Below are 51,440 nucleotides of genomic sequence, written 5' to 3'. Positions count from 1 at the left end.
CTTTTCACACTGGTTTTGGCCCGGGGGGGCGGGGGCGCCCCCCCCCCCTGGGGGGGCCCGCGGGGCTGTGCCGCTTGCTAGCTATTCTGCTCGTTTTCCACCGCACCCTCTTCCGAGGGTGCCCCGTAGATGGCCTGACCGGCCTGCTGTAGTGCGACGGATAGCTCGGCGGTTTTGTTGCGTAGCTCGGTGATGTTCTCGCCGTCCAGCGTGCCGCGCAGCGCGGCGACCTTGGCCTCTAGCTCGGCCTTGAGCGTCTCGTCGATCTTGTCGGCGTGCTCGCGCAGGGTCTTGTCGGCGTTGTAGAGCAGGCCGTCGGCGCTGTTGCGGGCCGAGATCAGGTCGCGCCGGTTCTTGTCGTCCTCGGCGTGGTCCTCGGCGTCGCGCACCATCTGGGCGATCTCGTCGTCGCTCAGGCCCGATGATGCGGTGATGGTGATCTTCTGCTGCTTGCCGGTGTTCTTGTCCAGCGCGGTCACGTTCACGATGCCGTTGGCGTCGATGTCGAACGTCACCTCGATCTGGGGCACGCCGCGCGGGGCGGCGGGGATGCCATCCAGCACGAAGCGCCCGAGCGACTTGTTGAAGCGGGCCTCGGCGCGCTCGCCCTGCAGCACGTGGATCTCGACGCTGTTTTGGTTGTCGCTGGCGGTCGAGAAGGTCTGGCTCTTGCGGGTGGGGATGGTGGTGTTGCGCTCGATCAGCGGCGTCATCACGCCGCCCATGGTCTCGATGCCCAGGGTCAGCGGGGTGACATCCAGCAGCAGCACATCGGTCACCTCGCCGGCCAGCACCCCGGCCTGCACGCCCGCGCCGATCGCCACCACCTCGTCGGGGTTCACGCCCTTGTGCGGGTCTTTGTTGAAGAACTTGCGCACAGCCTCCTGCACCGCTGGCATGCGGGTCTGCCCGCCCACCAGGATGACCTCGTCGATGTCGTTGGGGCGCAGGCCCGCGTCCGAGAGCGCCTGGCGCACCGGGGCCATCGAGCGGTCGATCAGGTCGCCCACCAGCTGCTCCAGCTTGGATCGCGAGAGCGTGAGGTTCAGGTGCTTGGGGCCGGTCGCGTCGGCGGTGATGAAGGGCAGGTTGATCTCGGACTGCATCACCGTGGAAAGCTCCATCTTGGCCTTCTCCGCCGCCTCCTTCAGGCGCTGGAGCGCCGTGCGGTCGGTGCGCAGGTCGATGTTGCTCTCCTTCTTGAACTCGCTGATCAGCCAGTCCACGATCCGCTGGTCGAAGTCGTCGCCGCCCAGGTGGGTATCGCCGTTGGTGGCCTTCACCTCGAACACGCCGTCGCCTAGCTCCAGCACCGACACGTCGAAGGTGCCGCCGCCCAGGTCGTAGACGATGATCACCTGATCCTTGCCCTGCTTGTCTAGCCCGTAGGCCAGCGCCGAGGCGGTCGGCTCGTTGATGATGCGCAGCACCTCAAGCCCGGCGATCTTGCCCGCGTCCTTGGTGGCCTGGCGCTGGCTGTCGTTGAAGTAGGCCGGAACCGTGATCACGGCCTGGGTCACGGTCTCGCCTAGGTAGGCCTCGGCGTCGGCCTTGAGCTTCTGCAGCACCATGGCCGAGGCCTCCTGGGGCGAGTACTCGCGCCCGCCCATCAGCACGCGCACGTCGCCGTTGGGGGCCTCGGTCATGCGGTAGGGCACCAGCTCGCGGTCGCGCTGCACGTGGGTGTCGCTCAGCTTGCGGCCCATGAAGCGCTTGACCGAGAACACGGTGTTCTCGGGGTTGGTGACGGCCTGGCGCTTGGCCACCTGGCCCACCAGCCGCTCGCCCGATTTGTTGACGGCCACGACCGATGGCGTCAGGCGGTTGCCCTCGGCGTTGGCGATGACCACCGGCTCGCCGCCCTCCATCACCGCAACCACCGAGTTTGTTGTGCCAAGGTCAATGCCGATAATACGTGCCATGTATTTCTCCAAAAAAGCAGAAAAAGGCAGGGAGCAGCGGGATCATGCGCTGGCGCGCTGCCCTTGCTCTCTGCCTATGGTTGTTCCTACGCCTTGCCGACCTTCACCATGGCGGGCCGCAGCACCTTGTCGCGCAGCGTGTAGCCCTTCTGAAGCTCGGCCACCACCACTGTGGTCTCGCCCTCGCCGCTCTCGTCGTAGATCACGGCCTCGTGCTTGTTGGGGTCGAACTCCTGGCCCACGGACTCGATGGCGGCCACGCCCTCGCTCTCCAGCAGGGTGCGCAGCTTCTGCGGGATGAGCTTGAAGCCGCCGTACCACTGCGAGTCGGCGATCTCGGCGGTGACGCTGCCGATAGCGCGGTCAATGTCATCCACCACCGGCAGCAGCTTCAGCAGCAGGCCCGCGCTCGCGCTGCGGATGAGCTCGGCGCGCTCCTGCTCGGTGCGGCGCTTGTAGTTCTGGAAGTCGGCCTTGGCGCGCAGGAACTGATCCTTATACTGGGCGACCTCCTGCTCCAGCTGGGCGATCCGGGCATCCTGCTCGCTGGTGGCGCTCACCACCTCGCCCTCGACAACCGGGGTCTCCTCGGGGTTGGTTTGCTGGTCGGTCATAGTACGGTCCACTCCTTATCAAAATCAGAGCGTAGGCTGCGACAGCGCTACGCCTTACCTTCTCCATAGAGGTCGGTGAGCATATCGCTCATCACCGCCGAGAGGTAGCGCACCGCCGAGATGGTACGCGGGTAGGCCATGCGGGTCGGGCCGATCACGCCCAGCACCCCGGCCATGTCGCCGTTGATGCCGTAGCGGGCCAGCACCACGCTGTACTCGCGCATCTCGTCGCGCTCGTGCTCGCCGCCGATCACGATCTGCACGCCGTTGCTCGATGCCATGGCCTGCATGATCAGCGGGCTGAGGCCCTTGCCGCTCTGCAGGATCTCGACCATCTGGCGGATGCGCTCGACCTGGCTGAACTCGGGCTGCGAGAGGATCTCCATCAGGCCGTCGCTGTGGATGTCGCTGTTGTACTGATCCTCGAACTGGCGCATGGCCTTGATCACCAGCTCCAGCACCAGGCCCTCTAGCTCGCCCGCGCCCGAGATCAGCAGCACCGGCTGGTGGCGCACCTCTTCGATCTTGGCCACCGGCGCGTCGTAGAGCCGCTCGTTGATGCGGGCGGCCAGGCGGCTCAGCTCATCCTGGGCGAAGGCGGTGTCCAGCGTCAGCGTTTGCTGGCGGATGGTGCCGTCGTGCAGCACCAGCACCATCAGGATGGTGGTGTCGTGGATGGAGATCAGCTCGATGTGCTTGAAGCGCGACTGGTAGGCGCGCGGCGGCGTCACCACCGAGGCGTTCTGGGCGGTGCGGGCTAGCACCGCGCCCGCAAGCTGGATCCACTGGTCCAGCTCGGTGCGAACCTGGTAGAACTGATGCCGGATGGTGCGCTGCTCGCTGGCGGGCAGCGGTGCCCAGTCCATCAGGTTCTCGACAAAGAATCGGTAGCCTGCATCGGTCGGCACGCGGCCCGCCGAGGTGTGCCAGTGGGTCAGGAAGCCCATGTCCTCCAGCGCGGCCAGTTCGTTGCGGATGGTGGCGCTGGAGGCGCGCAGGCTGTACTTTCGCACCAGCAGCTCCGATGCTACCGGGGTCGAGGTGTCGATGAATTCTAGGACGACCAGCTTGAGGATAAGCCGCCGCCGCTCGCTTAATTCTGCTGACATCGTCGACGCTCCGCCATAACTACAAAGTCTTGGTTCGTATCCGAGCGTGCTCATGGGATTTTAGCACTCGCACTGCTAGAGTGCTAAGGCACAAGTTTAAATGATTGGCGTGCTCTTCGCACGCCGAATGGCCCCTATTTTACCATGAGTTTTTCGCAGTTACAATTCTGCGCCGGGCCATGCAAAAAGAGCCAGCAGGCACGCCTGCTGGCTCTTTCCGTAGGTGGAGCGGGAGACGGGATTCGAACCCGCAGCCCTCTGCTTGGGAAGCAGATGCGCTACCATTGCGCCACTCCCGCGTGACACGCCACTATACTACCAGTATCTGTGGGTGGTGTCAAGTTGGGCGGTGCGATTTTACCACGCGGGCGCGAGGTTTTTTGGCACCAAGGCCACAAAAGAACCGTTTACCACCAAGACACCACGGGGACAAAAGAACCGTTTACCACGAGGGCGCGAAGGCACGAAGGTTTTTTACCACCAAGACTCCAAGGCACCAAGGGGATAAAAAGGGCGGTAGAGCACGAGGGCGCGCAGGGCAAAAAAAAGTGGAGAGGGGAAGTTAGGATAGGATGGGCAGTATTGCTCTTTGCTGCTGCGGGGCCTTGACAAGGGCGGGGTGGAGGTCTATAATTAGTGTCAATATGACACTAAGGAGCGCTCCCTATGAAAGAAACCGCCGAAAACTACGACCCAGCCCACTACGACCGCCCATCCGTCACGGTCGACGTGGTGATCTTCACCCTGATCTCGGGCCAGCTGCATGTGCTGCTGGTCGAGCGCGGCAACTGGCCGTACGAGGGGCACTGGGCCATCCCCGGCGGTTTCGTGGGCATCGACGAGTCGCTGGATGAGGCCGCCCGCCGCGAGCTAGAGGAAGAGACCGGCCTGCACGACCTCTACCTTGAGCAGCTCTACACCTTTGGCACGCCTGGGCGCGACCCGCGCACCCGCGTGATCAGCGTGGCCTATATGGCGATCATCCGCGCCGAGTCGCAGCAGCTGCGGGTCTCGGATGAGAGCACCGACGTGCGCTGGTTCCCCGTGGCGGCGCTGCCCGCCGCGCTAGCCTTCGACCACGAGAGCATCCTGTGCCTCGCGACCGACCGGCTGCGATCCAAGCTAGAGTATACCACGCTGGCCTTCCAGCTGCTGCCCGAGATCTTCTCGATCCTAGAGCTGAAGCAGATCTACGAGCAGATCCTGGGCGAGAAGCTGGACAAGGGCAACTTCTACCGCAAGATCAAGGATGCCCGCGTGCTGGAGGACACCGGCATGCGCCGCGAGGGGCGCGGGCGTCCCACCACCCTCTACCGTTTCGCCCGCGACCGGGGCGACGAGCAGTTTGTCTTCCGCTGGCGCGAGGCCCGTCTGGATGAGCAGTCAAAACAAGGAGCAAGTGTATGACCACACCATCGCTGAATCTTGCAGAGCGCTCGAAGCCGTTTCTGGGCTACCTGGAGGGCTGGTATGGCGGCCTGGGGCCACAGTCGCTGGAGGAGCTGATCGCGGGCAGGCCCGAGAAGGTGGCGATCATCTCGATCGATGTGATCAACGGCTTCTGCAAGGCTGGCCCGCTGGCCAGCGAGCGCGTGGGCCGGATCGCCCAGCCGATCGCTGCGCTGTTCGAGCGGGCCTACGCGCTGGGTGTGCGCCACTTCGCGCTGACCCAGGACACCCACGCGCCCGACTCGCCCGAGTTCCAGGTCTACCCGCCCCACTGCATCGTGGGCACCGAGGAGAGCGAGGCGGTGGATGAGCTGAAGGCGCTGCCGTTCTACAGCGAGATCGCGATCTTCCCCAAAGGCTCGATCAACTCGCATATCGGCACCAGCCTGGGCATGTGGGTGGACACCATCCCCGAGCTGGACACCTTCATCGTGGTGGGCGATTGCAGCGACCTGTGCGCCTACCAGGCGGCCATGCACCTGCGGCTGGAGGCCAATGCGCTGGGCATCGAGCGCACTGTGGTGGTGCCCGCCGATATTGTGGATACGTTTGATACGCCGGTGGCGACCGCCAGCGAGCTGGGCATCTACGCCCACGATGCCGACCTCCACCATGTGCTGTTCCTGCACCACATGGCCTCGAACGGCGTCAAGGTGGTGGCGCGGCTGGACTGAGAGGAATATGATGGATGAGACGCAGCGCACGCGCCTCTCAAAGATGCTAGCGCTGGTCCTGCGCCATCGCGCGGGCGATTTTGGCCTACGGCTGGACGCCGAGGGCTTTGTGCCCGCCGACGAGCTAGTGGCCGCGCTCCGGCGGCAGCGCGGCTGGGCCAGCCTGACTCTGGCCGACCTAGAGGAGGTGATCGCCACCCAGCAGAAGCGCCGCTACGAGATCGTGGATGGCGACATCCGCGCGATCTACGGCCACTCGCTGGATGCCGAGGTGAGCTACCCGCAGGTGCAGCCGCCCGCGCTGCTGCTGCACGGCACCGCCCGCCGCTTTGTGGCGGCGATCGCGGCCCAGGGCCTGCGGCCTATGAACCGCCAGTATGTGCATATGACCGACGACCTGGCGCTGGCCGCGCTCACGGGCCGCCGCCGCGACCCCGAGCCGACCATCCTGCGCATCCGCGCCGCCGCCGCCCACGCCGATGGCCTGGCCTTCTACCAGGCCGACAGCGGCGTGTTCCTGGCGCGGGCCGTGCCGCCGCAGTATATCGAGCCAGCCGACTAGCGCTCGGCTCCTGTCTACCCGCCCCCAGGTGCCTTGGGCACCTGGGGGCTTTGTGTTGCACGGGGTTGGGCGCGAGGGAAAGTGTAAAGTGTTTCTGCACAAGAGGCATGGTTTTGAATAAAAACAATTTCATTTGTCTTTATTAGTACAGGCTAACATTATGCCTACATTGTGTCTAATATTTCTGATCAGAAAGCCAAATAAGCTAAACTCTTACTTGACATCTGCCTGGGGCGGCGCTATACTTTCTCGTAGTAGTTCGGAAAAAGATTACTAAAGAGAAACCATGGACATTACCGATCAGCTCCTCGCCCTTGGGATGACCGAGTACGAGGCCAAAGTATACCTGGCGCTGCTGCGCGAGCACCCCACCACTGGCTACCAGATCAGCAAGGCCGCTGGCGTGCCGCGCTCGATGGTCTACGAGGCGCTGGGGCGGCTTGAGGCGCGCGGCGCGGCCCTGAAGACCCAAGAGGAGAAGGCCACGCTCTACCGCCCGGTTCCGCCCGACACCCTGCTCGACCGCTACGAGCAGGAGATGCAGTCCCGCGTGGCCTCGCTGCGCGAGCGGCTGCAGCCGCTGTACCGCCAGCAGGATGAGGGGCGGCTCTGGAACTTCGGCGGGCGGCGCGAGGCCCTGCAGTACGCCGCCGAGCTGATCGCCAGCGCCAAGACTGAGCTGATGCTGGTGCTTTCCGACCCGGATGTGGAGGAGCTGCGCGACCTGCTGGGCGGCGCAGCCGAGCGCGGCGTGCAACTGGGCGTGATCCTCACCGGCGGCGCGCCGTTCACCGCCGGGCAGGTGGTGCGCCACCCCCGCCGCGAGACCGAGCTGCACCGGATGCAGGAGACCATGATCGTGGTGGCGGATGAGCGCGAGTTTCTGATCTCTAGCGGCCACGCCACCACCACCGCCACCGTGACGACCAACACCAACATGGTGCTGATCGCCCGCCAGTTCATCTGGATGGAGCTGTTCGCCCAGCGGATCTTCGCGCGCCTCGGCGAGGATCTGCTGGTCAAGCTCGCCCCCGACGACCGGCAGGTGCTTCAGCAGGAGGGAGAATAGCCATGAGCGCACATGTGATTCAGCAGGGCGCGCCGGGGCGTGTGGTGCCCAGCACGCAGCTCTCTGAAGAAGAGGCCGAGATCGCCCAGCTTCCCTGGATGATCCGTCTCACCATCCTCTGCCTTGTCACCACGGTGGCGGGGTGGGTCGGCGAGTCGTTCCCGGCCATCCCGCAGGCGGCGATCTGGGCGATGTACGCCGTGGCCTACGCCAGCGGCGGCTTCTACAGCATCCAGGAGGCCTGGGCTACGCTGAAGGAGCGCCAGTTCGACGTCAACTTCCTGATGATCATCGCCGCCGTGGGCGCGGCCTGGATCGGCCAGCCGCGCGAGGGCGCAGTGCTGATGTTCCTGTTCTCGCTCTCCAATACGCTGGAGACCTACGCGATGGGGCGCACCCACGCCTCCATCCGCGCCCTGCTGGACATGACCCCCAAGGAGGCCGAGGTCTACCGCGACGGCATCCTGGCCAGCGTGCCAGTCGAGGCGCTGGTGGTGGGCGACGTGGTGCTGGTTCGCCCCGGCGCGCAGGTGCCCGCCGACGGCACGGTGGTGAAGGGCGAGTCGGCGGTGAATGAGGCCTCGATCACGGGCGAGTCCATGCCGGTGGAGAAGCGCGTGGGCAGCCGCACCTTCGCGGGCACGATCAACGGCCAGGGCGCGCTGGATGTGCGGGTGACTACGCCGGTGGGCGACTCCACGCTCGCGCGGATCGTGCAGGTGGTGCGCGAGGCCCGCGAGCAGAAGGCTGCCAGCCAGGACTTCACCGACCGCGTGATCGGCCAGTACTACGCCTACGCGGTGGTCGGCATCACGCTGCTGGCGATCCTCATCCCGCTGGTGTTTCTAGGCTGGGATCTCTCCACCACGCTGTACCGCGCCTTCACGCTGATGGTGGTGGCCTCGCCCTGCGCGCTGGTCATCTCGGTGCCGGCCACGCTGCTCTCGGCGCTGGCCAGCGCGGCGCGCGGCGGTGTGCTGTTCAAGGGCGGGCGGCACCTAGAGGCGGCGGCGCGGGTGAAGGTGGTGGCCTTCGACAAGACCGGCACGCTCACCACCGGGCGGCCCGGCGTGGTGGCGATCATCCCCGTGGGCGGGCCGGGGCGGCTGCCCGCCAGCCTGCCGTGCCTCGCGTGCCACGCCCGCCCGCACGACGACCAGCTGGGCGATCTGACGCCTGACCAGTTCCGGCTGCTGGCGGTGGCGGCAGCGATCGAGCAGCCCTCGGAGCACCCGCTGGCCAAGGCCATCGTGCAGGGTGCGCAGGAGCGCGAGGTGGCCCTGCCCGAGGCAACCGCCTTCGAGGCGGCCACCGGCACGGGCGCGAGCGCCGAGGTGTGCGGTCGCCGCATGCGGATCGGGCGGCCCTCGCTGTTCACGCTCACGCCCGATGTGGCGGTGGAGGTGGATGCCCAGGAGCGCCAGGGCCGCACGGTGGTGGCCGTGGGCGATGGCGAGGCGGTGTGGGGCCTGATCGCGATCGCCGACACGGTGCGCCCCGAGGCCGCCGATGCGGTGCGCCGCCTGCGCGAGGCGGGCATCCATGTGGCGCTGCTCACTGGCGACAACCGCACGGTGGCACAGACTCTGGGCGGCGCGCTGGGGGTGGATGAGATCCGCGCCGAGCTGCTGCCCAACCAGAAGGTGGATGCGATCAAGGAGCTGCAGGCCAAGTATGGGCCGGTGGCGATGGTGGGCGACGGGGTAAACGACGCCCCCGCGCTAGCCACGGCGTCGCTGGGCGTGGCCATGGGCGCGGCTGGCACCGATGTGGCGCTGGAGAGCGCCGACGTGCTGCTGATGGGCGACGAACTGTCGAAGCTGCCGGGCGCGCTGGCCCTGGCGCGGCGCGGGCAGCGGGTGGTGCGCCAGAACCTGGGCTTTGCCTTCACGGTCATCGCCGTGCTGGTGGTGTTCGCGCTGCTCGGCGACATCCCGCTGCCGCTGGGCGTGGTCGGGCACGAGGGCTCGACGCTGCTGGTGTGCGCCAACGGCCTGCGGCTGCTGCGCCGCTGGGCCTAGCGGCTGCGGTGTGGGCCGCGCGGCGGGATAGTTCCTGCCGCGCGGCCCTGTTTTTTTGCACTATTCCGCCGAGCTGATCCGGCGCATCTTCGCCGCTGGGTTTGTCTCGATCTTACTCAAGATCGCCAGCAGCTTCTCAAGCTCGAAGGGCTTCTCAAGCCACACGATGCCCTTGGCTGTGAGCGAGGGGATGATCTCGGTCATCGCCTGGGTGGCAGCGGTGCACAGGATCATGGGAATATCGCGGGTCGCGGGGTCGAGGTAGAGCATGTCGAGCAGCGCCCACCCGGCGGGGATATTGTCAAACATCAGGTCGCAGACCACGATGTCGGGCTTGCTGTTTTTGATCTGCTCGAACGCGCCCTGATGCTTTGGGAGCGTCATAACCTCGTAGCCCTCTTCCTCTAGAAACTCGGACAGCAGGGCGAGAAACTCGGCGTGGTCGTTGACCACCGTGATGCGCTTTTTGGCCATAGCGCGCCTTCCTTGCAGGGCTAGTGGGGCTGATGAAGCGAGGGCTATTGTAGTGGGAAGCGCGGGATTCTGCAATCTCGATAGCGAAGATTTTTACCACCAAGATACCAAGGCACCAAGGGGACAAAAGGGACACGAATACTAGGAAAGCGCGTAGGAAAAAGATTCGCCACCAAGGCATCCATGGGCAGTAGACACAACCCATACAGCCTCTGTTGGACCGTATGTATGGCGGTCGTTGGTTTGCGGGTATAATGCGCCCACTTAAACCAAGCTAGAAGGAGCACAGCTGTGTCCATTAAGGCGGATCGCTGGATCCGAAAGATGGCGCTTGAGCAGGGCATGATCGCGCCATTTGTGGATCGCCAAGTGCGCGAGGGGATCATCTCGTACGGGCTTTCGTCCTACGGGTATGATATGCGCGTGGCCGATGAGTTTAAGGTGTTTACCAACGTCTTTAACTCGCTGGTCGACCCCAAGAAGTTTGATGAGCGCTCTTTCGTTGACATAAAGGCGGACTATATCGACATTCCGCCAAACTCGTTTGCGCTGGCCCGCTCGGTCGAGCTGTTCCACATCCCGCGCAACGTGCTGGCCGTGTGCCTGGGCAAATCGACCTACGCCCGCTGCGGCATCATCGTCAACACCACGCCGTTCGAGCCGGGCTGGCGCGGCTATGTGACGCTGGAGCTGACCAACAGCACGCCGCTGCCCGCCCGCATCTACGCGAACGAGGGCATCGCCCAGGTGCTGTTCTTCGAGAGCGATGAGGACTGCGAGGTGGCCTACGACGACCGCCACGGCAAGTATATGGATCAAGTGGGGGTAGTGCCGCCGCGCATGTTCCAGCAGCGCAGCGAGGGGTAGGCAGCGCAGCGCCCGAGCGTAGGGGTCGCTCGGGCGCTGCGCTGAAAGCTGTGGCTAGCGGGTGTGGCCGACCGCGCGCTCGTCCTCATCTGGCTGATAGGTGCGGTAGTAGCCCTCGTGCTCGGCCTTCTCGGTCGGGGTTGGCGGGCTGCCGTAGAGATTGTTGGATGGGATGGCGTCGTTGTTGATCCGCGCGGCGCTGGTGTCGCTGGCCATCGAGCTGCCGGGCGAGGTGGAGCGCGCGTAGCCTGGGGCGGCGCTGCGCCTCTCGTCGCTCTGGCCCATCAGCTTCTCGATCTGGCCACGCAGCGCGGGCACCGCCTCGATCGCGGCCTCGCGCAGGAAGCCCGTGAGCGTGGTCATCGCGGCCAGCTTCAGCATCTCGATCTCGTCATCGAACATCGCGGCCACGTCGCGGCCCTTGTCCTTGATCGCATCCACCGGCGAGGGTTTCGGCGCGCTGTAGGCGTGCGGTGTCTCGGCTGCGGTGTAGGCTGCCGTCGCGTGCTGCTTCTCCTCGCCCAGGGTGCCGAGCACATACCCGGCGATAGCTGCCGCCCCGAGCGCCACCCATGGGCGCTCGGCGACCTGGTGGCTCACATCGAAGATCTGGCGGGTCTGCTCCACCGCCTCGCTGGCCTTGTTTTGCAGCAGGTCGATCTTCTCATCGAGCGAGGCGCGGGTCTGCTCTATATCCTGTCGGATGTCGTCCGATCTTTTATCCATTCCGCATTCTCCTTCAGCGTCTCTATCGTCTTCTCCGGCACAGGGTGCACTTCCTTGGCCTGCTTCTGGCCAGCCGCGAGCATGATGCCGCCGACCACGGCGGCCACCACGCCCACTAGGGTGAAGCCTGCCCACGTGGGCCAGCTAAACAGCGCGTTCAGGCCAAACGCCAGGGCGATCAGCAGGAAGAGCGTGCCCACGCCGAGCACCGCAGCCGCGATGCCCAGCTTGATGCCCGCCTGCTTGGCGGTGGTCAGCTCCTCGCGGATCTCCTCGCGCGCTAGGGTGATCTCCTGGCGCGCGAGGGCCTGCACATCGCCGACGATGCTGGAGACCAGCGTGCCGACGGACGGTTCGCGCTCGGTCATGGCCTATCTCCTTGAGCTGCGGGCCAGCAGGAAGCCTGCGCCGAAGGCGATCAGGAGCGACTCGGTGGGGTGCTGGCGGATGATGGCCTCAAGGTCGGCCTTCATGCTGGGCAGATCCTTCTCCTGCAGGTAGCTGCCCGCGCGCTCCAGGGTGTCGGCGGTGGCGCTGGCCGCCTGGCCGACGCTGCCGGTGCTGGGGGCCTTCTCGCGCAGCATAGTGGCGGCATCCTGCATCTTCTCGCCCACCGTGGTGGTGGCCGCGTCGGCGCTGGCCGCCGCCTGGCTGGCTGCGCTGGATGCCTTGTCCTTCAGATCGGCGGTGGTGTGGGCGGCCTTATCCTTCAGCTCGCTGGCTTTGTCGGCGGCGATGTGGGCCGCATCGGCGGCCTTGTCGCTGGCGGTGTGCACCAGCTGCTTGGCCTTCTCGGCGGTGCTGTCGATCGCGCTGTCGGCGTGCTCGGCGGCGGTGTCGATCTGGCGCTCGGTGGCGGTGGCGTTGATGGTGGGGTTCAGCGGTCGATTCGGATCGTACGTCATTGGATTCTCCTCTCGTCACTACGTTGCCGTTCTGATCAGAGGAGAAAGCACATAGCGTGCCAGGGGATGGCGCAGAAAACAAAAAAGCCACCGAAGGTGGCTGAGAGAGGGGGATGTGGTAGCGCTCAAGCGATGTGCGTGCTGCTACCGATATCTATTGAACTGAGACCAGTATACGCTCATTCCAAACCTACGTATATACTCCATCCGAGTGAACCGTGCATCCGTCTGAAGTCGTAGTCTTGTTAACAAGTTCTTAGCCATAGGCCTCGTTCAGGGTGATTTTTTCTACTACGCAACATAGCCCTCTACCTTGAGCGGCCCTCACAGATCAAGGTAGAGGAAGCAGCAGAATAAAAATCAATCCTTAAACGGGTCGAAATCGGCCTCGCCCGCCATGGCCACACCCAGCGGGCGCAGGGTGTGCAGGATGCGAATGCTGCCCGCGTGGGCCGCCAGCACCTCGGGCAGGCGGCGGTAGACGTGGGGGCTTTCGTCGGTGCCCGCGCCGCGCAGCTCCACGCCCTCGCGGGCCAGCCACTCCATCATCATCTCGCGGCTGATCAGCCCAGGGCTAACCTGCTCCTGCACCTGTCTGCCGCCGCGCTTGGCCCAGCGGCGCTTGCCCGCCGCCTGGGTGCGGCTCATCACGCGGCCTGCGCCGTGCACCGTGCTGCGCAGCGCCCGCGCCGCCTCCTCGCTCTCCACGCCCTCCACGATCACGCTGATATCGCCCATCGAGCCGCCGATGATGCCGCGCTGCCCTGGCCACGCCGGGGTCGCGCCCTTGCGCACCACCACCAGCTCCTCGCCGCCGTGGCGCTCTTTCCAGGCGTAGTTGTGGTGGTTGTGCACGCTCTCGCTGGCCTCGGCCCCTAGGATGTCCAGCACCTGCTGCACCACGAAGTCGCGCCCGGCGTAGGCGTAGCGCCCGGCCAGCTCCATGGCCTGCCAGTAGCTCTGGCCCAGATCGTCGCGCAGCGAGATCAGCGTGGCGGGCTGATCCATGCTCTCGCCGGGGGCCTTGTCGTCGAACCTGCGGCCCGCCGCCAGGTTCAGGAAGCCGCTGGCGGTGCGGTGGCCCAGGCCACGGCTGCCGAAGTGTGCCGCCACCCAGATCAGCCCCTCCTCATCCTCCAGGATGTCCACAAAGTGGTTGCCGCTGCCCACCGTGCCCAGCTGCTCGCGGGCCATCGGCTTCAGCTTGCCCAGCTCGGGCAGGTCGCGCCAGGCCGGGTCGTCGAACAGCTCGTGGTCGCGCGCCAGGCCGCTGGTCTGGCCTAGGCCGAACACCACGGTGCGCGCCACCTCGTCCATCACCTGCGCGATCTGGGGCCGCACATCCTCGGCGCGGATGTTGGTGCGGGCCGCCTTCAGCCCGCAGCTGATGTCGTAGCCCACGCCGCTGGGGCTGACCGCCTCGCGGTAGGCCACCACGCCGCCGATCGGCATGGAGTAGCCCTTGTGGCCGTCGGCCATCAGCGCGGCGGCGGCGGCCTCCTCGTCGGCGGCGCAGCGCTGGATCTGGGCGATCGTCGCCTCGTCGTGCTCGCCCCACACCGGGATGTCGCCCACCATCGTAAATGCCATCGCATCCCTCCTTACTCTGTTATTTCCCTGCCAGTGTACCACGCCGGATGGCCAAACCACTCGGGCGGAAGAACCAGACCACCAGGGCGTCAAGACCCCCAAGAGAACGCAAAAGAACGAATATCACGAAGACGCGAAGATTCATTACCACCAAGACTCCAAGGCACCAAGGGGACGCAAAATCTTGAGAAATAGAGATCGTGCCAACTCTACCCGCCCGGCCCATGCGGCGAAGGTGCCGCGTGTGTTTTGATGGCCATATGCACGAATACCAGCAGCCAGATGACAGCACGGGAACGCCCAAAATTGGGGCTTCGAAGGGGGCGCAGCCCCATCGCGGGGTCACTAGGGGCTGGCCCCTAGTCGCCGCCCGCGTAGGGCACACACCAACCAACGAAAAGCAACCATCAACATCGAAGCCGCAACCAGTCGGGCCGAACGGACAACACTAAAAGCATTGCGTACGCTCGGGTCGCCGCACCCGAGCACGCCTCATCAACCCGGAAAAGCCCTAGAAGACTCATTGCGATCATTGCCCGCAGCGTGATGCGTGCGATCAAGCGGCGCACCCCCTCCTCCCCTTGCTCCTTCGTGAGGAGCGCCGCCCCGCGTGGTCTATCCGCTCGAACGCGGGTACAATATGTGCGATGGGGAGGCCATACGGCGGCGCTGGTGCCGCCGAACCCCGCACAGCAAGGAGATTCACCATGGAGTATCGCGAGCTTGGGCGCACCGGCTACCGCGTCTCGGCCATCAGCATCGGCACGTGGGCGATGGGCGGCAGCTGGGGCGATGTGGATGACTCGGCCTCGATGGCGGCGCTGCACCGCTCGCTTGACGCGGGCGTGAACTTCTTCGACACGGCGGATGTGTACGGCGATGGCCGCAGCGAGCGGCTGCTGGCCCGGCTGCGGCGCGAGCGCCCCGAGCCGTTCACCGTGGCCACCAAGGCGGGCCGCAGGCTCGACCCGCACACCGCCGAGGGCTACAACAAGCAGAACCTGACCGCCTTCGTGGAGCGCAGCCTGCGCAACCTGGAGACCGACGCGCTCGACCTGCTCCAGCTCCACTGCCCGCCATCCGAGGTCTACGAGAACCCCGAGGTCTTCGCCGCGCTCGACGACATGCAGCGCGAGGGCAAGCTGCGCGCCTACGGCGTGAGCGTGGAGAAAGTGAGCGAGGCCCTGCGCGCCATCGAGTGGCCGAATGTGACCACGGTGCAGATCATCTTCAACATGCTGCGGCTCAAGCCCGCCGAGCAGTTCTTCGCCGCCGCCGCCCAGCGTAACGTCGGCATCCTGGCCCGCGTGCCCCTGGCCAGCGGCCTGCTCACCGGCAAGCTATCCCGCAGCAGCCAGTTCGCCGCCGATGATCACCGCAGCTTCAACCGCCACGGCGAGGCCTTCGACCAGGGTGAGACCTTCTCAGGCGTGGACTACGAGACGGGCCTGCAGGCCGCCGAGGAGCTGCGCGCGCTGGTGCCCGAGGGCGCGACCATGACCCAGCTGGCCCTGCGCTGGATCACCATGTTCCCCGAGGTCTCATGCGCCATCCCCGGCGCGAAGACGCCCGAGCAGGCCGCCCAGAACGCCGCCGCCGCCGACCTGCCGCCGCTCGACGATGTGGCCATGCAGAAGGTGCGCGAGGTCTACGACCGCCTCATCCGCGCCCAGGTCGAGGGCCGCTGGTAGGGCAGAACGTTTTACCACCAAGACTCCAAGGCACTAAGAACACCATTTACCACGAAGACGCGAAGGCACGAAGGGACAAATAGGGGTCAAAAATCAGGGAGCATGGAATAATAGGGCGGGTCTCGTGCCCGCCCGCTCATCTCACCCGGCCCATACGGCGAAGGTGCCGCTTGTCACCACGAAGACGCGAAGGCACGAAGGGCACAAATAGGGCAGGGAATAGTACATCTCTCATTCCACCCGGCCCATGCGGCGAAGGTGCCGCAGAAGGTTTGATGGCCATATGCACGAACACCAGCCGCCAGCATTCGGCATAGGAACACTAAAAATTGGGGCTTCGAAGGGGGCGATGCCCCCTCGCGGGGTCGCTAGGGGCTGGCCCCTAGCCGCCGCCCGCGTAGGGCACCCACCCACCCACCACGAGCAACCATCACCATCGAGGCCGCAGCCATGTCGACCGAGCAACGCTGCAAGCATTGCCTACGGTCGACATACCGGTGGTATAGCTCAAAAAGCACGTTTCCAAGATATTTAACTACACTCCCAACTATCAGCGTATACAATAGCGAACAGAAAAGCACCGCCGGAGAGAAAAGGAACACACGCCATGGACTACAGCCGACTGCTCACCGACACGCTGCGGGCGCACCCCCACGGCGAGACGATAGCCCGCGTGCTGGCCGCAGCGCTGGATGCCGTGGAGCCAGCCGCCGCTGTGCGCGCCGCCCTGCACGTCGATGACGAGGCCATCACCATCGGCGGGGTGCGCTACCAGCGGGCCAGCATCGACCGCGTGCTGGTGGTGGGCGCGGGCAAGGCGGGCGCGCCCATGGCCGCCGCCGCCGCCCAGGCGCTGGGCGGCCTGCTGGCGGGCGGCGCGGTGGTGGTGAAGGACGGCCACACCGGCGATGGTGCCGGGCCTATCACCCTGCTGGATGCCGCCCACCCCGTGCCCGATGAGCGCGGTGTGACCGCCTCGCGCCAGATCGCCGCGCTGCTGGCGGGCGCTGGCGAGCGCGATCTGGTGCTGGCCCTGATCTCCGGCGGCGGCTCGGCCCTGCTCACCGCGCCCGCGCCCGGCGTGTCGCTGGCCGACATCCAGCAGCTCACCGCGCTGCTGCTGGGCTGCGGCGCGAGCATCGGCGAGATCAACACCCTGCGCAAGCACCTGGACAATGTGAAGGGCGGCGGGCTAGCCCGCATGGCCGCCCCGGCCCGCGTGGCCGCACTTATCCTCTCGGATGTGGTCGGCAGCCCGCTCGACGTGATCGCATCCGGCCCCACCGTGGCCGACCCCAGCACCTACGCCGATGCGCTGGGCACCCTGGAGCGCTACGGACTCCTGGGGCAAGCCCCCGCGCCCGTGCTGGAGCACCTGCGGCGCGGGGCCGCTGGCCACGCCGAGGAGACGCCCAAGCCCGGCGATCCCGCCCTGGCCCGGGTGCAGAACCTGATCATCGGCAGCAACCCGCTGGCCGCGCAGGCCGCCCTGGCCCAGGCCCAGCGGGCCGGGCTGCGCACCCTGCTGCTCACCACCTACCTGCAGGGCGAGGCCCGCGAGGCTGGGCGGCTGCTGGCCGCCGTGGCCCGCGAGATCGCCGCCAGCGGCAGCCCGCTGCCTCGGCCCGCCTGCGTGGTGCTGGGCGGCGAGACCACCGTCACCCTGCGCGGCGACGGCCTGGGCGGGCGCAACCAGGAGCTGGCCCTAGCCGCCGTGGCCGATATGGCAGGCCTGCCCGGCGTGGCGCTCGTCACCCTGGCCACCGACGGCGGCGACGGCCCGACCGACGCGGCGGGCGCGGTCGTCACTGGCGAGACCCTGGCCCGCGCCCAGGCCCTCGGCCTCGACCCCGCCGACCACCTGGCCCGCAACGACGCCTACCGCTTCTTCGCGCCCCTGGGCGACCTGCTGCGCCCCGGCCCCACCAACACCAACGTCAACGATCTGGCCTTCCTGTTCGCATTCTAATGAACCACGGAGGCGCGAAGGTGTTAAACCACCAAGACTCCAAGACACCAAGGTTCTGGATGATTTTGGGGCCTTATGCTCGTTGTGTGCGGTGTGTTTGGGAAAAAGATGCGGATCGCGCGGCTGGGGTCTTCGTTGTGGAAAGGCCCAAGGGAAGCGCGAAGGCCCCAGGGCAAGCGGAAAACGGCCAACGCGCCTTCGGCACGGCGCATTAGGATGCACAAAGACGCAATGCTTGTGCTGCGGGCGGGCATACAACCCGCCCCTACGGTGTTGGAACATGGGAAAAACAGCGCTACCATGTTTTGTTTCCCTAAGGCCATCTCCCACGACCAACAATCAGACCAAAACGCCGCATAATCACTTTTCCCCAAACAAAAAAGACAGGAGGGCATTGTGCCCTCCTGTCTCTCTTCCCCTTCGCGCCTTCGTGGTAAACGGCCCCCTTGGTGCCTTGGAGCCTTGGTGGTAAACGGTTCTCCCGTTTCCTACGCCGCCACGGCCCCGCTGGTCGCCATTGCCCGCAGGCGGGCCACGCGCTCGGCGGTGTGCGGGTGGGTGCGGAACAGGCTGCCGATGCCACCGCGCAGCGGGTTCACGATGAACAGGTGCGAGGTCGCAGGCGAGGCCTGCATCGGCACGATGTTCGCGGCCTGCTCCAGCTTCTCCAGCGCCCGCGCCAGCGGCAGCGGGTCGCCCAGGATCTGCGCGCCACCGGCGTCGGCGCTGTACTCGCGGGCGCGCGAGATCGCCATCTGGATGATCATCGCCGCGATCGGCGCGAGGAAGATCATCAGCAGGCCGCCCACCATCCCGGCCACGCCGCCGCCGTCGTCCTCATCCGAGCCGCCCAGCCCGCCGAACAGCAGCGCCCACTGCGCCATCTCGGCCAGCATGGTGATCGCCCCGGCCACCGTGGCCGCCACGCTGGAGATCAGCGTGTCGCGGTGCTTGATGTGGGCCAGCTCGTGGGCCACCACGCCCGCCAGCTCGTCGTAGCTGAGGATGCGGGCGATGCCCGTGGTGACGGCCACCGCGCCCTTGTTGGGGCTGCGGCCCGTGGCGAACGCGTTGGGTGTGGGGCTGTCGATCAGGTAGACGCGCGGCTTGGGGATGCCCGCCCGCGCCGACAGCTCGGACACCATGCGATGGAGGTCGGGGGCCTCGGCCTCGCTCACCTCCTGCGCGCCGCTCATACGCAGCGCCAGGGTGTCGGAGAACCACCAGGTGCCCATGTTCATGGCCACGGCGATCACGAACGCGATCACCATGCCCGTCTGCCCGCCCACGGCCCCACCGATCACCACAAACAGCGCGGTCAGCGCCGCCAGCAGGGCTGTGGTCTTCACTGTGTTCCAGATATGCATAGCTTCCCTCCAGCCAGTGTTGATCGCACGAAGCTGAATGCCTAGACCTTTGTATCGATAGAGTTTCTCGCCCGCGCTGGCGGATATGGCCAGCGGCGACAAGGAAATTCTTATTCAGGGTGCGCTCGCGGCCATGTGGTGGAAAACCAGCAGGCGGCGAGCGCATATTTCTCTTGGAGCCTTCGCGCCTTCGTGGTAAATGGTCCCTACGCCGCCAGCTTGCCAGCGGCCTCGCGAGACTCCTCGCGGCGGGCGCGCACCAGCGACGCCACCACCGAGCCGCCGAGCACTAGGCCGATCACGCCCAGCGAGAGCGCCGTGGGCATCTTGTACGACACGCCGGTGAGCAGCTCGCTCACGTCGGGCAGCAGCATCTTGACGCCCACGAACACTAGCACCACCGAGAGGCCCAGCTTGAGGTAGTGGAACTTATCCATCACCCCGGCCAGCAGGAAGTACAGCGAGCGCAGGCCCAGGATGGCGAACACGTTTGAGGTATAGACCAGGAAGGGGTCGCTTGTCACCGCGAAGATCGCCGGGATCGAGTCCACCGCAAACACCAGGTCGGTCGTCTCCACCACGATCAGCACCAGCAGCAGCGGCGTGGCCAGCAGTTTGCCCGCGCGGCGGATGAAGAAGCGGTCGCCCTCGTAGTTTTCGGTCACGGGGATCATGCGGCGCACCAGCTTGATCAGCGGGTTGTTCTCGGGGTGGATCTCGGCATCTTGGTGCATAGCCATGCGGATGCCGGTGAAGATCAGGAACGCGCCGAAGATCCAGATGATCCAGTGGAACTCGTGGATGAGCGCCGCGCCCACGCCGATCATCGCGCCGCGCATCACCAGCGCGCCCAGGATGCCCCAGAACAGCACGCGGTGCTGGTAGTGCGCGGGCACTGCGAAGAAGCCGAAGATCAGCGCGAACACGAAGATGTTGTCCACGCTCAGCGACTTCTCGATCAGGTAGCCGGTGAGGAATGACAGCGCCGCATCGCTATTCGAGAGGGTGCTGCCGGGCACGAGCTGACCCCAGAAGAAGTAGATGCCGACGTTGAACAGCATGGCCAGCGAGATCCAGACCACGCTCCATGTGGCAGCCTCGCGGACAGATACGGCGTGCGAATGTCGGTGGAACACGCCCAGGTCGAGCGCGAGCATGGCGAGGACGAAGAGGTTAAAGCCGACCCACAGCCAGATCATTGAGAATCCTCCCTGGATTGGCCGTGGGTATAAAAAAAGCGAGTACCCCACGGCATCGAGTGTCGTGGAGGTCTCGCGAGATGTGCTACGCACATTCAGCCTGCCGAGCGTTTGGCGACGTTTCATCGCGCTGCGCTGTACTGACGACAGACCGACCCGCACATGTGCGGGTTGCTACTCCCCTTCCGCCATTTATGATAGCAAGAACTTTCGTAACTGTCAATCGCCGCGCAGATGAGAGTCTGGTGAGGGGCGCTAGCCCTCGCCCAGCACGCGGCGGTAGACCTCGTGGCGCTGCGCGGCCACCTGCCCCCAGGTGTAGTGCTCCAGCGCGTAGGCGCGGGCTTTCTCTGCCATGGTCTGGGCGAACTGCGGCTGGCCCAGCACCAGCCAGGCCGCGTCGGCCAGGGCGCTGGAGCTGCGCTCGGGGAAGATCACGCCGTTGCCCGCCAGAACCTCGGGGATGGAGCCGCTGTTGCTGCCCAGCACCGGCACGCCGCACAGCATGGCCTCGGCCACCACCCGGCCAAACTGCTCTTTCCAGCGCGGCGTGGTGCGCGAGGGCACGGTCAGCGCATCCATGGCCGCAAAGTAGCGCGGCATGTCCAGCCGGTTCACCGGGCCAGTGAACACCAGCCGGTCGGCCACGCCCAGCTTGCGGGCCTGGGTCTCGATCGGCACGCGGTCGCCGCCGCCGATGATCAGGGCGCGCACGCCGGGCTGCTCGGCCAGCGACCCCACCAGCTCCTCGATGCCCTTCTCGGGGGTGAGGCGGCCCAGGTAGCCCAGCACCTGCGCCTCGGGCGCGATGCCTAGCGCGGCGCGCACCTCGCTGCGCACGCCGGGCAGCGGGCGGAACAGCGCCTCATCCACCCCGGGCGGATTGATCGCCACCTCGCCCGCGTAGCCTTTGCGTCGCAGCACATCGCCGATCTCGCGCACCGAGACGCAGGCGGCGGCGGCCTCGCGGAAGGCCCAGCGCTCGATTGTGCTGAAGGGCGGCGGGTAGCGCTTGAGGATGTTCTGGAACGAGTAGAAGACCAGCCGCGACCGGGGGGCCAGCGCCCGGCGCAGCAGCAGGATCTGGCCCATCACCGCGCTGAACGGCTCCTCGCTGGCGTCGATCAGGTCGGGCTGGAACTGGCGGATGGCATTGGCCAGCCCGCTGCGGAACACAAATTCGTTGGGCAGGGGCGCACGCGGGAACCACGCGCGGCCCAGGCGCACGCGGTAGTAGGGGTCGGTCAGCTTCTCCTGCCGCACGTTGCGGCTCTCCTCGGGCCACCACTCGGGCGTGAACACCTCTAGCTCGACCCCTGGGATGCGGGCCAGCTCCTCGGGCAGGCGGTGGTTCGAGCGCGTCACGAGCGAGTGGGAGATCATCAGCACTTTCATCAGTTGGTTCCTCGCAGGGTCTCGATCTGGCTCACGATCTCGCGGGCGGCGCGCTGGTAGCTGAACTGGGCTGCGCGGGCGAAGCCACGCTCGCGCAGCTGCTGGCGCAGGCCCGGCTCGGCCAGCAGCCGCCCGATCGCATCGGCCCATCCTTCCACATCATCCGGCCCCACCAGCAGCGCGGCGTCGCCAGCCACCTCGGGCAGGCTGCTGGCGCTGGAGCACACCACCGGCGCGCCGCAGGCCATGGCCTCCAGCGGCCCCAGGCCGAAGCCCTCGTAGCGCGAGGGGAAGGCGAAGGCGGTGGCGGCGCTGTAGAGCAGCGGGCCATCCTCGCGGGGCACATCCAGCCGCCGCACGCTCTGGCCCAGGCCCAGCTCGGCGATCAGCCCGTCGATGTCGGGGAACAGCAGCCTATCGCCCGAGAGCGCGCGCCCGGCCACGGCCAGCGCCGCGCCGCCCAGCCCGCCGCGCCGGGCCAGCGCGGCCCAGGCCCGCAGCAGCGTGGGCACGTTCTTGCGGGCGTCCAGCCCGCCCACGTAGTACACGAACGGCCCCTCCAGCCCGTAGCGACGCGCCACCTCGGCACGCGCCTCGGCCACATCCAGCGGGCGGTACTGCGGCCCGGCGGCCAGCAGCACAGTGCTCACCCGCGTCGGCGCGATGCCCAGGTGGGCGATGATGTCGCCCCGCGTGTGCTCGGAGTCGGCGAAGATCCGCGCGGCGCGGCGCGTGGCGGCCACCACCAGCCGGGCGTACAGCCGAAACAGCCGCTTGCCGCGATACTCGGGCAGCAGCTGCCAGATAATGTCGTGCACGGTGGTGGCCACCGGCGCGGGGGCCAGCAGCGGCGCGGCGGCGTAGGGCACAAACAGGGCGTCGGCGCGCAGCCGGGCGGCGGTGCGGGGGAAGGCGACCTGCTCGAACCACAGCTTAGCGAGCTGGCGAGCCACGCCATCCAGCGGGGTCGGGGCTTCGACCAGCGCCACCGCGCCGCCCTGGGGCAGCGGCCCCGAGGCGCGGTAGCGCGGCACCACCACGGTGTAGCGGTGCTGCGGGGCCATCTGGGGCAGGGTTTGGAGCAGGCCGTGCAGATATTGGCCGCTGCCGGTGTTTGGCTCGGGCCAGAACATGCCGTTGAGTACGATGTGCATAGGTTCGTGTGTCTGGCGCTTGCGGCGCTTCGGGATGCGCTGGCGATTATACCACGGCAGATCGCTTCGGCACAGGAACGATGGGCTGATTCAGCGGTGGAAGCGAATACCACGAAGACGCGAAGGGGAGAGGAGAACCGTTTACCACCAAGACGCCAAGACCCCAAGGGGCAGAAGCCCTGTGGGGAATGCCCCTCACATGGTGTCACGTTGTACGACGTTTCAAGGCTTTTTTGGCCCCTATGCCCGATCGCTTGCCGATGCACCGCATTGTCGTCATCGTACCCGACCCGATGATCGCAATGATTCACCACGGGTGTAGGGGCGGACACCAGGTCCGCCCCATTGCGATGCGCCGCGTTCATCGCCACGCGACCCGATGCTCACGGTGCGCTCCGATGCGCGCCGTGAGCCTGCGTCGCAGGGACGTTCGATGCGGGCGATGCAATGCGGCGTGGGCGGACACCAGGTCCGCCCACTACGGCCATGATTCCATTGTGCGCATGCCGACCTGCTCCCCGTGACAACCAGCGGTCATGTCCCGGCACGCAGGTTGGTGCCATGTGCTGCTTCCAGCGGCCCTACGCAAAAAAGCGATACCTGTTGAGGGGAATGACATCTTGCCCCAGCGCTGAAAACGATGGCGGATCGCACTGATCGGGCGGAAGGATGGCGGAGCTGCGCCAGCCCTGGCCTATAATAGCCCACGAAAACGCGAGGCTGGCCTCATATACAGGCCGCCGAGAGCAAGAGAAGGCCCGAATGCCAAGCACCACCTACGCCGGCCACACCATCACATGGGCCGAGCACAGCCAGGGCGCGCAGACGATCATCCTCATCCACGGCTACTCCGACTCGCAGCTGGGCTGGGGCGCGATGCTCGACCAGCTCGACCAGCTCGGGCGCTGCGTCACGCTCGACCTGCCCGGCCACGGCAGGGCCACCGCGCCGCAGGGCTACCGCACGCTCGCCCAGGCCGACATGCTGGCCATGATGGGCCAGGCCGTGGCCCAGATCGCCGACGGCACACCGATCACGCTGGTGGGGCACTCTACCGGCGGGCTGGTGGCGCTGGGCGTGGCCGCCACCCAGCGGCAGCTACCGATCGCCCGCCTGGTGCTAATCGACAGTGTGGTGTGGGGGCCGCTCACCGGGCTGCTGGGCGCGGCCCAGTGGCTGCTGGGGCACGGCGGCTACTGGTTGTTCTGGCTGATGTGGCGCTTCACCCAGCTGCACCCGGCCACGCTGATGGCGGGCGTGGCCAGCTATACCCCGCGCTGGTGGGCGCTGTGGCGCAACCCCACCGCGTGGCGGCTCTGCCGCGAGAGCTACCCATGGTACCGCCACCAGCCGCTGCGCAACCTGGCCGCGCTGCTGCGCTTCCTGGAGACATGCGATGTCCGCCCGCTTGTCCCCGCGCTCGACATCCCCATGCTGGTGATCACCGGCGGGGCCGACCCGGTGGTGCCGCCGGCGCAGGCCCGCTGGCTGGCCGAGCACGCTCCGAACGCGCGGCTGGCCGTCTTCCCTGGCGCGGGCCACCTGCCGCACGTCGAGGATCTGGCCGGATGCGTCGCACTGATCACGCCCTGGCTGGCGGAAGCGGCCTAGCAAAAAGGGCGCACGCGAGCAGATCGCGTGCGCCCCTCCCAATTCACCAAAAAGCCTACTTGGCGCTGGCCTTGGCCTCGCCCTCGGCGCGCAGCTTGGCGATCTTCTCGGCGTTGTACGAGAGGATGGGCTGGCGTGCGGCGCGCACCTCATCCAGCCGCCGCACCGGCGTGGTGACGGGGGCCTGGTGCAGGATCTCGATGTCGCGGCGGGCCTCGTCGGCGATCGCCAGCATGGCCTCGATGAAGCTGTCCAGCGTCTGCTTGCTCTCGGTCTCGGTCGGCTCGATCATCAGCGCCTCGGGCACGATCAGCGGGAAGTAGACCGTCGGCGGGTGGTAGCCGAAGTCGATCAGGCGCTTGGCGATGTCCAGCGTGCGGGCCTCGGGAGCGCCCTCGATCTGGCCCTTGAGCACGGCCTCGTGCATGCAGATGCGGTCGTAGGCGGCGGGGTAGGTGCCCTGGAGCTTGACGCGCACATAGTTGGCGTTCAGCACAGCCACCTCGCTCACCTCGCGCAGGCCCTGCGCGCCCAGCGTGCGGATATAGACCCAGGCCCGCACCAGCATGCCGAAGTTACCCCAGAACGTCTTCACACGCCCGATGCTCTTGGCGGGCGTCTCCCAGGCATAGCCCTGGCCATCGGCGCGCTTGGCCGCGCGCGGGCCGGGCAGGAACGGCGCGAGCGCCGCCGAGCAGCCCACCGCGCCCGCACCGGGGCCGCCGCCGCCGTGGGGCGTGGTGAAGGTCTTGTGCAGGTTGTAGTGCATGAAGTCGAAGCCGACCTCGCCGGGCTTCACGATGCCCAGGATGGCGTTGAAGTTCGCGCCGTCGCCGTACATCAGGCCGCCCGCCGCGTGCACCAGCTGCGAGATCTCGCGGATGTTCTCCTCGAACAGGCCGACGGTGTTGGGGTTGGTCAGCATCATGCCCGCCGTGCGGGGCGAGAGCTTGGCCTTTAGGTCGGCGATATCGACATTGCCGCGCTCGTCGCTCTTCACCTCCACCACCTTGTAGCCCACCATCGCGGCGGTGGCCGGGTTGGTGCCGTGGGCGGCGTTGGGCACCAAGATCTCGGTGCGGGCGGTGTCGCCGCGATCCTGGTGGTAGGCGCGAAACACCAGGATGCCGGTCAGCTCGCCCTGCGCACCAGCGGCGGGCTGGAGCGACACGGCGTCGAAGCCGCTCAGCTCGGCCAGATCGCGCTGCAGCTCGTACATCAGGCGCAGCGCCCCCTGCGAGAGCTGCTCGCCCTGCAGCGGGTGGGCGGCGGCGAAGCCGGGAAGGCGCGCGGCCTCCTCGTGCAGCTTGGGGTTGTACTTCATGGTGCACGAGCCAAGCGGGTAGAACGTGGTGTCGATGCAGAAGTTGCGCTGGCTGATCCGCGTGTAGTGGCGGATGACCTCTGGCTCGGTCAGCTCGGGCATGCCCGCCAGGTCATCCTGGCGCAGCAGCTCGGCGGGCAGCGCGGCCACGGGCACATCGGCCTCGGGCAAGTTCACGCCGATCTTGCCCGGCGACGAAAGCTCAAAAATAGGTGGCTGGTAGGTGTCCATCCCTGGTTTTCCCTCAGATAGTGCTCAGTAGGAGCGGTGTGCCGCTCGGCAGTTTTGCCACAGAAAGCCCGACTAGCCGCGCAGCGCATCCAGAAGCGCGTCGATATCCTCGCGGCTGTTCATCTCGGTCACGCACAGCAGCATGGCGTCGCCCAGGTGCGGGTAGTCCTGCGCCAGGTCGTAGCCGCCCACAATGCCGCGCTCCAGCAGGCGCGCGTTGATCTGGGCCACCGGCTGCGGGCACTGCACCACGAACTCCTTGAAGAACGGGCCATCGCCGCGCACGCTGAAGCCGGGGATCGTGGCGATCTGGGCGGCGGCGTAGTGGGCGCGGTGGTAGCACAGCTCGGCCACCTTGCGCAGGCCCTGGCGGCCCATCAGCGCCATATACACCGTGGATGCCAGCGCCATCAGGGCTTGGTTGGTGCAGATGTTGGATGTGGCTGTCTCGCGGCGGATGTCCTGCTCGCGGGCGCGCAGCGTGAGCACGTAGGCCAGCTTGCCATCCACATCCAGCGTCGCGCCGGTCAGGCGGCCCGGCAGCTTGCGCATGTACTTCTCGGAGCTGGTGAAGATGCCCAGGTATGGCCCGCCGAAGCCCAGGCCGCCGCCCAGGGGCTGTCCCTCGGCGGTGGCGATGTCGGCGCGGGCCTCGCCGGGGGTCTGGAACAGCGCCAGGGCGATCGGGTCGAAGTGGTGGATGAGCAGCGCGCCTGCGGCGTGGGCCTGCTCGACCAGCGGGCGCAGGTCGTGGAGCGCGCCGAAGAAGTCGGGGCTCTGCACGATCAGCGCGGCGGTGGAGCTGTCGAGCTGGGCGGCCAGCTGGGCTGGGGTAGCCTCGGGGTTCTCGTCGCCCACGATCTCGATCTCGGTGCCCTGCAGCAGCGTGCGGATGATCGCGCGGTACTGCGGGTTCACGCTGGGCGGCACCACCACCTTGCGGCGACCGCGCAGCGAGGCCACGGCCATGATCGCGGCCTCGGCCAGGGCCGTGCCGCCGTCGTAGTGCGAGGCGTTGGCCACATCCATGCCGGTCAGGCGGCAGATCATGCTCTGGTACTCGAAGATCGCCTGGAGCGTGCCCTGGCTAACCTCGGGCTGGTAGGGCGTGTAGGCGGTGTAGAACTCGGCGCGGCGCAGGATCTGGTCGACCGCGCTGGGCACAAAGTGGTTGTACGCGCCCGCGCCTAGGAAGATGCTCTGCTTGGCCGCGTCGGCATTCGCGCCCGAGAGCGCGGCCAGCTCGCGGCGGATGGCCATCTCGGACATGGGCTGGGGCAGCTGGACCTCGGGGAATCGTACCTCGGCGGGGACATCCGCAAACAGGTCGTCAATCTGCTCGACGCCGATGGCCTTGAGCATTGCGGCGCGATCTGCGTCGGTGAGGGAAATATAGTGGGACACCAACCAACTCCATTCTGATGTGCTGCTATTGGCCCCCCGGGCCGGGCGGTGAAGCGACCCGGCCCTGGGTTCATTCACGGGCGTGCGCCTAGTGGTCGAGCGAGTCGAGGTACTTCTGGTAGGCATCGGCGCTCATCAGCGCGCCGACGCTGCCCGCGCTCAGGCGGATCTTCACCAGCCAGCCATCGCTGTAGGGGTCGCTGTTGATCAGCTCTGGCTCATCGACCACCTCGCTATTCACGGCGATGATCTCGCCATCCACGGGAAGGAACAGGTCGGATGCGGCCTTGACCGACTCGATCGCGCCAAAGGTATCCTCGGCGGCCAGCGTGGTGCCGACCTCTTTCAGATCGACAAAGACCACATCGCCAAGCGTGTTCTGGGCGTAGTCGGTGATGCCGACCAGCGCCTCATCGCCCTCGATGCGGATCCACTCGTGCGACTTGGTGTACTGAAGGTCTGCCGGGATCTTGAAGGACATGGGTTCCTCCTTTAAGAGAGTGGTGGTGTGCTACTTCTTGTACTGAGGCCGGTAGAATGGTGTCTTCACCACCCTGGCTCGGATGGGCTTCTCGCGCACGACCACATCGAACTCGCTGCCCTCGGCGCTCAGCGCGGCGGGCACGAGCCCAAGGCCCAGGTTTTTGCCCAGGGTCGGGGCGGGCATGCCGGTGGTGACGAGGCCCGCAGGCGCGCCATCCACGCTGCGGATCTCGTACTCGCCACGGGCGATGCCGCGCCCGACCATCTCGAAGCCCACAAGCTTGCGGGCCACGCCTTGCGCCTTGATCTGGCGCAGCGCCTCGGCCCCGACGAAGTCGCCCTTGGCGAGCTTCACCACCCAGCCGAGCTTGGCCTCGTACGGGTTTATTGTATCCGCAATCTCGTGGCCGTACAGCGCCAGGCAGGCCTCGAAACGCAGGCTGTCGCGCGCGCCTAGGCCGCAGGGCTTCAGCCCGTGCTCGGCCCCGATCAGCAGCAGCTGATCCCAGAGTGACTCGGCGTAGCCATTGCCCACGAACAGCTCGAAGCCGTCCTCGCCGGTGTAGCCGGTTCGGGCGATCAGCGCGGGGATGTTCTCGAACAGCGCGCCGCGCGTGACGGCGTGGAACGGCAGGGCCACCACATCCACATCGGCGGCCTCGGTGAGGATGGCCTCGGCCAGGGGGCCTTGCAGCGCCAGCATGGCCATGCGGGCCGAGGCGTCGTCGATCGTCACCTCGAAGCCCTCGGCGTTCTGGCGCATCCAGGCCACATCCTTGGCGATGTTGGATGCGTTTACCACCACTAGGTACTCATCCACTAGGTTGTAGATGAAGATGTCATCCACGATCCCGCCGCTGGGGTAGCAGAGCAGCGAGTAGTTGGCCTGGCCGGGGCCGATGGTGGCCACATCCTGCGTGCAGATATGCTGCAGGAAGGCCAGCGCATCCCTGCCGCCCACATACACCTCGCCCATGTGGCTGATGTCGAACAGCCCGGCGGCCTTGCGCACCGCGTGGTGCTCATCCACGATGCCCGAGTACTGCACGGGCATCTCCCAACCGCCGAAGGGCACCATGCGCGCCCCAAGCGCCACGTGCCGCCCGTAGAGCGGCGTCCGCGCCAGCGTCTCCGCGCCCATTGCCAGGTCTCCTTTCGCGCTGCCAGGCCGGGCTGGCCAGCGCATGATCGCCTGCGTATGGCCAGCGCCCGCGCCAGCCGCGCCATTTCAGGGCATAAAAAAAGGGACAGGAGCAGGCATTGCGCCTGCTGCTCTGTCCACGTACCTGAGAGATGCCCCTCTCGCGAGGGTTACTCCATCGGTGCCACGCCTGGGGCGTAGCTCTCCAGAGAGCCGTCGGAGCGCAGTTCGTGGGCCTGAGCGTTTCGGGGTGGGGTTGGCCGCCCGCCCTTGCGCCTTCGGCGACCCGCCCCGCTGGGGCAGGTGCTCTCCCGCGTTCGTCATCCGGCAGTTGTCGCGTGTTGTGGGGCTAGTATACCATAGGCCGCGCTACTCAATGACCTCGTGGATCTCCAGCTTGTTGGGCGCGGTGAAGGCCTCGCGCGGCAGCGAGCCGGAGCGCGCGTGGCCCTGGCGGAAGGCATCCGAGCTGGTCCAGGCCTCGAAGTCGGCCCGCGACTGCCAGTAGGTCAGCACCACGTAGGGGTCGCCCTCGGCCAGCGGGCGCAGCACCTGGTTCTGGATGAAGCCCGGCATGGTGTCGACCATGCCCGCCCGGGTGCGGAAGCGCTCCTCGAAGGCTTCGGCGTGGTCGGGGTGGACAAAGATACGGTTGGCGACCGTGATCATGGCAGCTCCTAGCGCTTGAAGATCGAGGTGCGGATCTCGGCGGCCTGGCCGCAGCGGGTGCAGCCGCCGCCCTCGCCCAGCCCGGTGATGCGCGAGGGGCCGCTGGTGCGGTCGATCAGCGTGTTGCCGCACGAGGGGCAGAGCGTGTTCTGCTGGGGGTCGGCCCCGTAGATATACTTCAGGCCGGTGTCGTGGCCGATCCGCTTGGTGCGCGCCGCCGACTGGGCCGCCGCCGCGCCCGCGTCGCCCGGCAGCACGTGCCAGGCGGTGTGCGCGCCCAGGGTGTCGCGGATCCAGGCGGCCATCGCGCCCACCTGCTCGGGGGCGTCGTTCACGCCGGGGTGGATGCGGGTTGTCACCTCCACATGGCAGCCCCAGCGCCGCTTGGCGTGGGCCACCACATCTAGGATGCCGCGCCAGCTGCCCACGCCGGCCAGCCGCGTGTAGGCCGCGTCGTCGAAGGCCCGCAGGTCCAGGCTCACCGCATCCAGGTAGTGGCCGATCCGATCCATGGCCTCCAGCGTCTCGTAGCCATTGGTGACGATCGCGGTGAAGCGGCTGGATGCGCGGCTGATCTGCAGCACCTCCATCACGAACTCGTGCGAGATCACGGGGTCGTTGAAGGCCCACACCACGCCGCGGCACAGCCGATCGAGCGCAAACTGGGCGGCCTTCTCGGGCGGCAGGCGGCGCTGCTTGGCCGGGTCGTCGGGGATGCTGGCGTAGGGCGCACGCTGCTGATCGTTGGGGAAGGCGTAGCCCCAGCCGCCCAGGGCGAACACCTGCGCCCCCGGCAGCATGTGCCACAGGCGGTAGTCTTCGACCGGTCCGACCACGGCGGCGCTGATCATGCCGTCGTTTTCCACCTCGATGCCGTCGGCCACCCCGACGCGCAGCAGGCAGCGTCCGCGCTCGCCCTCGGCGAGGGCGCAGCGCCACTGGCAAGTACTACACTGCCACCGCCCATCCGGCATGGGGGTGGCCAGCTCTGAACGACGCATAGACGCTCCTGTTGGTTAAATGCAATTCGATAGAGTATAATGACGCGGTGATGAACCACCTTCATCGTTAACTGCGAGAAGAACAGAATGGATGAAACGCCTCTCCGCCAGCGTCTCGGCCTCAATAGCGCCGACAGCCTTGATGATGCGGCCCCAACGTGGAACCAAGATCCGCCCCCAGCCCAGCGGCCCGAGCCTGCCGCCCGCCCGCGCGTGCGCGGCGTGGTGCGCGAGCTGCTCGAGACCGCGATCTTCGTTCTGCTGGTCTTCTTTATTGTCCGTGGCGTGGTCCAGAACTTCAAGATCGAGGGCCAGAGCATGGAGCCGACGCTCCACACCGGGCAGTTCATCTTGGTGAACAAGATCATCTACTTCCATTTTGATATCAACGCGCCGCTGCGGCTGCTGCCGGGCAACGCCAACCTTCCCCAGAAGGTCGTCTACCCCATCCACATGCCACAGCGCGGCGATATTGTGGTGTTCGAGTACCCGCTCGACTATCGCAAAGATTATATCAAGCGGGTGATCGGCCTGCCAGGCGATAGAATCCAGGTGAAGGGGGGGCAGGTCTACGTGAACGGCACGATGATCAGCGAGCCGTACCTCACCGATATCACCGACTGCCGCCCCAGCGACGTGTGCGCCAACGACAAAGAGATCACCGTGCCTGCCGACGCCATCTGGGTGATGGGCGACAACCGCATGAACTCAAGCGACTCGCGCGAGTGGGCCGAGCTGCCGCTCGACCATGTGATCGGGCAGGCATGGGTGTCGTACTGGCCGACAAGCCAGTGGGGCTGGATCTCGCACGCCACCTACCCCGAGCTTTCGCAGCACTAGGGCATTATAGCGGTGTTCTTTTCACGCCGTCAATGATCTGCCCCCTACTTTCGGGCTAATCGGATCTGGACACGACCGTGGCCCACGAAGGCCGCATGATAGGGGGAGATCGCGGCGAGCGTATCTCCCCCGCCGTATGTCTACCCTATGCATATAGCCATCAACGCCCACCTGCTGGCCCACACGCGCAGCTTCCGCCGCGCCGGCGTCTCCAACTACACCGAGGCGCTGCTCACCCACCTGGGCCAGATCGACCACGCCAACCGCTACTCGGTCTACACCACGCGCGGGCTGACGGGCCGCGACCTGCCGCTGCCGCCCAACTTCCGCGTGCGCAGCAGCCTGCTGCCCACCATCAACCCGCGCGTGCGCATCCCCTGGGAGCAGCTGCTGGCCCCGCCGCTGCTGCGCCTGACCGGGGCCGACCTGTTCCACGGCGTGCTGAATGTGACGCCGCTGTTCTGCCCGGTGCCCAGCGTGGTCACCATTCACGACCTGGCATTCTGGAGCTTCCCCAAGACCTTCCGACGCGTGAACCGGGCCTACCTGACATGGGCCACCAAGGTGGCGGCCAAGCGCTCGGCCTACATTCTGGCGGTCTCCGAGGCCACCAAGAGCGAGATCATCCGCTACCTGGGCATCCCGCCCGAGCGGATCGTGGTGACGTATGACGCAGCCGAGCCGCGCTTCCGCCCGCCTGCGCCCGAGGAGCTGGCCGCGTTCCGCCGTCGCGCCGGGCTGCCCGAGCGCTTCGTGCTGTTCCTGGGCACCCTGGAGCCGCGCAAGAACATCCCGACCCTGCTGGACGCCTACGCCAAGATCGCCCACGCCACCGACGCGCCGCTGATCATCGGCGGCGGCAAGGGCTGGCTCTATGACGAGATCTTCGCCAAGGCCGAGGCGCTGGGCCTGGGCGACAAGATCCGCTTCGCGGGCTATGTGCCCGGCGACGACCTGCCGCTTTGGTTCGCCGCCGCCACCGTGTTCGTGTTCCCCTCGATCTACGAGGGCTTCGGCATGCCGCTGCTGGAGGCCATGGCCTGCGGCACGGCCACCGTCACATCCAACCGCAGCAGCCTGCCCGAGGTGGTGGGCGACGCCGGGCTGACGGTGGACCCCTACAGCGCCGATGAGCTGGGCGAGGCCATCCTGCGCCTGCTGAACGACGAGGAGCTGCGCCAGGAGCTGAGCGAGCGCGGCCTGGCCCGCGCCAGGCGCTTCTCGTGGCGCGAAACCGCCGAGCGCACGCTGGCCGTATATGAGGCGGCGGCCCACGGCACGCCGCTGACGCTTCCAGGGGCATAGATGAGGATGTAGGAGGGGAGGGCGGAGCGATGAACACACCAAAGCGGGTGGTGGTGACCGGCGCGACCGGCCTGATTGGCAAGTCGCTGGTGCGGGCGCTGGTGGCGCGCGGCGATGCGGCGGTGGTGCTCTCGCGCCGCCCCGACGAGGCGCGCACCCTGGTGCCGGGCGCGGCGGCCTACCTGCCCTGGCGGCCCGGCGACGACGCCTCGCTCGACGAGGCGGTCGATGGCGCGGATGCGGTGGTGAACCTGGGGGCCACGTCGCTGTTCGCACGGCGCTGGTCCAGCGCGTTCAAGCGCGAGATCCGCGAGAGCCGCGTGCAGGGCACTCGCAGCGTGGTGGCCGCGATCGGGCGGGCCAGCAGGCCGCCCAGCGTGCTGGTCAACGCCTCGGCGGTGGGCATCTACGGGCCGCGCGGCAGCGAGCTGGTGGATGAGGGGTCGCCCCTAGGCGACGACTTCTTGGCCGGGGTCTGCATCAGCTGGGAGGCCGAGGCCCGCCAGGCCGAGCAGCACGGCGCGCGGGTGGTGCTGCTGCGCTCGGGCGTGGTGCTCGACCCGCACGAGGGCGCGCTGAAGATGCTGCTGCTGCCCTTCCGCATGGGCGTGGGCGGGCCGCTGCTGCCCGGCTCGCAGTGGATGTCGTGGGTGCACCGCGATGACGAGGTGGGCATCATCCTGCACGCCATCGACACGCCCGAACTCTCCGGCCCGCTGAACGCGGTCGCGCCCTACCCCCAGATGAACTTCGAGTTCGCCAAGGCGCTGGGCGAGACGGTAGGCAGGCCCTCGTGGCTGCCGGTGCCCGATTTCGCGGTGCGCCTGGCGGTGGGCGAGGTGGCCGATACGGTGACGACCGGGCAGTATGTGGTGCCGCGCAAGGCGATGGGCAGCGGCTACGCCTTCCGCTTCCCGATCGCCGCCGCCGCCCTGGCCGATCTGCTGGGCTGACCCACAGCCCATCTCCCCGCCCTGGCCCAGCGCTTCGCCGCTGGGCTTTTTTGCGCCGCCGCGCTCGACGAGCCGTACATCATCGCGCACCGGCCCAGCACGCAGCCGCTGGGCCGATCCATCGCTGCGCGAAAGAATCGGGCCTGCTGGCGGCTACAGGCCGCGCTTGGGGGCATGGGCTGCGGCCTTCAGGGCATGAGATGCGGGAAGAGGGATACGCTATGTGTGCTAGGGCAGTGGTCCGGCGTTGCTCCCGAGTAGTTGCCCACAGCTCCCGAGTAGTTGCCCACAGCTCCCGAGCAGTTGCCCACAGCTCCCGAGTGGTTGCCCACGCCTCCCGAGTAGTTACCCACAGCTCCCGAGTAGTTACCCACAGCTCCCGAGTAGTTGCCCACAGCTCCCGAGCGGTTGCCCACGCCTCCCGAGCGGTTGCCCACAGCTCCCGAGCGGTTGCCCACAGCTCCCGAGCGGTTGCCCACGCTGGTTTCTTGGGCGCGCTAAAAGTGTAGATGCTATCGGCGAGGTGGGTGGATGCCCTGCGCGGGCAGCGCCTAGGGGCCTGCCCCTAGGAACCCCGCGAGGGGGCGTGGCCCCCTTCGAAACCCCCAATTTTGGCGTTCCCGTGCTGTTCCCTGGCAGCTGACATTCGTGCATATGGCCATCAAAACATAACCGGCACCTTCGCCGCATGGGCCGGGTGGGTTGAAGCATCGTAGCCATTGCGGGCGTCGGGTCAGGGGCGATGCCCGCAATGATCCGCACCGGATGTAGGGGCGGATCTTGTGTCCGCCCCATCGCCATGCGCCGCCCGCATCGCAATCCCATCCGATGCCCACGGCGCGTTGCGATGTGCAACGCAGCGCGGGCGAGCACGAGACCCACCCCTACGTCGGCGTTTCCATCGCGATATTCGTCCCCTTCATACCCTTGGTGCCTTGGTGTCTTGGTGGTAAAGGATCTTTGCGGCCAGAGCAGGCCAAGAGCGCGTATAATGAACGGACACAGAAAACCTGCGAACATCTCTCCAGGTCTGAAGGAGACTATGCACCATACATTTACGCTTTCGGGCGGGCTGCAGCTGCTGGTCGAGGAGCTGCCCCACACCCACTCGGTCTCGGTCGGCTGCTTTGTGGGCGTCGGCTCGGGGCACGAGCGGCGGCCCACGTGCGGCATCTCGCACTTTATCGAGCACCTGCTGTTCAAGGGCAGCCAGGGCTACCCCACGCCCAAGCTGATCTCGGATGCGATCGAGGGCGTGGGCGGCGTGATCGACGCCTACACCGGCTTCGAGTCGACGGTGTACTACGCCAAGGTGGCCGACATCCACTTCCAGGTGGCGCTCGATGTGCTGTCGGACATGATCATCCGCCCGCGCTTCGACGCGGTGGATATCGAGAAGGAGCGCCGCGTCATCCTGGAGGAGCTGGCCGAGACTGAGGACTCGCCAGCCGATCTGGTGCACGTGCTGCTGGATCTGGCCATGTGGGGCGACCAGCCGCTGGGGCGCGATATCGCAGGCGACGAGGAGTCGCTGCACGCGATCACGCGCGATGCTATCGTGGCGTGGTGGCGCGAGACCTACAACCGCGCGAACACCATCATCTCGATCGCGGGCAACATCCGCGCCGAGCAGGCCCGCGATGCGGTGGAGGCGGCCTTCGCCGCGCTGCCCGAGGGGGTCGCGCCCGCCTTCGTGGCCAGCACGCCCGCGCGCCCCGGCCCGGCGCTGCTGATGCAGCCCGACGACAGCGAGCAGGGCAACTTCGCGCTGGCCATGCCCGGCGTAGCCCTGGATGACCCCGACCGCCGCGCGCTGCTGGCCTTCGACACGATCGTGGGCAACGGCATGTCGTCGCGCCTGTTCCAGGAGATCCGCGAGGAGCTGGGTCTGGCCTACAGCATCGGATCGTACAGCCGCGAGCACCACGACGCGGGCAAGTGGGTGATCTATGGCAGCGTGGACCCCGACAAGCTGGGCGAGTGCCTGGCCACGATCATGCGCGAGCTGCGGGCGGTGAAACAGCAGGGCGTGACCGAGGCCGAGCTGCGCCGCGTGAAGGAGCAGGTGAAGGGCGGCATCCTGCTGTCGCTGGAGGACACTTGGTCGGTGGCGTCGCGCAACGGCTCGCACCAGCAGCGCTACGGGCGGGTGATCCCGGTGGAGCAGGTGGTGGCCGAGGTGGAGGCGGTGACGCTGGAGGACGTGCGGCGGGTGGGGCGGCGGGTGCTGGATAGCGCCGCGCTGCACCTGGCCGTGATCGGCCCCTACGACGAGGAGCAGGAGCCGCTGGCGGCGCTGCTGGATCTGGGGTGATCCATGGATCTGCAGATCTACCAGCTTGAGGGCGCGGCGGTGGAGCGGGCCATCCCGCTGCTGATGCTGGCCGAGCCTTCCGAGTGGGCGCTGCGCTGGGGGCTGGCCCACCTGAGCGACGCGGTGTACGCCGCCGAGGACGCGGGCGCGCTGGTGGGCGCGGTCTCGGTGCAGTGGCGCAGCGACCCGTGCGAGATCGAGGAGCTGGGCGTGGCCCCCGAGCGCCAGGGCCAGGGCATCGGGCGGGCTATGGTGGCCTGGGTGGCGGGCGAGGCCCGCAGGCGCGGAAAGACGGCCATCCTGGTGGGCACGCCCAACTCCAGCATCGGCAACCTGGCCTTCTACCAGCGGATCGGGTTCCGCATGGACCACATCCGCCGCGACTACTTCCGCTACTACAACCCGCCGCGCGTGGAGAACGGCATCCCCATGCGCGACATGGTGATGTTCCGGCAGGAGCTATAGCATATGCGTGTTGCGATCATCGGATCAGGCGTGGCGGGACTGGCCGCCGCGTGGAGGCTGCGCCGCCTGCGGCCCGAGGCCCAGGTGACGATCTACGAGCAGGCGGCCCGTATCGGCGGGCGGCTCTCGTCGGGGCAGCGCCAGGGGTTTATCTTCGACCACGGCGCGCAGGTGATCAAGGGGCCGTCGGATGCGGTACTGCGGCTGCTGGAGCGCGAGCTGCCCTCGGCGGGGCTGCGGCGGGTGGAGCTGCCCACCTGGGTGTTCGACGCGGCGGGCAGGCTGGCCGAGGGCGATGCGGCGCTGAACGCCGAGCCGGCCTTCGCCTACGAGCAGGGCAACGCCCAGCTGGCCGCGCTGCTGGCCGAGGGCGCGGATGTGCGCTACGGCGTGCGGGTGGCGGCACTGCGCCCGATGGGGGGCGGACACGCGCTGCTCGATGCGCGCGGGCAGCTGCTGGGCGAGGCCGAGGCGGTGGTGCTGACCGCGCCAGCGCCGCGCGCCGCCGAGCTGCTGCGGGCCAGCCAGATCGCGCCCGAGGCCCAGGCCGCGCTGGGGGCAGCGCTGGCGGCAGCCAGCTACCGCCCGTGCACCTCGCTGGCGCTGGCCTACGCGGCGGAGCTGGCGCGGCCCTTCTACGGCCTGATCAACACCGATCGGCGGCACTCGATCGCCTGGCTGGCGCTGGAGCACGCCAAGGCGCCGGGGCGCTGCCCGCCCGGCCACAGCCTGATCATGGCGCAGATGTCGCCGAGCTTCAGCGCCCAGCACGCGGCGGCCAGCGACGCCGACATGGTGCCGCTGGTGGCGGCCATGGTCGAGGAGCTGCTGGCCGAGGGGCTGGGCGAGCCGCTGTGGGCCGACCGGCGCGACTGGCCGGTGGCCCTGCCCAACGCGCCCGCCGACCGCGCCGCGCTGCTGCGCTGGGGCGAGCCGCTGGGTCTGCACTTCGCGGGCGACTACCTGCACGAGAAGGGCCGCATCCATCTGGTGATCGAGAGCGGCTGGCAGGCGGCGGAGGCGATTGCGGCGCGGGGGTAGCGGGGGTGTTTACCACCAAGACTCCAAGAAGACAAACGAGCACAAATACCACGAGGACACGAGGGCGCGAAGGGGAGAACACCTTACGCTGTGTTGCTTTTGGCAGACCTTCCCGGTTGATGTCGCACCATGGCCCGATCGTTGGGCTCTGATGGCGATGACCGCATTGCCGACATCGCCTCCGACCCGATGACCGCCATGCCCCACCACGACGTAGGGGCGGGTCTGGTGCCCGCCCCATTACCTTGCGCTGTCTCCATCGAATACCCCACCCGATGAAACGCAGCGTATGACAATGCGCTCTGCGCCGCCCGCATCGGTGTCATCGCCCCTTTCGATGTGCGCGATGAAACACAGCGCGGGCGGGCACGAGGCCCGCCCCTACGGCGATGATCGCATCGCGCGCCTGAGCAGTACCTTTGCCGTATGGGCTGGGCTGGTAGGGTTGGCGCGGCTAGTGGCCAGCGGCCCACAATTAGCGGCTACGCCCGCCTCTTCCGAAACTTGGTACCTTGGAGTCTTGGTGGTAAAAAACCTTCGTGCCTTCGCGTCTTCGTGGTAAATCGGCTCCCCGCGTGCTACCACAGCCGCGACTGATCGGGGCCTGGGGTGGGGCTGGCGCTCTCGGGGTAGGGCGCGCCGATGTGCTCGTAGGCGCGGCGGGTGGCGATGCGCCCGCGCGGGGTGCGCTGCAGGAAGCCGAGCTGCAGCAGGAACGGCTCGTAGACATCCTCGATCGCGTCCACCTCCTCGGCCAGCGAGGCGGCCAGGGTGGAGAGGCCGACCGGCCCGCCGCCGAACAGCTCGATGATCGCCCGCAGCAGGCGGCGGTCGTTCTCATCCAGCCCCAGCTCATCCACCTCCAGCTGGGAAAGCGAGGCCTGCGCCACCTCCAACGTGATCACACCGCCCGCCAGCACCTGGGCGTAGTCGCGCACGCGGCGCAGCAGGCGGTTGACGATGCGCGGGGTGCCTCGGGCGCGGCGGGCGATCTCGAATGCGCCATCTTGCACCGCCTCGACGCCCAGGATGCCCGCCGAGCGCATCACGATCTCGTAGAGCGCCTGGTGGGTGTAGAAATCCATGCGGTGCAGCGAGCCGAAGCGGTCGCGCAGCGGCGCGGTGAGCAGGGCCACCCTGGTGGTCGCGCCGATCACGGTGAAGGGCGGCAGCTTGAGCCGCATGCTGCGGGCGCTGGGGCCTTTGCCCACCATCAGGTCGAGCGCGAAGTCCTCCATCGCGGGGTAGAGCACCTCCTCCACGGCGCGGTTGAGCCGGTGGATCTCGTCGATGAAGAGGATGTCGCCCTTCTGGAGGTTGGTGAGCAGCGCCGCCAGATCGCCCGCACGCTCGATGGCGGGGCCAGATGTGAGCTTGAGGCTGACGCCCATCTCGTTGGCCAGCACGCCGGCCAGGCTGGTCTTGCCTAGGCCGGGCGGCCCATAGAACAGGGTGTGGTCCAGCGGCTCGCCGCGGCCCTGGGCGGCGGCGATGGTGATGCGCAGGTGCTCGACCACCTTCTCCTGGCCGATGAACTCGGCGAGGCGCTTAGGGCGCAGGCTCTTCTCGATCTGCTGATCGTCGTCGCCAGATCTGGGGCTTACCAGTCGTTCCTCGGTCATGCGGGCGTCCTTCAGCACGAATGTTTCGTGGTCATTATAGCATACAGCCATGGGCGCAAAAGAACGAATACCACGAAGACACGAAGGCGCGAAGGGCGCAAAAGAACGGATTCACCGCGAAGATGGCAGGTTCGGGGGAGATCTCTTCCTCGTTTGCTCTTTTGCGAGGCTAGACCACGCAAAAGAGCAGGCGAGAGAAGAAATTCTGGATGCGGAGGGGCATAGGTGAAGCAGCGCCTAGGCCGGGCGGCGGGTGAAGAAGGAGCCGACCAGCAGGCCGAGGGCCAGCAGCAGCAGCGCCACGCGGGTGGTGGTGCGCTCCCAGAAGGGGATAGGGTCGGCAGCGGCTGGCAGCGTGGTCTGCTCCAGCTGGGTCGTATCGGGCGAGCTTGAGCCCTGCGACTGGATCTGCGCGCGGCTGGCCGACACGGCTGGCCCTTCGGACTGGAGCTTGGCCGCCGCCGAGGGGTCGGGGGTGGCGGCCTCGACCTGCATTAGCGAGGTGCCGAGGTCGGGCGTGGCCTCTGCCGAGGGGTCATTCGCCAGGCTGGCGTCTGCAGCCGCTGCGGCGGCCTCGGTGGGGGCCAGCAGCGCGGCCTCGGGCTGGGCGGCGCCAGCCAGGGCAGGCTCGGTGGGGGCAGCATCCTCGGCCACGCCGTTGGCGGCCATGGGGGCCTCGGCGACCATGGGGGCGGCCTGGGGCGCGCCCGCCGCACTCATCGGCACTGACATCATCTCGTCGCCCGAGGTGGCGAAGGTGATCGCCAGCAGCAGCGCCGCCGCCGCCGACCCAAGCCGCATCCACAGGGCCGGAAGCTGCCAGAGGGCGCGCGGCGCAGGGGCCACGGCCCGCTCGTCCAGCGTGAACGAGCGCGGCGGCACCAGCGGCCCCAGGTCGCGCAGCAGCGCCAGCGCGCCCTGGGTCTCCCACAGGGCGGTGCGCAGGGCCGGGTCGCGATCCAGCCGCTGGGTGAATGCGGCCAGCGCCGCGCCATCCAGCTGGCCGTCAATATATGCCGAGATCAGGTCGAGATCGGCTTGAGAGATGGGTGAATGCTCTGCCATGGTTCCGCTCTGCTGCGCCCTGGGGAGTGCCCCGCGCGCCTTCCTACCGCAACAGGTTGGGGTACGCCCCGCCAGATGTGGTGTGATTGTACTCGCGCCGTATCGTGCGCGTCAACGATTTTCTAACTTTTCTCCTCACCACCATGACGGTAGCGCAGGGGCAAAAGTTCCCCGGCCCGCAGCAGATCGCGCAGCTTGGCCCGCCCACGGCTCAGGCGCGATTTCACCGTGCCCAGGTTCGCGCCGGTGATCTCGGCGATCTCGTCGTAGGCCATGCCCTCGATATCGCTCAGGATGAGCACAGCCCGCTGATCCTCGGGCAGGTCGCCCAGGCTGCGCTGGATGGCGTCGGAGAGCTCGCGGCGCAGGGCCAGATCCTCCAGCGGCTCGGAGCCATCGGCGATCTGCAGGGGGGGGCGGTCCTCATCCTCGGCGGTGGCGCTCTCCAGCGAGACGCTGGGGCGGCGCTTGCGGGCGCGCAGGGCGTCGTAGCATGTGTTGGTGGCGATGCGCAGCAGCCACGAGCGGAACGAGCCGCCGCGAAAGCTGCGGATGTTACGGTACGCCGAGAGAAACGAGTCCTGCGCGGCGTCGGCGGCGCTCTCGCTATCGCCTAGCATGCGGTAGCACAGCGTGTAGACGCGGCCCTCGTACAGGCGCACCAGGGTATTGAAGCTGTGGACGTCGCCTCGCTGCGCTTCCGCGATGGCGCGGCGCTCTTCATCTGACATAGATATCTGCTCGTTATCCAGCTGCCCTAGCTATTATAGCAGCGTTCGCCGCGCTGGCCGCAAGGCGCAGAAAAGCGGGGGCGGCACCCCCGCCTCGGCCAGCGTGCCGCGCTACTCCTGCACCACGCGCTCATCGCGCGGCAGCATGTAGATCCCGGCGGTGCGTCGGGGGAACACGTGGTCGGCCACCGGCACGAAGCGCCCGGCCTCATCCGAGTAGAGGTGCTGGGCGATGCGGATGACCGTATCGTCGATCTCGATCACGTTGTACGAGTTGCGCCCGGCCTCGCGGCCCTTGCCGCGGCGCGAGGTGGAGGTGCCGCTCTGGCAGATGATCGTGCCGCGCTCGAGGTCGGGCCGCACATCCAGCGTGCTGCCCACGTAGGAGACATGGATGTGCCCGCACAGCATCAGCTCCACGCCGCAGCGGTCCAGCATCTGGGCCACCTCCTCGGCGTTGCTGATCATGCGGCGGCCCTCGCTGCCGGGCGGCGCGACCACGTGGTGGTGCAGCACGGCCACCTTGCACACGCCGCTGGGGTAGCGCGAGAAGATCTGCTCCAGCTGCGCGAGCTGGGCCTTGCTCACCTTGCCGCCATCGATGGTGAGGCCGTGGGCCGAGCAGCCGCCCACCACCGCCAGGCCGGGCAGCTCGAACACCGGGTTCAGGTTGGGCGAGATGTACTTCTGGTAGCGCGCGTAGGGCCGGAACAGGCGGTTGAACACATTGAACAGCGGGACATCGTGGTTGCCGGGGATGATCAGCTTCGGCTCGGGCAGGTGGCGCAGGTAGGATGTGATCACCTGCCACTGCACCACGAAGTCGGCGCGCTGCACCATATCGCCCGAGACCACCAGCAGGTCGGGCTTGAGCGCATGTGCCTCCTTGGCAAGCTGCGCCGCCACATCATTGTTGAACGGGCGTCCGGCGTGCAGGTCGGAAACATGCATCAGAACGTGTCGCACGGGGGTAGCTCCTATGGTCGCCGCGTCGGCGTCGGCGCGGGGAGAGGTATGATCGATCGGCTGCTTGGAACGCGCCAGGGGCGGCGCAGAGCATGCTTTGGCTCAGGCCGATTGTAGCACAAAAACTAGCGCAAAAGCGGATAATGGTATAATGCGGCGACGAGAGCACAAGCCACAGGAGGCAACGATGACGGTGAACTACCAGCGCTGGCTGCGCAGCTATGTGGGCCACCAGCGGCTTCTTCAGCTGGCCGCAGGCGCATTCATCCGCGACGAGCAGGGCCACATCCTGCTGGGCCGCCGCGCCGACCTCCACCTGTGGGCGCCGCCCTCTGGCGTGGTCCAGCTCGACGAGACGCCATCCGCCACCATCATCCGCGAGGTGCGCGAGGAGACCGGGCTCACCATCACCGTGCAGCGCCTGATCGGCATCTACGCCGGCGATGACTTCGCCTGGACGTATGCGAACGGCGACCAGGCCCAGATCATCAGCATGTTCTTCGCCTGCCAGGTGGTGGGCGGCGAGCTGCGCGCCGACAAGAGCGAGTTCCTCGACCTGCGCTACTTCGCCCCCGACGCGCTGCCCGCGCTGATGCCGCGCTATGTGCGGATCATCCAGGACGCGCTGGCCGACCGTGGCTCCGCCTACTTCGACTGAAAGACCCAGCCCGCATGAAGCGCATCGCCTACATCAGCCCGCTCAACCCCGCGCCATCGGGCATCTCGGACTATAGCGAGGAGCTGCTGCCCTACCTGGGCCAGCACTGCGAGATCACCCTCTACGCCGACGAGAAGCTGCGCCCGACCAACCGCGCCATGCTGGCCCAGCTGCCGCTGCGCCCGCTGCCCCAGCTGGAGCGCGACCAGCGCCAGCGCCCCTACGACGCGGTGATCTACCACATGGGCAACAGCCCGGTGCACGCGCCGATCTGGGCGGCCATGCGGCGCGTGCCGGGCGTGGTGGTGCTGCACGAGTTCGTGCTCAACCACTTCATGCTGAACTACGCCGCCGTGGTGCGCCGCGACGTGGCCGCCTATGAGGCCGAGGCCGCCCGCCGCTACGGGCCGGATGGCCAGCGCGTGGCCCAGCTGATGATGCGCGGGCGGCTGACCGATGCCGCCTTCGACTACCCCTTCTGCGAGCCGGTGCTAGAGGCCGCCGAGGGCCTGATCGCCCACAGCCAGCACGTGATCGACCGCGCCGCCCAGGTGCGCCCCGGCCTGCCCAGCGCGCTGGTGCCCATGGGTGTGCCGCTGCCCGCGCCGCTGGGCCGCGCCGCCGCCCGCGCCCGCCTGGGCATCCCCGCCGGCGCGCCCATCCTGGCCTCGTTCGGCCACATCAACCCCTACAAGCGCATCGAGCCGGTGCTGCGGGCCATGCGCGAGCTGCGCGAGCGCTACCCGGGCCTGCGCTACATTCTGGTGGGCAGCGTGTCGGCCAACTACCCGCTGCGGTCGATCATCGAGCGCCACCGGCTGGAGGACGCGGTGACGGTGACGGGCTATGTCGAGCGGGCCGACTTCGAGGCCTATGTGGCGGCGGCGGACATCTGCCTGAACCTGCGCCACCCCACGGCGGGCGAGACATCGGCCAGCCTGCTGCGGCTGCTGGGCGCTGGCCGCCCCACGCTGGTTACGGCGTCCGGCTCGTTCACCGAGCTGCCGCGCGACGTGGCCGCCCAGGTCGACCCCGACGCCAGCGAGGGCGAGCTGCTGCTGGCCTACTGCTACCTGCTGCTTGCGCGCCCCGACGTGGCGGCGCAGCTGGGGGCGAACGCCCGCGCCTTCGTGGCCCGCCAGCACACCCTGGAGCAGGCCGCCCAGGGCTACATGCGCTTCCTGGCCCAGCGCTACGGCTGGCCCGACCAGCCCGCCCAGCGCCCGCCGCTGTGGCAGCCCGAGCCGGAGCAGCCCGCCAGCCCTCCAGCGCCCGCCGCAGCCCAGCCCGCCACCGCGCCCGCCACCCCCACATCGCCCGCCGTGGCCGCCACCGCGCAGGCCATCGCCGCCATCGGCGGCAGCGAGGCCGATGAGCCGCTGCTGCGCAGCGCCGCCCGCGCCATCGGCGATCTGGGCCTCTAGGCACCCTTCTTGCCGTGCAGCATCTAGGCGGCAGCCCTGGGCCTATGCGTATCTTGATTCAGCGAAGATTCTTTACAACGAAGACGCGAAGGCTCGGAGATTCTTCATCCTTGATTGAATCTTCGAGCCTTCGTGAGGATTCGCCCCTTTTTTCTTGGGGTCTTGGAGTCTTGGTGGTAAACAAATCGCTGCTTCCCAATTGACAGCGCCGCACCGCTGGACTACCATCATCCCCAATACTTTCGCACACAAAGGAACAGAACCATGGCTGTGCAATTTGGCGTGTTCGTCCCCCAAGGGTGGCGGATGGACCTGGTGGAGATCGCCGACCCGATCGAGAAGTACGAGGCGATGACCGCAGTGGCAAAGGCTGCCGACGAGCTTCCCGCGTTCGACTCGATCTGGCTCTACGACCACTTCCACACCGTGCCCCAGCCCACCCAAGAGGCCGTGTTCGAGTGCTGGGCCTCCACCGCCGCGCTGGCCCGCGACACCAAGCGCGTGAACATCGGCCAGATGGTGACCTGCAACGGCTACCGCAACCCGGCGGTGCTGGCCAAGATGGCTTCCACCATCGACGTGCTGAGCCACGGGCGGCTCTACTGTGGCCTGGGCGCGGGCTGGTACGAGCACGAGTGGCGGGCCTACGGCTACGGCTTCCCCGAGACCCGCGAGCGCATGCGCGGCTTCCGCGAGGCCGTGAAGCTGATCGTGAAGATGTGGACCGAGGACACGCCGAAATTCGATGGCGAGTACTACCACATCAACGGGCCGATCAACGAGCCGAAGGGCGTGCGCAAGCCCCACCCCTCGCTGTGGCTGGGCGGCGGCGGCGAGAAGGTGACGCTGAAGCTGGTGGCGCGCTATGCCAACGCCTGCAACGTGGGCGGCGGCGACCCCGAGACCATCCGCCAGAAGCTGGCCATCCTCCAGCAGCACTGCGCCGATGTGGGCCGCAACTACGACGAGATCATCAAGAGCACCAGCATGAACATCCTGCTGCTGGAGGACGGGGCCGACCGCGAGAAGGCCACCGAGCCGTACCGCAAGCTCTACGGCTGGTCGCAGGAGGAGCTAGAGAAGCAGGCGGTGGTGGGCAACGCCGAGCAGGTGGCCGCGCGCGTGCAGGCCGTGGTGGATGCTGGCGCGAACTACGTCATCACCTACTTCCCGCGCGTGGCCTACGACCGCACGGGCATGGTGCGCTTCGCCCAGGAGATCGCCCCCACCTTCCAGTAGGCGCGGCTCGCATGGCGTGAAGAAGCCCTCTCTCTGCACACTGTACGGGGAGAGGGCTTCTTCACGCCGTGCGCCTGCGGAACCCCAGGGCGCGGGCGGGCGTCGTACATGCAGCACCAGCGAGAGGAGACCCCGATATGCGACAGCTCTGCGCCCTGCTGGGCGTGGCCCTAGCCCTGGCCGCCTGCGGCGCGGCCCCGAGCGCCGCCCCAGCGCCCACCCAGCCCGCCCAGACAGCGCCGCCCGCCCAGATCACCGCCGCGCCCGCGCCCACCGCAGCACCCGCGCCCAGCCCGGCACCAAGCCCCACCGCAGCGGCGGCATCGCCCACCGCCATCCCAAGCGCCGCGCCCACCGCCCAGGCCGATGCGCCCGCCGCCGACGAGGTGATCGTGCGGCTGCACCGCAGCGGGGGCTTCGCCGGGGTGGATGAAAGCTACAGCATCCGCGCCGATGGCTCGGTGGTGAAGGGCGGCGGCGACGGCCAGACCATGCAGATCGTCCAGGCCGATGCGGCGGCGGCCAGCCGATTCATCCAGCAGCTGGCCGACACCGGCATCACCGCGCTCGCGCCGGGCAGCTACCAGCCCAAAAACCCATGCTGCGACCGCTTCAGCTACACTGTGAGCGTAGTGGTGCAGGGCCAGGAGTACAGCTACAGCGCGGTGGAGGGCGACGAGCGCATGCCCGCCGAGCTGGCCAGGCTGATCGAGCTTGTGCGTCAGTACGTGGGCGCGTAGCGCCTGCGGCAGCGCGGCCCGCCCTGCTCGTGGGGGCGGGCCGCTGCGATTCTGCTAAGCCGCACCCTCAGGCTCGCGGCGAAAGATCAGGATGAACTGGTGGACCTGGTTGGCCACGAAGGCGAAGGGGTAGCCGAACGGGTAGAGGTTCTGGCTCATGTCGTGCCAGATGCGGTAGCCGCGATAGGTCAGGCCGGGCAGATCGTAGAGCGCTTCCACGATATCGGCGTGCAGCATGTGGTGGCGCTCGCGGGTGGGCTGCAGATCCTTGGTGAACAGCACCAGGTAGCCGTGGGGCCGCAGCAGCGGCAGCGCGCCCGCCAGAATGCCGCGCAGCTCGGCCAGGAACTCGGCGTAGGCCAGGTTGCCCAGGTCGGCGGGGTCGAGCGTGAAGGGCGTGGCCTCGCCCTGGCCGCGCTTCTTGCGCTGGCCGGTCTTGGGCTTGGCCATCATCTGCGCGTAGGGCGGGTCGGTGAGGATGAGGTCGAATGGCTCGGCACGCACCGCCTCGTACTCGGCCAGCCGCCGCGCGTCGCCCACCACCATCTGCTGCGGCGCTAGGCCCAGCTCGGCGGAAACCTGGGCGTAGATCGCGGCGTACTCGGGCGAGAGCTCCACGCCCACGCCGCGCCGCCCCTCCATGGCGCAGGCCAGCAGCGTGCCGCCCACGCCCGCGAACGGGTCGAGCACGCGCCCGCCGCGCTTGGTGAAGAAGCGGATCAGCTCGGCCATCAGCTGGGGCGGCTTGGGCGAGGGGTGGGCGCGGCGCAGCGCGTGGGCGTAGCTGGCCGCGCCGCTGGTGGGGTAGCGGGTGGCCAGCACCGAGCGCAGCGCGTAGGTCCACTCGCGCCCGGTCAGGTCGTTCAGGCGGTTGCGCGGGTCGGGCTGCGGCGTATCGTGCTCGTCTTCGGGCTGGGTTTCAAAAGCCATAGGTCGCGCTCTACCCTCTGCCTGCGCCGTGGGGCGCGGGCGGTACGGCTGGCGCAGCGGGCCGCGCCAGCGCAGGAGAATCCGCAGCGGTCGAAGGATTTTCGAGTACCATGGGGCGCATGCATATCGTACACATCTATAAGGACTACGCGCCGGTGGTCGGCGGGATCGAGAACCACGTGCGCGACCTGGGCGAGCTGCTGGTGGGGCGCGGCCACCGCGTGACGGTGCTGGTGACCAGCCTGGATGGCCAGAGCCAGATCGAGCGGCCCCATCCCCAGCTGACCGTGATCAAGGCGGCGCGGCTGCTGCACGCGGCGTCCACCCCGCTCAGCCTAGCCATGCTGGGCTTCGCGCGCGGGCTGCGCCCCGACGTGGTGCACCTGCACTTCCCCTACCCGCCCGGCGACCTAGCCGCGCTGGCCGTGCCCGGCGGCGCGCCGCTGGTGATCACCTACCACAGCGACATCGTACGTCAGCAGAATCTCCTGCGGATCTACCGCCCGCTCATGGGGCTGACGCTGCGCCGCGCCCGCACGATCATGGCCACCAGCCCGGCCTACATCGCCTCGTCGCCGGTGCTGCGCCGCCACGCCGCCAAGTGCCAGGTGGTGCCGCTGGGCATCGACGTGGGCCGCTTCCAGCCCGCCGCGCCCCGCCAGGGGAAGGCCGACCACGTGCTGTTTGTGGGGCGGCTGCGCTACTACAAGGGCCTGCATATCCTGCTGGATGCGATGCGCGATGTGGATGCCCGCCTGACGATCGCGGGCAGCGGGCCGGAGCAGGCGCGGCTGGAGGCCCAGGCCCAGGCGCTGGGCATCGCCCAGCGCGTGCGCTTCGCGGGCGACGTGGCCGACGCCGACCTGCCCACGCTCTACCGCAGCGCCGATGTGTTCGTGCTGCCCGCCCACCTGCGCTCCGAGGCGCTGGGGCTGGCCCTGATCGAGGCGCTGGCCAGCGGGGTGCCCAGCGTCAGCACCGAGCTGGGCACGGGCACCAGCTTCGTGAACCTGCACGGCGAGACCGGGCTGGTGGTGCCGCCCGGCGACCCCGCCGCCATGGGCCAGGCCATCCGCACGCTGCTGGGCGACGCTGCGCTGCGCCAGCGCTACGCCGCCGCCGCCCAGGCCCGCGCCCATGCGCTGTTCAGTCGCGAGCGCATGGCGGCGGAGGTGGAGCGGGTCTACCGCGAGGCGCTGGCTAGAACAGCAACGCGCTGAGCTTGCGGCGGTACTCGCTCGCCAGCGGGTTCTCATCGCCCAGGGTTGCCAGCAGGGCCAGCAGCGCCTTGCGCCCCGCGTCGGCGCGGAACCCACGGTCGCGGGCCACGATGCCCAGCAGGGCCTGGGCGGCCTCGGCGTGGCGGCCCGCCCGCGCGTCGGCGGCGGCCTGGGCGTAGGCCGCGCCGCTGGGGCCTTCGGCTGCGGCGTCGGTGGCGGCCAGGAAGAACTCGGGGAAGGAGAGCATGCCCTGGGCGCGGCTGTGGGCGGGGCTGCCCGGCGCGATCTCGCCCAGCAGGGCCAGGGCCTCGTCGCTGCCCTGGAGCAGCAGCAGGCGGCCCAGCGCTAGGCGCAGCTCGTCGGTGGGCTGCTCGGCCAGCAGCACGCGGTAGCGCGCCGCCGCCTCGCGCGGGTCGCTGGCCTCCAGCGCGGCCAGATCTTCGGCGGGCGCGGCAGGTGCGGCGGTAGCGGCGGGCAGGAAGCGCTTGAGCCAGGCCCGCACCTGCGACTCGGGCAGCGCGCCGGTAAACTCATCCACCAGCCGCTCCTGCCACACCGCCTTGACGGCGGGGATGCCCTGCACCCCAAACATCTGCGAGATCTGCGGGTTCTGGTCGACGTTCACCTTGGCCAGCAGCCACGCGCCGCGCGCCTCGGCGGCCAGCCGCTCAAGAATCGGGCCGAGCGTGCGGCAGGGCTGGCACCAGGGTGCCCACAGATCCACCACCACCGGCTGCTGCCGCGAGCGCTCCACCACGTCGCGCTGGAAGTTCTCGGTATTGACATCGATCACATAGGCGGGTGCGCCTGCGGTCTGTTGCATGATCCTCTCCCTCTCCTCTCCTTCGGCACACGCCCCACATCGGTCGGGGCGGCAGTCAGGCACAGTGTAGCAGAAAGCATGCGATTCTGGCAGGGGACGAATACCACGAAGGCGCGAAGGCGCGAGGATTTTTCACCACCAAGACCCCAAGGCTCCAAGGGGACAAATACCACAAAGGCCCGAGAGCACGAGAGGGAGAAACGCCCCCTTATCCACCCGGCCCATGCGGCGAAGGTGCCTATGGTGTTTTGCTGGCCCTGTGCACGAACATCAGCCACCAACTGGCAGCATCGGAACGCTGAACATTGGGGGTTCCAAGGGGGCGATGCCCCCTGGCGGGGTTCACAGGGGCTGGCCCCTGTGCGCCGCCCGCGCAGGGCATCCACCCACCGCGCCGACAGCACCCACAAACGTGTAGCGCACCCCAAAAAACGAGCGTGGGCAACCGCTCGGGAGCTGTGGGCAACCGCTCGGGAGCTGTGGGCAATCACTTGGGAGCTATGGGCAACCGCTCGGGAGCTATGGGCAATCGCTCAGGAGCTATGGGCAACTGCTCGGGAGCTATGGGCAACTGCTCGGGGGCTGTGGGCAATCGCTCGGGAGCTGTGGGCAATCGCTCGGGGGCAATGCCGAGGAACTGCCCTAGCATGCGCAACGGCTGCGGTAGGCGACGGCGGACGAATGTGAACAGGCGGGCAATGACGGGCAGCAGTGCGGCCATCCCCTCAAGAAAACGACCGCCTGTCGTAGGATAGCAGGCAGCTGCGCAGATGCCCTTGGCGCTTGCCTATGGCCGCTAGGCCGCTGCCGCAGCGCGACGCAAAAAAAAGCGGCCTCGCCCATCCCGCGCGGGGTGCCGCATAGCCGCCGCTGGCCATGATCCAGCCCAGCGCGGGAAGGCCTGCCGCTGGCCGCCGTGCCGCTTTTCCCCCGCCCGACCGAACGCCGTGACGGGGATATGCTATCATCATACGTAGATCAAACGACCACCCGCGAAAATGCCATGCACCACGCCGATGACCGACTGCCACCAAGCAGCCTGCTGCTGCACCGCGCCCACGCCCTGATGGGGCCGACCACCCCGCTGGGGCGGCTGATCGGCCCACGGCTCACGCCTGTGACTCTGGTGAGCGGGCTGCTCATCGGGGTCTACGCCTACCTGTCGGTGACCGGGCGGGTATCGCTGCGGCACGGCAGGCCGCTGTTCCCCGCGCCCGCGCCGCTGCCCGCTGGCGAGGGGCCGCCGCTGCTGTGCGAATCCAGCGGGGCCGCGCAGCCCAGCGGCGAGCTTGAGCGGCTGCTGCACCGCCGCTGCGGCGGCACCACCGCCGAGGCCACGGCCAGCGTGCTGGTGTCGCTCACGGGGTTCGCGGGCGAGCCGCCTGCGGCCAGCTGGCACACGCGCTACACCAGCGGCGTGGCGCGGCTGTGCCCGCCGCCCAGCTTTATCGCCACCGCCGAGGTGGAGGCGGTCGACAGCCGCTACATCCTGCCGTTCCTGGCCGCCGACCCGGCGCTGGCCCACGATCTGGCCGCCGAGTGCCTGCACATGGTGGGCTGGCTGCACGACGCGCAGAGCGGCGCGCTCACGGCTGCGCCATAGCGGCGGCGACCGCGCCTGCGGCGTGGGGGTCGGCCAGCAGCGCCGAGCCGAGCTGCACCGCCGCCGCGCCCGCCGCTAGGAGCAGGCGGGCATCCGCCGCGCTGGTCACGCCGCCGCAGGCCGCCACCGGCAGGGTGAGCTGGGGCAGCACCTCGGCCAGGCGCTGGAGCACCAGCGGGCGCACGGCGGGGCCAGCCAGCCAGCCAGCCAGCAGCTCGCCAGTGGCCGGGTCGGGGTAGGCGGCGGCGGGCGGCGCAAACAGGGTGAGCGTATCGGCACCGGCCTGGGCCACAGCCTGGGCCAGGGCCAGCAGCGGCGCGGGCGCGAGCAGCGGCAGCTTGGCCAGCAGCGGCAGCATGCAGCTGCGCCGCACCGCCGCCACCAGCGCGGCGGCCCGCCCCGGCTCCTCGGGCACGGCCAGCTCTAGCCCGGCCACGCCCTCCACCCCCTCGATCATGCCCGCGATCTGGCCGCACTCGTGGGCGCTGCCCGCAATGCTGAGGATGACCGGCATGGGCATGCCCGCCCACACCGGCGCGTGGCGGTCGAGCACGTGCTCGATGCCGGGGTTGGGCCACGGCCCCACGCCCAGCAGGCCGGATGCGGTCTCGATCAGGCGGGGCGGGCGGGCCACGCGCAGCGGGCGCAGGGTGGTGGTGCGGGTGACCAGCGCGCCCAGGCCGCGCCACTCGATGCCCTGGCGGTACTCGACGCCGTAGCCCAGGCAGCCCGCCGCCACCATCACGGGCGAGGGCAGGGCTAGGCCAAAGGGGTTGCTGGGGGCAAGATCGACCATGGCTACACCCTCTGATGCTTCCACTTGCCGCGCTGGAACTGCCACCACGCCAAGGTTGCCTGCACGCCAAAGTCGAAGGTCATG

46 protein-coding genes, 1 tRNA gene, 1 pseudogene and 1 riboswitch (1 of these 49 running past the window's edge) are annotated in these 51,440 nt (G+C 68.0%); of the genes and pseudogenes, 22 read left to right on the top strand and 26 right to left on the bottom strand.

The genetic code is table 11. The features are described from left to right. Positions 1-77: 77 nt before the first annotated feature. The 4 genes from dnaK to F8S13_08485 all read right to left on the bottom strand — a co-directional run bounded on the left by dnaK (position 78) and on the right by F8S13_08485 (position 3,944). Complete coding sequence (gene dnaK / locus F8S13_08500; GenBank protein KAB8143926.1) at positions 78-1,922, bottom strand: molecular chaperone DnaK; 1,845 nt, start codon at positions 1,920-1,922, stop codon at positions 78-80. 86 nt (positions 1,923-2,008) lie between these two features. After that, complete coding sequence (gene grpE, locus F8S13_08495) at positions 2,009-2,536, bottom strand: nucleotide exchange factor GrpE (protein KAB8143925.1); 528 nt, start codon at positions 2,534-2,536, stop codon at positions 2,009-2,011. A gap of 47 nt (positions 2,537-2,583) precedes the next feature. Further along, positions 2,584-3,645 carry a heat-inducible transcription repressor HrcA gene (gene hrcA, locus F8S13_08490; GenBank protein KAB8143924.1) on the bottom strand — a complete coding sequence of 354 codons (1,062 nt, stop codon included), beginning with the start codon at positions 3,643-3,645 and terminating at the stop codon, positions 2,584-2,586. Between the two features lie 224 nt (positions 3,646-3,869). Further along, positions 3,870-3,944: transfer RNA gene (locus tag F8S13_08485), tRNA-Gly, on the bottom strand. A 367-nt stretch (positions 3,945-4,311) separates the two neighbouring features. On the opposite strand from F8S13_08485, the gene F8S13_08480 reads away from it, so the two are divergent. From F8S13_08480 to F8S13_08460, 5 genes are all read left to right on the top strand, one after another. Then, positions 4,312-5,052 carry an NUDIX hydrolase gene (locus tag F8S13_08480; GenBank protein KAB8143923.1) on the top strand — a complete coding sequence of 247 codons (741 nt, stop codon included), beginning with the start codon at positions 4,312-4,314 and terminating at the stop codon, positions 5,050-5,052. Continuing rightward, positions 5,049-5,768 (top strand): isochorismatase family protein, encoded by a 720-nt coding sequence (locus tag F8S13_08475; protein ID KAB8143922.1) that lies wholly within the window; start codon positions 5,049-5,051, stop codon positions 5,766-5,768. Before F8S13_08480 ends, F8S13_08475 begins: the two co-directional genes overlap by 4 nt. Next, positions 5,692-6,330 (top strand): RNA 2'-phosphotransferase, encoded by a 639-nt coding sequence (locus F8S13_08470; protein KAB8143921.1) that lies wholly within the window; start codon positions 5,692-5,694, stop codon positions 6,328-6,330. The genes F8S13_08475 and F8S13_08470 overlap by 77 nt, the downstream gene beginning before the upstream one ends. Before the next feature lie 286 nt (positions 6,331-6,616). Further along, positions 6,617-7,399 carry a TrmB family transcriptional regulator gene (locus F8S13_08465; protein KAB8143920.1) on the top strand — a complete coding sequence of 261 codons (783 nt, stop codon included), beginning with the start codon at positions 6,617-6,619 and terminating at the stop codon, positions 7,397-7,399. Positions 7,400-7,401: 2 nt separating this feature from the next. Then, complete coding sequence (locus F8S13_08460; GenBank protein KAB8143919.1) at positions 7,402-9,420, top strand: heavy metal translocating P-type ATPase; 2,019 nt, start codon at positions 7,402-7,404, stop codon at positions 9,418-9,420. A gap of 60 nt (positions 9,421-9,480) precedes the next feature. Here F8S13_08460 and F8S13_08455 read toward each other — a convergent pair whose 3' ends face one another. After that, positions 9,481-9,894, bottom strand: a complete 414-nt coding sequence (locus tag F8S13_08455) for a response regulator (GenBank protein ID KAB8143918.1) — start codon at positions 9,892-9,894, stop codon at positions 9,481-9,483. Positions 9,895-10,185: 291 nt separating this feature from the next. Here F8S13_08455 and F8S13_08450 point away from each other — a divergent pair, with 291 nt between their 5' ends. Beyond that, positions 10,186-10,761 (top strand): dCTP deaminase, encoded by a 576-nt coding sequence (locus tag F8S13_08450; GenBank protein ID KAB8143917.1) that lies wholly within the window; start codon positions 10,186-10,188, stop codon positions 10,759-10,761. A 54-nt stretch (positions 10,762-10,815) separates the two neighbouring features. Here F8S13_08450 and F8S13_08445 read toward each other — a convergent pair whose 3' ends face one another. The 4 genes from F8S13_08445 to F8S13_08430 form a co-directional block, all read right to left on the bottom strand. After that, complete coding sequence (locus tag F8S13_08445) at positions 10,816-11,487, bottom strand: DUF3618 domain-containing protein (GenBank protein KAB8143916.1); 672 nt, start codon at positions 11,485-11,487, stop codon at positions 10,816-10,818. Beyond that, on the bottom strand, positions 11,451-11,855 hold the full coding sequence (locus F8S13_08440; GenBank protein KAB8143915.1) for a phage holin family protein: 405 nt from the start codon (positions 11,853-11,855) through the stop codon (positions 11,451-11,453). The genes F8S13_08445 and F8S13_08440 overlap by 37 nt, the downstream gene beginning before the upstream one ends. Before the next feature lie 3 nt (positions 11,856-11,858). Continuing rightward, positions 11,859-12,392, bottom strand: coding sequence for a hypothetical protein (locus tag F8S13_08435; GenBank protein ID KAB8143914.1), 534 nt, complete (start codon positions 12,390-12,392; stop codon positions 11,859-11,861). Positions 12,393-12,752: 360 nt separating this feature from the next. Beyond that, positions 12,753-13,982, bottom strand: coding sequence for an RtcB family protein (locus tag F8S13_08430; GenBank protein KAB8143913.1), 1,230 nt, complete (start codon positions 13,980-13,982; stop codon positions 12,753-12,755). A 707-nt stretch (positions 13,983-14,689) separates the two neighbouring features. Here F8S13_08430 and F8S13_08425 point away from each other — a divergent pair. Next, positions 14,690-15,673, top strand: coding sequence for an aldo/keto reductase (locus F8S13_08425; protein ID KAB8143912.1), 984 nt, complete (start codon positions 14,690-14,692; stop codon positions 15,671-15,673). A 607-nt stretch (positions 15,674-16,280) separates the two neighbouring features. Further along, positions 16,281-17,642 carry a DUF4147 domain-containing protein gene (locus F8S13_08420; GenBank protein KAB8143911.1) on the top strand — a complete coding sequence of 454 codons (1,362 nt, stop codon included), beginning with the start codon at positions 16,281-16,283 and terminating at the stop codon, positions 17,640-17,642. Positions 17,643-18,130: 488 nt separating this feature from the next. On the opposite strand, the gene htpX is transcribed toward F8S13_08420, so the two are convergent. From htpX to F8S13_08400, 4 genes are all read right to left on the bottom strand, one after another. Further along, on the bottom strand, positions 18,131-19,009 hold the full coding sequence (htpX, locus tag F8S13_08415; protein ID KAB8143910.1) for a zinc metalloprotease HtpX: 879 nt from the start codon (positions 19,007-19,009) through the stop codon (positions 18,131-18,133). A 206-nt stretch (positions 19,010-19,215) separates the two neighbouring features. Beyond that, positions 19,216-20,208: a TerC family protein gene (locus tag F8S13_08410; GenBank protein ID KAB8143909.1), complete on the bottom strand. Its 993-nt coding sequence runs from the start codon at positions 20,206-20,208 to the stop codon at positions 19,216-19,218. A gap of 255 nt (positions 20,209-20,463) precedes the next feature. Continuing rightward, complete coding sequence (locus F8S13_08405) at positions 20,464-21,603, bottom strand: glycosyltransferase family 4 protein (GenBank protein KAB8143908.1); 1,140 nt, start codon at positions 21,601-21,603, stop codon at positions 20,464-20,466. Next, positions 21,603-22,757: a glycosyltransferase family 4 protein gene (locus tag F8S13_08400; protein ID KAB8143907.1), complete on the bottom strand. Its 1,155-nt coding sequence runs from the start codon at positions 22,755-22,757 to the stop codon at positions 21,603-21,605. Before F8S13_08400 ends, F8S13_08405 begins: the two co-directional genes overlap by 1 nt. A gap of 669 nt (positions 22,758-23,426) precedes the next feature. On the opposite strand from F8S13_08400, the gene F8S13_08395 reads away from it, so the two are divergent. Further along, a complete protein-coding gene (locus F8S13_08395; protein KAB8143906.1) occupies positions 23,427-24,368 on the top strand; it encodes an alpha/beta hydrolase in 942 nt (313 codons plus the stop codon). 55 nt (positions 24,369-24,423) lie between these two features. Here F8S13_08395 and F8S13_08390 read toward each other — a convergent pair whose 3' ends face one another. From F8S13_08390 to F8S13_08365, 6 genes are all read right to left on the bottom strand, one after another. Next, positions 24,424-25,923, bottom strand: coding sequence for a glycine dehydrogenase subunit 2 (locus tag F8S13_08390; GenBank protein KAB8143905.1), 1,500 nt, complete (start codon positions 25,921-25,923; stop codon positions 24,424-24,426). Positions 25,924-25,995: 72 nt separating this feature from the next. After that, complete coding sequence (locus tag F8S13_08385; GenBank protein ID KAB8143904.1) at positions 25,996-27,327, bottom strand: aminomethyl-transferring glycine dehydrogenase subunit GcvPA; 1,332 nt, start codon at positions 27,325-27,327, stop codon at positions 25,996-25,998. An 88-nt stretch (positions 27,328-27,415) separates the two neighbouring features. Beyond that, positions 27,416-27,808 (bottom strand): glycine cleavage system protein GcvH, encoded by a 393-nt coding sequence (gcvH, locus tag F8S13_08380; GenBank protein ID KAB8143903.1) that lies wholly within the window; start codon positions 27,806-27,808, stop codon positions 27,416-27,418. A gap of 30 nt (positions 27,809-27,838) precedes the next feature. Then, entirely contained in the window at positions 27,839-28,951 is a 1,113-nt protein-coding gene (gene gcvT / locus F8S13_08375) for a glycine cleavage system aminomethyltransferase GcvT (GenBank protein KAB8143902.1), read from the bottom strand. Between the two features lie 123 nt (positions 28,952-29,074). Next, a riboswitch (glycine riboswitch) is annotated at positions 29,075-29,170 on the bottom strand. Positions 29,171-29,320: 150 nt separating this feature from the next. Then, positions 29,321-29,620, bottom strand: a complete 300-nt coding sequence (locus F8S13_08370; GenBank protein ID KAB8143901.1) for an antibiotic biosynthesis monooxygenase — start codon at positions 29,618-29,620, stop codon at positions 29,321-29,323. 8 nt (positions 29,621-29,628) lie between these two features. Further along, on the bottom strand, positions 29,629-30,621 hold the full coding sequence (locus F8S13_08365) for a radical SAM protein (GenBank protein KAB8143900.1): 993 nt from the start codon (positions 30,619-30,621) through the stop codon (positions 29,629-29,631). An 87-nt stretch (positions 30,622-30,708) separates the two neighbouring features. Here F8S13_08365 and lepB point away from each other — a divergent pair, with 87 nt between their 5' ends. The 6 genes from lepB (at position 30,709) to F8S13_08335 (ending at position 37,539) form a co-directional block, all read left to right on the top strand. After that, on the top strand, positions 30,709-31,461 hold the full coding sequence (gene lepB, locus F8S13_08360; protein KAB8143899.1) for a signal peptidase I: 753 nt from the start codon (positions 30,709-30,711) through the stop codon (positions 31,459-31,461). A 147-nt stretch (positions 31,462-31,608) separates the two neighbouring features. After that, complete coding sequence (locus F8S13_08355) at positions 31,609-32,766, top strand: glycosyltransferase family 4 protein (GenBank protein ID KAB8143898.1); 1,158 nt, start codon at positions 31,609-31,611, stop codon at positions 32,764-32,766. A 29-nt stretch (positions 32,767-32,795) separates the two neighbouring features. Continuing rightward, on the top strand, positions 32,796-33,719 hold the full coding sequence (locus tag F8S13_08350; GenBank protein KAB8143897.1) for a TIGR01777 family protein: 924 nt from the start codon (positions 32,796-32,798) through the stop codon (positions 33,717-33,719). A gap of 1,042 nt (positions 33,720-34,761) precedes the next feature. Then, complete coding sequence (locus F8S13_08345) at positions 34,762-36,033, top strand: insulinase family protein (GenBank protein KAB8143896.1); 1,272 nt, start codon at positions 34,762-34,764, stop codon at positions 36,031-36,033. A gap of 3 nt (positions 36,034-36,036) precedes the next feature. Further along, positions 36,037-36,498, top strand: a complete 462-nt coding sequence (locus tag F8S13_08340) for a GNAT family N-acetyltransferase (GenBank protein KAB8143895.1) — start codon at positions 36,037-36,039, stop codon at positions 36,496-36,498. A 3-nt stretch (positions 36,499-36,501) separates the two neighbouring features. Then, positions 36,502-37,539 (top strand): FAD-dependent oxidoreductase, encoded by a 1,038-nt coding sequence (locus tag F8S13_08335; GenBank protein KAB8143894.1) that lies wholly within the window; start codon positions 36,502-36,504, stop codon positions 37,537-37,539. 578 nt (positions 37,540-38,117) lie between these two features. Here F8S13_08335 and ruvB read toward each other — a convergent pair. Then, entirely contained in the window at positions 38,118-39,161 is a 1,044-nt protein-coding gene (gene ruvB / locus F8S13_08330; protein KAB8143893.1) for a Holliday junction branch migration DNA helicase RuvB, read from the bottom strand. Positions 39,162-39,922: 761 nt separating this feature from the next. Between ruvB and F8S13_08325 the strand changes: the two are divergent. Continuing rightward, positions 39,923-40,024 (top strand): annotated as a pseudogene (locus F8S13_08325) (outer membrane lipoprotein carrier protein LolA). A gap of 324 nt (positions 40,025-40,348) precedes the next feature. Here the strand turns inward: F8S13_08325 and F8S13_08320 are convergent. Both F8S13_08320 and F8S13_08315 read right to left on the bottom strand, forming a co-directional pair. Then, complete coding sequence (locus tag F8S13_08320; protein ID KAB8143892.1) at positions 40,349-40,957, bottom strand: sigma-70 family RNA polymerase sigma factor; 609 nt, start codon at positions 40,955-40,957, stop codon at positions 40,349-40,351. 111 nt (positions 40,958-41,068) lie between these two features. Further along, on the bottom strand, positions 41,069-41,908 hold the full coding sequence (locus tag F8S13_08315) for a metallophosphoesterase (GenBank protein KAB8144100.1): 840 nt from the start codon (positions 41,906-41,908) through the stop codon (positions 41,069-41,071). Between the two features lie 202 nt (positions 41,909-42,110). On the opposite strand from F8S13_08315, the gene F8S13_08310 reads away from it, so the two are divergent. The 4 genes from F8S13_08310 to F8S13_08295 all read left to right on the top strand — a co-directional run bounded on the left by F8S13_08310 (position 42,111) and on the right by F8S13_08295 (position 45,984). Then, positions 42,111-42,581 carry an NUDIX domain-containing protein gene (locus tag F8S13_08310; protein KAB8143891.1) on the top strand — a complete coding sequence of 157 codons (471 nt, stop codon included), beginning with the start codon at positions 42,111-42,113 and terminating at the stop codon, positions 42,579-42,581. 14 nt (positions 42,582-42,595) lie between these two features. After that, a complete protein-coding gene (locus F8S13_08305; GenBank protein ID KAB8143890.1) occupies positions 42,596-44,005 on the top strand; it encodes a glycosyltransferase family 4 protein in 1,410 nt (469 codons plus the stop codon). A 264-nt stretch (positions 44,006-44,269) separates the two neighbouring features. Continuing rightward, the gene (locus tag F8S13_08300; protein ID KAB8143889.1) at positions 44,270-45,244 is read left to right on the top strand and encodes an LLM class F420-dependent oxidoreductase; all 975 of its coding nucleotides are present in this window, start codon (positions 44,270-44,272) and stop codon (positions 45,242-45,244) included. A gap of 137 nt (positions 45,245-45,381) precedes the next feature. Continuing rightward, complete coding sequence (locus tag F8S13_08295; protein ID KAB8143888.1) at positions 45,382-45,984, top strand: hypothetical protein; 603 nt, start codon at positions 45,382-45,384, stop codon at positions 45,982-45,984. A gap of 54 nt (positions 45,985-46,038) precedes the next feature. On the opposite strand, the gene F8S13_08290 is transcribed toward F8S13_08295, so the two are convergent. Then, on the bottom strand, positions 46,039-46,914 hold the full coding sequence (locus tag F8S13_08290) for a DNA methylase (GenBank protein KAB8143887.1): 876 nt from the start codon (positions 46,912-46,914) through the stop codon (positions 46,039-46,041). A gap of 119 nt (positions 46,915-47,033) precedes the next feature. Between F8S13_08290 and F8S13_08285 the strand changes: the two genes are divergently transcribed. Continuing rightward, complete coding sequence (locus tag F8S13_08285) at positions 47,034-48,134, top strand: glycosyltransferase (protein KAB8143886.1); 1,101 nt, start codon at positions 47,034-47,036, stop codon at positions 48,132-48,134. Here the strand turns inward: F8S13_08285 and F8S13_08280 are convergent. Next, complete coding sequence (locus F8S13_08280; GenBank protein KAB8143885.1) at positions 48,115-48,957, bottom strand: tetratricopeptide repeat protein; 843 nt, start codon at positions 48,955-48,957, stop codon at positions 48,115-48,117. The two genes, F8S13_08285 and F8S13_08280, sit on opposite strands and share 20 nt — an antisense overlap. A gap of 1,003 nt (positions 48,958-49,960) precedes the next feature. Between F8S13_08280 and F8S13_08275 the strand changes: the two genes are divergently transcribed. Next, a complete protein-coding gene (locus tag F8S13_08275; GenBank protein ID KAB8143884.1) occupies positions 49,961-50,560 on the top strand; it encodes a hypothetical protein in 600 nt (199 codons plus the stop codon). On the opposite strand, the gene F8S13_08270 is transcribed toward F8S13_08275, so the two are convergent. After that, positions 50,544-51,356, bottom strand: coding sequence for a dihydroorotate dehydrogenase (locus tag F8S13_08270; protein ID KAB8143883.1), 813 nt, complete (start codon positions 51,354-51,356; stop codon positions 50,544-50,546). The genes F8S13_08275 and F8S13_08270 overlap by 17 nt on opposite strands. 2 nt (positions 51,357-51,358) lie before the next feature. After that, positions 51,359-51,440: the final stretch of an MATE family efflux transporter gene (locus F8S13_08265; GenBank protein ID KAB8143882.1), read on the bottom strand. It continues 1,322 nt past the right edge of the window; the window shows 82 of its 1,404 coding nt (coding positions 1,323-1,404); its start codon lies off the right edge, out of view — the gene reads right to left on this strand; the stop codon is at positions 51,359-51,361.

Source organism: Chloroflexia bacterium SDU3-3 (genome assembly GCA_009268125.1).
GTDB lineage: Bacteria > Chloroflexota > Chloroflexia > Chloroflexales > Roseiflexaceae > SDU3-3.
This window is presented reverse-complemented; position numbering and strand designations above follow the sequence as displayed.

Coding starts and splice junctions, on each gene's coding strand:
- F8S13_08425 (KAB8143912.1), top strand. CDS start 14,690: ATGGAGTATCGCGAGCTTGGGCGCACCGGCTACCGCGTCTCGGCCATC.
- F8S13_08355 (KAB8143898.1), top strand. CDS start 31,609: ATGCATATAGCCATCAACGCCCACCTGCTGGCCCACACGCGCAGCTTC.
- F8S13_08290 (KAB8143887.1), bottom strand. CDS start 46,914: ATGGCTTTTGAAACCCAGCCCGAAGACGAGCACGATACGCCGCAGCCC.
- dnaK (KAB8143926.1), bottom strand. CDS start 1,922: ATGGCACGTATTATCGGCATTGACCTTGGCACAACAAACTCGGTGGTT.
- F8S13_08480 (KAB8143923.1), top strand. CDS start 4,312: ATGAAAGAAACCGCCGAAAACTACGACCCAGCCCACTACGACCGCCCA.
- F8S13_08320 (KAB8143892.1), bottom strand. CDS start 40,957: ATGTCAGATGAAGAGCGCCGCGCCATCGCGGAAGCGCAGCGAGGCGAC.
- F8S13_08370 (KAB8143901.1), bottom strand. CDS start 29,620: ATGATCACGGTCGCCAACCGTATCTTTGTCCACCCCGACCACGCCGAA.
- F8S13_08350 (KAB8143897.1), top strand. CDS start 32,796: ATGAACACACCAAAGCGGGTGGTGGTGACCGGCGCGACCGGCCTGATT.
- F8S13_08340 (KAB8143895.1), top strand. CDS start 36,037: ATGGATCTGCAGATCTACCAGCTTGAGGGCGCGGCGGTGGAGCGGGCC.
- F8S13_08310 (KAB8143891.1), top strand. CDS start 42,111: ATGACGGTGAACTACCAGCGCTGGCTGCGCAGCTATGTGGGCCACCAG.
- F8S13_08410 (KAB8143909.1), bottom strand. CDS start 20,208: ATGATCTGGCTGTGGGTCGGCTTTAACCTCTTCGTCCTCGCCATGCTC.
- F8S13_08430 (KAB8143913.1), bottom strand. CDS start 13,982: ATGGCATTTACGATGGTGGGCGACATCCCGGTGTGGGGCGAGCACGAC.
- F8S13_08470 (KAB8143921.1), top strand. CDS start 5,692: ATGCCGACCTCCACCATGTGCTGTTCCTGCACCACATGGCCTCGAACG.
- F8S13_08275 (KAB8143884.1), top strand. CDS start 49,961: ATGCACCACGCCGATGACCGACTGCCACCAAGCAGCCTGCTGCTGCAC.
- F8S13_08465 (KAB8143920.1), top strand. CDS start 6,617: ATGGACATTACCGATCAGCTCCTCGCCCTTGGGATGACCGAGTACGAG.
- F8S13_08305 (KAB8143890.1), top strand. CDS start 42,596: ATGAAGCGCATCGCCTACATCAGCCCGCTCAACCCCGCGCCATCGGGC.
- F8S13_08390 (KAB8143905.1), bottom strand. CDS start 25,923: ATGGACACCTACCAGCCACCTATTTTTGAGCTTTCGTCGCCGGGCAAG.
- htpX (KAB8143910.1), bottom strand. CDS start 19,009: ATGCATATCTGGAACACAGTGAAGACCACAGCCCTGCTGGCGGCGCTG.
- F8S13_08420 (KAB8143911.1), top strand. CDS start 16,281: ATGGACTACAGCCGACTGCTCACCGACACGCTGCGGGCGCACCCCCAC.
- F8S13_08270 (KAB8143883.1), bottom strand. CDS start 51,356: ATGGTCGATCTTGCCCCCAGCAACCCCTTTGGCCTAGCCCTGCCCTCG.
- F8S13_08345 (KAB8143896.1), top strand. CDS start 34,762: ATGCACCATACATTTACGCTTTCGGGCGGGCTGCAGCTGCTGGTCGAG.
- F8S13_08475 (KAB8143922.1), top strand. CDS start 5,049: ATGACCACACCATCGCTGAATCTTGCAGAGCGCTCGAAGCCGTTTCTG.
- F8S13_08335 (KAB8143894.1), top strand. CDS start 36,502: ATGCGTGTTGCGATCATCGGATCAGGCGTGGCGGGACTGGCCGCCGCG.
- F8S13_08285 (KAB8143886.1), top strand. CDS start 47,034: ATGCATATCGTACACATCTATAAGGACTACGCGCCGGTGGTCGGCGGG.
- F8S13_08395 (KAB8143906.1), top strand. CDS start 23,427: ATGGCGGAGCTGCGCCAGCCCTGGCCTATAATAGCCCACGAAAACGCG.
- F8S13_08405 (KAB8143908.1), bottom strand. CDS start 21,603: ATGAAAGTGCTGATGATCTCCCACTCGCTCGTGACGCGCTCGAACCAC.
- ruvB (KAB8143893.1), bottom strand. CDS start 39,161: ATGACCGAGGAACGACTGGTAAGCCCCAGATCTGGCGACGACGATCAG.
- F8S13_08295 (KAB8143888.1), top strand. CDS start 45,382: ATGCGACAGCTCTGCGCCCTGCTGGGCGTGGCCCTAGCCCTGGCCGCC.
- F8S13_08440 (KAB8143915.1), bottom strand. CDS start 11,855: ATGACCGAGCGCGAACCGTCCGTCGGCACGCTGGTCTCCAGCATCGTC.
- F8S13_08435 (KAB8143914.1), bottom strand. CDS start 12,392: ATGACGTACGATCCGAATCGACCGCTGAACCCCACCATCAACGCCACC.
- F8S13_08315 (KAB8144100.1), bottom strand. CDS start 41,908: ATGCATGTTTCCGACCTGCACGCCGGACGCCCGTTCAACAATGATGTG.
- lepB (KAB8143899.1), top strand. CDS start 30,709: ATGGATGAAACGCCTCTCCGCCAGCGTCTCGGCCTCAATAGCGCCGAC.
- F8S13_08460 (KAB8143919.1), top strand. CDS start 7,402: ATGAGCGCACATGTGATTCAGCAGGGCGCGCCGGGGCGTGTGGTGCCC.
- grpE (KAB8143925.1), bottom strand. CDS start 2,536: ATGACCGACCAGCAAACCAACCCCGAGGAGACCCCGGTTGTCGAGGGC.
- F8S13_08400 (KAB8143907.1), bottom strand. CDS start 22,757: ATGCACATCGTACTCAACGGCATGTTCTGGCCCGAGCCAAACACCGGC.
- gcvT (KAB8143902.1), bottom strand. CDS start 28,951: ATGGGCGCGGAGACGCTGGCGCGGACGCCGCTCTACGGGCGGCACGTG.
- F8S13_08300 (KAB8143889.1), top strand. CDS start 44,270: ATGGCTGTGCAATTTGGCGTGTTCGTCCCCCAAGGGTGGCGGATGGAC.
- gcvH (KAB8143903.1), bottom strand. CDS start 27,808: ATGTCCTTCAAGATCCCGGCAGACCTTCAGTACACCAAGTCGCACGAG.
- F8S13_08455 (KAB8143918.1), bottom strand. CDS start 9,894: ATGGCCAAAAAGCGCATCACGGTGGTCAACGACCACGCCGAGTTTCTC.
- F8S13_08445 (KAB8143916.1), bottom strand. CDS start 11,487: ATGGATAAAAGATCGGACGACATCCGACAGGATATAGAGCAGACCCGC.
- F8S13_08365 (KAB8143900.1), bottom strand. CDS start 30,621: ATGCGTCGTTCAGAGCTGGCCACCCCCATGCCGGATGGGCGGTGGCAG.
- hrcA (KAB8143924.1), bottom strand. CDS start 3,645: ATGTCAGCAGAATTAAGCGAGCGGCGGCGGCTTATCCTCAAGCTGGTC.
- F8S13_08280 (KAB8143885.1), bottom strand. CDS start 48,957: ATGCAACAGACCGCAGGCGCACCCGCCTATGTGATCGATGTCAATACC.